Raw genomic sequence first — 57671 nt, 5'->3', positions numbered from 1 at the left:
ACCGGCAATCTCTTTTCCTCTTTTGCCTCACGTATAAAAGCGTTCACTCCATCAGCAAATGACTGCAGGGCATATTTCGCTTCTCCGTCATATTGACTAACAGACGCTTTTGCTGCTCGCCGTAAACCGAGCGTTCGAAACAACTTATCTCGATCAACAGCTGCTTCTCCAACAACTTCACTTAACATTCCAGAAGCTTGCCTTCTACTTAAATCCATTTGGAACAAACGATCTTGCGCTTGTACATACCCTTGCGAGAAATATAAATCATGCGCATTTTCTGCTTTAATATGCGGTACACCTTTACCATCCCGCTTCACCGTAACAGCATGTTGTATATCCTCTAGCTTTATCGTTCCATCTATCTTTGGCATAGATCTCAGCGTATATATGTTCAAAAAAATCATAGCGCAAATAAACAAAAAAAGAACGATACTACTAGACCAAATAAAAATTCTTTTTCCCCTATTTCGTTTCTTTTTTATGACGACTTCCATACAATCCCTCCTCTCTCAATCTATTCGCTTCTATTGTGAAAGAACCTTTTAGAAAAGAAGAAATCATTACTTGCTCATGCTATGGATCATACAAACTGAATACTTCTCTCTTACGCACTATTTCCTTTCCTTTATTAAAGCTTACTCGTCCTTTCTTACACCAATTCCTCAAAATCCCCTTTACATAAGCAAGTGTCCCCTTATTATTTTCAAACGCAATTTTAAGTGCCTCTAGTACTTTATCTCCTGAAACTCTTTGCATCCATTCCTTTAATTCCTTCGCGATATATGGAGATAGACTACTAATGTTTTGTTCGTAAAATTTATAAACTTCACTATGCGGAGTGGCATCCTCTACTCTTTCTACCTCTTCCTTCTCTTGAATAATTACTTGTTGTGAATTACTATCAACCTCTTCCTCTGGCATACCAAAATACTGAAGTAATAATGGAATCTTGCATTCTTCTTCAAGACATTTACGTAAAAACTTATGTAGGAACTCTTTACTTTTCACCATTTTCAGCTCACGTAATACACATTTCTCTATGTTCGTATTAAAAATAGGATTATAGTGTAACCAATTTATAATGAATAACTCTTTCGTTTCCGCATCATATAAAATCTTCCCGTATTCCACAAACCGGTTCAATAACTTCTCAACAGTCTCCATACTGTAACCAGTTTCAAGCTCTGCCAAACGCTTCGGTAATATGTAAATACCACATTGCTTCGTTTTCGTACCAGTTAACAAATATATGTAAAAATAACGCTCCTCTGGCGTTAAATCTAATATGAATTCATCTTGCCAAAAGTTCACCTGCACATTACGGTACACCGCCATCAGTTTTCCTCCCGCTCTTTACTAGTAAAAAGGAAAATTCCAATCCTTCAATATAAATATAGGAATGAGGTAACGGTTTTGGCATTCGAGTTCCAAATTTTTTTAACTACTACAACGACGGTTTTATTTTTTCGAGCTTGTTTTGTTCTTGTAGTTGTTTTTGTTTTTGTTTTTTCTTAGTGATTTATTACTTGGTAGGTGCTTATAAGGGGCTTTGAAGGGGCTTATATAGTGTTTTCATTCCTCTCTTATCCGATGCCTAATTACAAATGTCTCCAACAATCTTCATATATTGCAGACAACCATTATGATTCACCTGCTCATATTTACACGAAAATAAAAAGCACTTGTTGCCTTCGTAGACAATTCAGTGCTTAAAGTTAAAAGCTTATAAATAAAAGTGTCTATAATCGACATAGTTGATTGAAATACAATTCTGTTACATTTATTTTAGTAACGATAATATGATACATACCGAATTATCTACAACTGAACGTTTTGGGCGAGATTTCATTAACACCGTTAATCCAATTAATGAAGTGACTAGCGTTTGTGCCAATGCTTTAGCATTCACATCACTTTGCAGTTCTCCAGACTGAATTCCTTTAGTAATTAATTCTTGAAATATAACTGAAAGATACATTTGATGTTCTCTAGTCAGCACTTCAAATTTTTCATTATGAGGAGCAAGTTCCACCATTGTGTTAATACAAAAACAGCCTTTATTTGATTCTTTTTTATATCCCTCTTCCACCATATTTTCAAAAAATATACGAATGGCCTCTTTTACAGATTGTTCTTTTTGAAGTTTTGTTCGAATGCTAGCTGCGTGTATATTCGTGTATCTCCGTAATGCAGCTTCAAATAGCCCTTCTTTATCACCAAATGCCGCATATAAACTCGGTCTTTGTATTCCCATTTTAGCAGTTAGATCACTTAATGAAGTAGCAGCGTATCCTTTCTCCCAAAAAAGTTGCATAGCAGCATCCAAAGCTTTTTCTTTATCAAATTCACGTAGTCGAGCCATTTAACCCCTCCTCTTTTTTCACCTGTTTTCTAAATTATAAATCACGTTTTTATGTACTAATCAGTATATTATATATCGTATTAAATTATAAATGATATGTCAAAAGAAACTGAATTTAATTTACAATTCACTTGACATAGCAACTTATCCCTGATTATATTTGACTTACGAAATAACATACCGTTCGGTACATTATTTTAATAATAAAAGGAGATGATATTATGGATACTAAAGAAAAAATGACAGCTGCTCTTACACAGAATAATGATCAGTTCCAATCACCTATCAATACAATCATGCCCCGCTATATAACTCTATTATTTTCAATAGCTTGCGGGATGGCTGTGGCGAATATATACTTCGCTCATCCTCTACTTGATTCTTTATCAAATGCGTTTAAGATCAACCATTCAACTATTGGTGTCGTTATTACGATTACTCAAGTTTGTTATGCACTCGGATTACTTTTATTAGTTCCACTTGGTGATTTGTTAAACCAAAAAAGACTTATCATTGTTCAAATGCTTTTATCCGTTTTCGCTTTAATTGTGGTCGGAGTCGCTCCTTCAAGTACCGTACTTTTTATAGGTATGGCCTTAGTCGGAATTCTTGCGACTGTTACGCAGACACTCGTCGCATACGCATCCATTTTAGCTAACCCAAAAGACCGTGGGCGAATAGTAGGTTTCGTCACGAGTGGTGTCGTAATAGGAATTCTACTTGCACGTACATTTGCCGGAACATTAACAGATCTAGCGGGATGGCGTTCCGTTTATCTTACCTCTGCTGTACTTATGCTCTTCGTAATTGGTTTGTTATATCGTAATTTACCTAGTCTTGAACATAAAAAAACAGCTATGACCTATCGTAAATTATTACGTTCTGTTCTCTTATTATTTGTAGAAGAAAGGATCTTACGTATTCGCGGAATATTAGCATTGCTTATTTTTACTTCATTCAGTATTTTATGGACTTCATTAGTTTTACCTCTAAGTGTTGCACCATATAATCTATCACATACAGCTATCGGAGCATTTGGTCTTGCTGGAGTTGCTGGTGCATTAGCTGCCACTAAAGCCGGACAACTTGCTGATCGCGGATTCGGAGAGAGAACTACTGGCATAGCCTTATCCTTATTATTACTTTCATGGCTCCTAATTAAATTAATGAACCATTCTCTATTCCTACTAGTTATCGGTGTTATCCTTTTAGATTTAGCTGTGCAAGCTGTACATGTCACCAATCAAAGTATACTTTTCACAGTGCGTCCAGAAGCGAGAAGTCGCCTCACTGCCAGTTACATGATTTTTTATTCTATCGGCAGTGCAACAGGTGCAATTCTTTCCACAAACATTTATGCAAGCTACGGATGGAACGGAGTTTGTATATTAGGTGCATCCGTTAGTGCTTGTGCTCTTTTATTTTGGGCAATGACCTTACGGCGATCATCACAACTAAAAGAAGACTAATTCATAAGTATATTTTTTAATATGTGTTTTTCTACAAGACTATAGAATACCCTTTACTTTTTAAAATAAATCAACGGCATTTTCATATAAAAAATGCCGTTGATTCCAAACTTTTATGTATGTGATTCGCCATTTCATGATAATAGATCATATACTAGCGAAATACATCTATTACAAATTACCTTTAACTTGTCCGACAATCTCATTTATCGTATTTCGATCAAACTTATCACTAATTTCGTATGGCTTACGATCTCCTACTAATTGTACCCCTACGATGTCTTTGCGGTCCTTACCATATTGCACTTCAATAATAGATCCGCGCTCTATTTGTTTCCAAATGTGGCTTGCTTCATCTTTATTATCTAAAATAATACAGTCCTCAATAGTTTCATCGATTCCAATTAACTTGTTATCTTCCATATATCCAACCTCGTATTGTAGACGTTCTTTCGCTTTTCCGCTTACTAATATACCTTTGCTACCGTATGAGTAATCCGTATAATCCTTTTTCTCCGCTTGTACCGCTTTCGGCTCTTTTGCTTCAGTTTTTTCAGCAGTTCCACACCCCGCAATAAGACCGATTGGCATAACCACCGTTAATACTACTCTAGTAAATTTCTTTATCATTTATAACCAACCTCACATGTTTAACTTTAAATTCCATTTATTCCCTTACCAAATAATAACATAACACTAAAGAGAAAGTACCAAAGATAAAATATTATTTACATTCTCCAACTTTAAAAACCTATGCGGAAAGTTATACATCTATTTTGTCTCTTTCCGTTTACCTTAATGTAATATTCTCATGATTATAACTAGGTGGAATATCGAAATCACAAAATGAATTGCCAAGGAATTATAGAAAGTAGACATCCTACTCACATACGATTAGTATTAAATTTGAGAAGTATGGAAGACTCGATAAAAATATAAACTAGATAATTACAATTAAAATGGTCTTTATATAAAGGAAGGAAGTGCACAGCTATGGATTTTAAAACAGTTATGTAAGAGCTTGAATCCCTCGGTAAGGAAAGAACGAAAAAAATATACATATCTAACGGTGCGCACGAGCCGGTTTTTGGCGTAGCTACAGGTGCTATGAAACCAATCGCTAAGAAAATAAAATTAAATCAAGAGTTGGCTGAGAAACTTTATGCCACAGGTAACTACGATGCTATGTACTTTGCAGGTATTATTGCAGATCCAAAAGCTATGAGTGAGTCTGATTTTGATCGCTGGATGGACGGGGCATATTTTTATATGCTATCCGATTATGTAGTGGCAGTAACTTTATCAGAGTCAAATATTGCACAAGATGTTGCTGATAGATGGATTGCAAGTGGGGATGAGCTTACAATGTCTGCAGGCTGGAGTTGCTACTGCTGGCTTTTAGGAAATCGCAAAGACAATGAGTTTTCCGAAAGCAAGATTTCCGATATGCTTGAAATTGTGAAAAATACGATTCATGATTCACCAGAACGAACAAAATCCGCTATGAATAATTTTCTAAACACTGTCGCAATTTCATATGTGCCACTACACGACAAGGCAGTTGAAACTGCAAAAGAAGTTGGTATAGTTGAAGTAAAACGTGATAAGAAAAAAAGCAGTCTTCTAAATGCTTCCGAAAGTATTCAGAAAGAACTTGATAGAGGAAGACTTGGTTTCAAACGTAAATATGTAAGGTGTTAAAAGTATGAAGGTGTCAATCTAGGAAAGATTGACACCTTTTTTGTGGACATTACTAGACTAACGGGACTGAAAGTTAAAGGGAACCAATCATTCATTTCCCTCTATACATCTCATACTTCTTCTATCAATTTATATACCCTATCTCTTTTCTCATCATTTTTGATAAAAGTAAGCTTTCCTTCTGTAACAAACCCTTCTAATATTAAGCATACTTGTCCAAAGGCTTTAGGCTTATTCGTTGTAAATCTTTCATCTGATATTTTACCAGATCGTATTAATTGTTCGCATAGCTCAAGTGCACTTATTTCTTCAGAATTAAATAATCCCAAAATATCTTTTTGCAAGGGCGATAAAGGTGCTGGGATCTCAGCTACCTCCACTTTCTCTTTTTCTTCTTCAAATAAATCTTCAAATGAAATTTGATTCATTACATCTTTTCCTTTCTAACAACTGATTTGTATAACATGAACTGAATCCTATAGGTACGAGAACTTTAAATATTAGTTATTGTTATGTAGTACTTACCTTATTACATGAATTTCAAACTCATGTACATCATTTCATATAGTATGTTTTGATTATACCAAATATACGTTCTGTCTTCTATTGTAGAATTTTTTATAACAGGTATGAAGGTAATAGTGAACATTTATCTCCCCGTTAGTTGTATACACTATGTAAAAAAACAGAAAAAGTTTACATAATAAAATTATAGTTTTCTATTAAATTTCTACGCTAAAACGTAAAAAAGCACTTGTTGCTTTTAGTTGACAATCAAGTGGCTTTAAGTTTATCTGTTTTTAAGTAACATTAAATTTGTCAGTTTTATAATAACAGTACGACACCTTTTATATGTCATGACAACTACTACGTTAAAACTTACGAGTTTCTATCAGTTCGTTAGTTTAATATGCATTCCATGTGTTTTGAAGTATGCACTTTTTAATAGCCTACTCTTTTTTTTCCACTGCAAATACACTTTCTTTTCTATTCATCTACCTATATGATTGTTATCTTTAACCAAGCACCACATTTTTTAGCATTCTCATGTATAAAGTATAGTTTTAGCATTTATAAAGTTACTGTAATCCATTTCGTATATTTGCTTAATATCTTAAATTATTAATTACAACATATAAAAGTTGGTAATTAAGGATTCTTCAATCCATTAATAAAATCCTTAAAGCTATCAGCTATTTTATACGTATTTTCTTCTTCACTAGACTGTGGAAAATAAAAAGAGTGATCCCAATAATATACACCATGGTTTTCAGTATCTGTAATAAGTACAATTAACCCTGAACTCGGATCATCTCCTATGATTAAACTGGTCGGTAACATATCTTCTTCAAACTCTTCATAGCATTCACTTAAATCAAAAGTTTTTTTTACACCTATACCATACAAAACATCTAAAGGGATTTCCTGATTTAATTCTTTAACAAAAAATTTACTATACCTAACTTTCGAAGTCCCTCCGTTATATTCACTTAAAAAATTTTTATAATCTTCCGGAAGTAAAAATCCTAAAAACTCTTCTAATTCTTCAATTGATTCTTCAGTTGCTTTACCAAAAGCATTTAAATTCATTTATTTCACTCCTATTTAATCTTTTAACTTCTTAGCTAATGACATTCCACCCATATGTCGAAATCTTCTGTGCATCTCTTTACTAACTTCTTGCATTGTTGTTAAATCTTGATGATGGTGCCATGTGTTTTCATCTAATTTTGGTCCATTTGGAGCTAATTCATCAGCCTTAGCAAAATCAATGTCATATCTATTAAATTCACCTATCGGAACTTCTTGTCTTACCAACCCAGCAGATTTAAAGTCGGGAAAACCTCCAGGATAAGAAACTCGATTTGGAGGAATCTCCCAATCAATATAAGTCCATATTCCTTCCTCACTAATTTCGATTTTCCCACCTTTTTTCTGCCATTTTTCAGGATCTCTAGAATATAAGGGTTTAGTAGATAATTGTTCCTCTGTAAATTTCACTATTTCTGGATTTTTACCCGTACCCTATGTTGTAATCTTAAACCCTTACAATAAAAAAACAAACCATGTAAACCTTATTAAACTACTTCTTTTTCTTCCACTACCGGCAATTCATAAGCTGTTTTATATTTCATCATGCCATATACAATGTTTACAAGTCTTCTCATAATACAAACCAATGCTTGTCCTTTTGTTTTTCCTTCTTTTAGTTTCTTTTGATAATAAGCGTGAAACACTGGATTTCGTGGCATCTTACTTCCTTTGGCTACTTGCACTTGCTGTACTGCTAAATTATAAAATAAAGCGTGTAGCGCCCTGTTTCCTTGTTTACTTTTATGTGTCTTACCTTTCCCACCAGAACCAAAGTAAACAGGCGAAATCCCCGCAAATCGTGCTAATTTGTTGGCATTGGGAAATCGTCTTATATCTCCTATCTCAGCTATTAATGCTGATGCCGTCACAAGTTCTATTCCCGGCATCGTCTCTAATTGATAATCTAGTAGATTTACTAGCTGTTTTAATTCTCTTTCGATGTATTTCATTTCTTTCTTTTTAAACTCAATCTCCCGTACAATACTTCTTACTAAAAAGTTTCGCATTTCTTGATACTCTTTCATTGTTTATCCATCTTCTTTCACAAACTTTAATATGTCACTTGCTTTTTTCACTGAACATGTATTGTGACTAACATCTAATAAAAAAGCCGTTAATTGCTTTACACTAACGCCCTCTAAACAATAGGGTGACGGATATTGCTGCCAAAACGCTAATGCTGTTATCCCATCTACTTCTGAGAAAAACTTTTTATAGCTTGGATAATGATGGTTTAATTGAATATGTAGTTGGTTCTTTAACGCACTTTGTGCTTTTACTAATGCATTCCTTCTTGAAACCAGTTGTTGTATCGACCAAAATAAATCGTTTGGCTTTGCATCTGGCAATTGATTAAATTTGTTTGCCAGTATGCGTGCCACACATTCCGCATCCCAACTATCATTTTTTTGTATCATCACTTGGCTTTTTCGTTCTAAAAATGATAAAGCCGGATTTACTTCTTTCACTATTCGTTCATGATCTACTAAATATTTCGCTAACGCTCTTCCGTAACCACCAACATCCTCTAAACCAAATACAACAGTTATCCCATCACACACATATGTCTCTACTTCTAATAAAAACTTCGAAAATGCAGATGGTTTATTATCAAATTGTATTTCTCCTAATTTCTCTTGCCAACAATTAATAATAACAGCCGTATGATGCTCCTTATGTAAATCTACTCCTACATACAAATAGTTCTGTCTATTATGCATAACTCATCCCTCTATTCAATGATTTAGTCATATATAAAAATGTCGGCAACCTTAGTTCGAGCGTTCATCTTCCGATGCGCATAGGTACGCAAGCCTATCCATTTTCATAATTTCATAAGTACTTATAGTAAAATGAGCGATTTTTTTAAGTACGACTGTTATATAATTGCTGGATGTTTCCCATTTGTTTGTATTTGTCCGTATGTGTACACCCCTCGATAAAAGCTCTCACGGTCTAACATACGTTTCACTTGCACTTTCGTAAACAGCTTCTTTTTCCCTGTACGATAGCCCTCTAAATTAAGCCGTTCTGCCAATTGAGTCAGTGACCAATGCCTAAAAAAGTGTCGCAATTCAAATAGTCTACGTACAACTACTGCTTTCTCAGCATCCACTTCTAACACTTTTTGTCCTTTTGTTGCCTTGTAGCCAAACAGTACACCACCACCTGCATATCCACCTTGTTCCGCTTTCTTCTTTCTGCCCCTACTTAGCTTTAATGCAATCTCGAGACGTTGATATTGGTCTAGTAGCTCTAACATGCCATTTACTAAAAAGTCATTTGGGTCATGTGCATATATACTGTAGTTTGGTTGTTCAATTGCTTTCACATCAACCACATGTTTCTTTAGTTCTCGTTGTATTAACACTTTTGCCATATCAGAGCGCCATAACCGAGATGTATTTAGTACAATAACTTTGCTCACTTGATGATATGCAATATCCGACAATAGCTCTTGTAGACCTTCACGTTCAACTGTTAATCCATCTTCATCTACTGTCGCTCCGCTAATTCCTTTATCTTCGTATATGTGAAGCAGTTGTAATTCATTCTCGTTACAGTACCGTTCAATTTCTTCTACTTGATACGCCAAGCTGTACCCTTCACGTACTTGTCCTTCTGTTGAAACTCGTACATAACCAACTACTTTCTCTTCCATATTGAGTCCCTTCCCGTTACAGCAATTACAATCCCTGTAACGTTTACCCGTTTTTTGCGGATAACGTGTACATAACGTCCATCCGTTAAAACGTACTTTACGATGACTTCAAAAAGTAACACAACCCTTTATTTTTTCCTCTACTATCGTCGTATACTGTACATAGCCACTACAGTCTATAAAACAACAATAAAAATTTAACACTTAATGCACTTATAAAATTATATTGCTCTGTTAAATTTCTACGCTAAAACGCAAAAAAGCACTTGTTGCCTTTAATTGACAATCAAGTGCTTTAAGTTCATCTGTTTTTAAGTAGCATTAAATTTGTAAGTTTTATGGCAACAGTATGACACCTTTTATATATCGTGACAAATACTACATTAAAAATTACGAGCTTGTACGAGTTCGTTAGTTTTATGTCCATTCCATGTCTTTGTATTCGTCGCACAGTAAAATGTCATATCGCCTAAGCTCGTACTTCGTTTTCTATTCTCTCATTGCACATATTACTCTATGATGGTACAACCATCATGGAGTATATATTTTCAAACACCCTATTATTTTTTCTATCCATTTCACATAAACTTTATTTTTCATTCATCATTATATTTTTTAATCGTGTAATTTACTTAAAAAATCAGTAAATGTATCTGCAATATAAAATACATTTTCTCTTGCCAGTTCTTCTACTTGTGCTTCTGTTAAACCTTCTTGACGCATTAACATTTCTTTTTCGCCAGCATTCTCATGCTCCCAAAAAACTACAATTGGGTTTTCTGTATTATTTTTATAATCTAAACATATTAAATTTCCAGCTGGATCAATTGCAATAGGGAAAATCTTTTGCGGAAGCGTAGGTTTATATATTTCATACTTTTTAATAATGTACTCACTACTTTCCTCATCAAAACTAAATAAACTACCAAAGCAACGCTCTACATTGCCTACATTAAATTCTTCTGGTAATACACTCGCACCTCCATTTATTTTTACACAATCAATATAATCTTGAGGTAACTGGAAGCCTAATTGTAATCCAATTTCTTTAATCTTAGTTTCTGATACTTCTGCATCAGCATATTCCCACTCTAAATCTTTTCTCATCTAATACCCTCTCCCCATAATTTATTTCCACCAAGATGGTTAACCCCATGAATATCTGTTAATACTAATTGCATCTTTCCAGGAACCTGATGATGGTGCCAAGTAAGCCCCTTTATTCTTGCTCTCCCCTTTTCAATCTGATTAAGCTGTTGTGGAGTAAAAAGTTCCCTTGATACTTTACCTTCTTCAATTGCCTTTTTTAATATCCTTGTACACTCTTTAAACTGATCTGTATCTTTCATAACATAATATTCTTCCTTTAATTTTAACGTAAATTTTAAGTTATCTCCTTTAAAAATAGGAAAACCTAACACATCATAGTCTACACCCTGCACATGTGTTCCTCCTGCCAATCCTTTATTAATTATATTATTTTTAGGTGAAGCGTTTAAAAAGTCATCAACATATCCTACTACTGATTTAAACTCTTCAACACTATCATACCCAAATTCTTTGATAGTAGTATCATCTACTTGTTTTAAGAAATCTTCAACACTATCATATCCCTTAGGCACAATTGATCTATTAATCAAATTTCCGTCTTTATCGTAATTATTTTTAATTACTTCGTCAATTTCAGATCTATGAACAGCGTTACCCGTACCCTATGTTGTAATCTTAAACCCTCACAATAAAAAAGCAAACCATGTAAACCTTATTAAACTACTTCTTTTTCTTCTACTATCGGCAATTCATATGCCGTTTTATATTTCATCATGCCATATACAATGTTTACAAGCCTTCTCATAATACATACCAATGCTTGTCCTTTTGTTTTTCCTTCTTTAAGCTTCTTTTGATAGTACGCATGAAACACTGGATTTCGTGGCATCTTACTGCCTTTTGCTACTTGCACTTGCTGTACTGCTAAATTATAAAATAAAGCGTGTAGCGCCCTGTTTCCTTGTTTGCTTTTGTGTGTCTTACCTTTCCCACCAGAACCAAAGTAAACAGGCGCAATCCCCGCAAATCGTGCTAATTTGTTGGCATTTGGAAATCGCCTTACATCCCCAATTTCTGCAATTAATGCTGATGCCGTCACAAGTTCTATTCCCGGCATCGTTTCTAATTGATAAGCTAGTAGTTTTACTAGCTGTTTTAATTCTCTCTCGATGTATTTCATTTCTGTCTTTTTAAACTCAATATCCCGTACAATACTTCTTACTAAAAAGTCTCGTGTTTCTTGATATTCCTTCATTGTATGTCCATCTTCTTTTACAAGTTTTAATATTTCGCTTGCTTTCTTTACTGAACATGTATTGTTGCTAACATCTAATAAAAAAGCTGTTAATTGCTTTATATTCGCTCCCTCTAAACAAGAGGGTGACGGATATTGCTGCCAAAACGCTAATGCTGTTTTTCCATCTAACTCTGAGAAAAACTTTTTATAACTTGGATAATGGTGGTTTAATTGAATATGTAATTGGTTCTTTAATGCACTTTGTGCTTTTACTAATGCATTCCTTCTTGAAACCAATTGTTGTATCGACCAAAATAAATCGTTTGGCTTTGCATCTGGCAATTGATTAAATTTGTTTACCAATATGCGTGCTACACATTCCGCATCCCAACTATCACTTTTTTGTGTCGTCACATGGCTTTTTCGCTCTAAAAATGATAAAGCTGGATTTACTTCTTTCACTACTTGTTCATGATCTACTAAATATTTCCCTAACGCTCTTCCGTAACCACCAACATCCTCTAAACCAAATACAACTGATAAACCATCACTCACATATGTCTCTACTTCTAATAAAAACTTCGAAAATGCAGATGGTTTATTATCAAATTGTATTTCTCCTAATTTTTCTTGCCAACAATTAATAATAACAGCCGTATGATGCTCCTTATGTAAATCTACTCCTACATACAAATAGTTCTGTCTATTATGCATAACTCATCCCTCTATTCAATGATTTAGTCATATATAAAAATGTCGGCAACCTTAGTTCGAGCGTTCATCTTCCGATGCGCATAGGTACGCAAGCCTATCCATTTTCATAATTTCATAAGTACATATAGTAAAATGAGCGATTTTTTTAAGTAAGACTGTTATATAATTGCTGCATGTTGTCCTTTTGTTTGTATTTTCCCGTATTTATACATGCCACGATAAAAATTCTCTCTATCTAACATGCGTTTCACTTGTACTTTCGTAAATTGTTTACCTTTCGCTGTGCAGTATCCTTCTACATTCAATTGTTCTGCCAATTGGGTAAGTGACCAATGTTTAAAAATGTGTCTTAACTCAAATAGTCTACGTACAACTACTGCTTTCCCAGCATCTACTTCTAACACCTTTTGTCCTTTTTTGGCCTTGTAGCCAAAAAGTACGCCACCACCTGCATATCCACCTCGTTCAGCCTTCTTCTTTCTACCTCTACTTAACTTCAACGCAATTTCAAGTCGTTGATATTGGTCTAATAGTTCTAACATGCCATTCACCAAAAAGTCATTTGGATCATGTGTGTAAATACTATAGCTTGATTGTTCAATTGCCTTCACATCCACTTCATGTTTCTTTAGTTCTCGTTGTATTAATACTTTCGCCATATCAGAGCGCCACAATCGTGATGTATTCAACACAACAACATAGCTTACTTGTTTAAACGCCATATCCGACAATAGCTCTTGTAGTCCATCACGTTCAACTGTTAATCCCTCTTCATCAACAGTCGCTCCGCTTAATCCTCTATCTTCATACACACGAAGTAGTTCTAAATTATTTTCGTTACAGTAACGTTCAATCTCTTCTATTTGATACGCTAAACTATACCCATCACGTACTTGTCCTTCCGTTGAAACTCGTATGTAACCAACTACTTTCTTTCCCATCATAAATCCCCTCCCGTTACAGTAATTTGAGTCCCTGTAACGTTTATCCGTTTTTTTGCGGATAACGTGTTCGTAACGTAAATCCGTTAAAACGTACTTTACGATGACTTCAAAACATAATACAACCCTTTATTTTTACAATAGTTTTTTCTCTAGTAGTGTCGTACACTGTACAAAGCCACTACAGTTTATAAAATTTAACACTTAATACATTTATAAAATTATACGTTTACCAACTTATTTCTACTCTAAAATGCAAAAAAGCACTTGTTGCCATAATTGACAATCAAGCGCTTTAAGTTCATCTGTTTTTAAGTAGCTTTAATTTATAAGTTTTATAATAATAGTATGACACCTTATATATATCGTGACAAATATTAATTTAAAACTAACGAGCTTGTACGAGTTCGTTAATTTTATGTCTCTTCCATGCGTTTATATTCATCTTTCGGTAAAATGTCATCTCACCTAAGCTCGCACCTCGTTTTCTGTTCTATCATTGTACGTAATACTCCATGATGGTACAACCATCATGGGTCTCTACTTTTAAACCACTTATTGTTTTTCTTTCCACTACAAATATACTTTATTTTTTATCTGGTGAATATACAATTATTCTCCCTTGTGGATATTCACCTTCCCATCCACAAGGCCATCCCCCAAGCTTATAAACCTCAAAGATTCTTTCATAAAAATTATCAACTTTTCCATTTACTAAACGATTTAGTGCACACATATGTAAATCTCCAATTATTTCTTCAAAAATATCAATATATTGTAATACAAAATCACCTGGATAGTTCTCAGATGATTGAATAATCTCCCTTATAGGACGCTCCATAGAGTTTAAATCATGCTCATATAATTGTCCTATTATTTCCCCACCTTCTGAGGATTTAATATCTTCCCAAACGTTTTCAACCTCATCCAAATCTTGAGACCATGCCAATTCTTGTGCTCTTTCATACTCATTAACCATAACAACATCACGATTTAGAAGGTTTTCATTATGAAAAAGTTGTAAATTTGTAATAAAATTAATAACCTCTTCGACTAATTGAGTGTTTTTTCCGTACTTCATTTATTTATCCACCTTTCCCAAAGTTCTTCAGTAGCACCGCCACCTCTTTGCCAAATCTTTATTTCTTCATTTAATTTTGTTTTGTAAAACTTCTCAATACCAATTTCTAATACCTTTGATTTGTATAATGGCAAGCCACTTTCTGTACCTTTTTTTAATTTTTGTTGCAATTCAAATACTTGTTGTTCCAACTCCTTAATACTTTGATTGATATTTAATTTATCTAACTGATCTTTAACCACATTATTATATACACTATGAAATCCTCTATGCCTAGACAAAGCACTTGGATCTTTTGCTGGTATCGGTAAAAATATCCCGTTATCAGCATGATCCATATCCATTCCAATTTTCTTTAATACCGGATGATTTCTTAAATTTTTAGGTATTATATGTTGCGCCTGATATCCTTTCCGTGATGCAGAACGTGGAAGCCCCATGGATTCCAATAAATTTTGCCCTAATTTTGTAGAACTACCTCCTGTAACCTTTCCAGGGGTACCTGGAATAAGTCTAGTAGCTTCACCCGTACCCTTAACCCCACCACTCTCCAAATTCGAGATCCTACTCTGAATACTCGCCTTTGAGGCATCATGAGCTTCTTTTACGCTTTCACTGAAGTTCGTTCCACCGTATCTACGTACGCTTCCATCAAGTAATACTTCTTCACCTCTAATGAAGGAGAAAGCTATTATTTAAACCTTTTACTAATGTATTTTCAATTATATAATACTAGTAATTTCTGTTAGCCCTAATTCATAAAAATATTTTTTATACACTCAAAGCATACCTATCTATTAAAAAACACTTGTTGCCTTTAGTCGACAATCAAGTGCTTTCAGTTCATATGTTTTTAAGTAGCATAAATTTGTAAGATTTATAAGATCTGTAAGTTTTGTATTAACAGTACGACACCTTTTACATGCCATGACAACTACTAAGTTAAAATTGACGAGCTTGTACGAGTTCTTAGTTTAATATACATTCCATGTGATTATATTCATCGCCTAGTAAAATGTCATATCGCCTAAGCTCGTACTTCGTTTTCTATTCTCTCATTGCACACAGTACTCCATGATGGTACAACCATCGTGGAGTACTTACTTTCAAACACCATATATTTTTTCTATCCACATCAAAAACAAATTCGTTTTCATTCTCTTTTCTTGTCTACCTTAAAATAAAAAGCACTTGTTTCCTTTAGTTGACAATCAAGTGCTTTAAGTTCACATGTTTTCTAAGTTTTTAAGTCACTAGTCACTTTAAGTTTGTATGTACAATTTTGATACTGAGAATATGAAATCTTTTGTATTTCATGACAAATAGTACGTTTAAACTAACGAACTTGTACGAGCTATTTGTATGGTACAGTACCAATAAATTTAATTTCTATATTTTCGGATTCATCTCCACTTTTCGCTTCATTGTATTGAAAATCATAGAGTACAATAACAGAATTAATACTGTATGCTAATTTATCGCCATTTATTAACTCTTTTATTTTTGGGATAATTAGTTCGCTATAAGAAAAATCATTTAAAATATCGTCTACATTATTTTTAGGATTTTCATAAAAACAAATTTCAATGTTATCTTCATCATAATAACCAAATTCAAAATTTGTTCCAAACTTTGAGTCTATTGAATCTCCATCTTCCGTATATTCTATATCAACATACTCCTCAAGATTTTCAAACGATTTAGAAACTCCAAACCACACTGAAGCCATTCCACTATATTCCATATTATCACTCCTCATTTTTTTAGAGTACCTGGTAATCCTTCTACTCCACCCTTGTATCTATAATGAGACCACATCTGTAACCTTCTTACAAATGTATCATAGTCAAGTGATGTGTCTATTATCTCTAATATTTCATTATGCGCTCGCTTAGAACCCGGCGCACGATGATGTTTCCCTGGTGGATTAATAAACTCAACATCTTTTGTTGGTGTTCTCAATTCTTGGATTTGTTTAGCACTTATCCCCCATCTTTTAAAAGTAGGTGCTCTTGCAATCATTAACCATTCATGTAATTTCCCAGGCGATCTCAATCTTGAAGAAATTACTTTTTTAACTTCAGGATTAGCCCACGCTATCTCTAATTCATCTAAAGTTATATTGTCAAACCACTTAATAAACTCACCATCTCTTACACTAGGAATATCTTTTGGGTTATAAATATTAGTACGAGATGTAATTTTAACAAAATTATTTTGAATAACCTCCGATTTTCTTTGATTTGGAGTTTGTCTTTTTACTGTAGCTTCACCCGTACCCTTACTAGCAAGAGAAGCCTCTACACCCTTAATCTTATCATCTATAATCTTATTACTTTCTGTATGATGCTTATTCACCCAGCTTTGGAAATCTGTACCACCTTGTTTAGATATTAGTAAGCCATTTCCGTCAACTTCAAAACTTGCCGATTTGGCTGTCCTATCATCTATGCTTTTGGCTATTTTTTCGCCAAATTGATACATCTTTCCATTTCCAGATTTCTCTATTTTAAGGCTCGCTAGTTTCAAACGGTCAAGCATAGTAGCTTTATTATCACGCAATGATTGTACCACATTTTTACCCAAATTTGGATTGAAACCAGGGATTCCTTCTTTGAATTTTAATAATTTCGCTAAATCAGCTAATTCATTCGTGCCTTTGAATGCTTTTACTCCTTTTCCTACTGCTCCAACAACTGGAATTGCGTCTAATCCGCCAAAAATGATGTTTGCTGTGCGTTCTTCTTGGCTCAATTTCCGGTGTGTTCCCCAGTCTTCTCCGTCGATACCGCTTTTTATTTGTACAGCGCCGTATACTACTGCGGCAGCGGTCCCAAGTGGTGGACAAAGGATTGTTGTGATGATGATTCCTACGCCTATTCCTATGTCTCGTATCATTTCTAGTTTTTTCTGTTCATCTTCTATCGATTTGTATTCAAATCCTCGTGTGGATGGGACTACTTTCTTGTATTCTTCATAATTTAGTTTTGCATCTGGATTTTGTTTTTTTAGTTCTTTGTATTCCCCTCTCAGTACGTTATCAAATGCAGGTGAATCTTTAAAAATATCTTCTACAGTTATTTTATCTTTTTTTGTTTTTATTGTTTGCGGTACACTTCCGTATCCCGCGTGCGCATCTGGTAATACTGTCGTTGTTGTAGAGCCAATTCGGTTATTTGTTTCGAAACTAAGAATAGATGTATCTCTCATTTTTTGAGCGAATTTATCCATTTCTACTAAAAAAGGTTTATCTATATGTTCAGACACCAATCGCCCTGCTTCTCCGCAATATTTTTGTAATGTCGAATAGCTATCAAGTAATTCCCCGATTTTTTGCGATTGATCTTTTGGGTTAAAATGTATACTACCATCTGAGTCTAAATCTCGTATTCTTCCATCAATTTTTTTTAATGATTCATTTGCGTCCCGTAATTTTATGAGTGCATCTTTTGTAATTCGATTCATACCATCTCCCATGTCTTGCCATGGTTCAGGTCTATATTTCACATCCATTTCGTTTTCATCCCCCAGCCGTATGGTGATTTCTACAACTTACTTAATATTTCACGTAATTGTTCGTCCTTTTCAAGCATTTCTACACATACGTTCCCTACAACTGTCGCCGACCTCGAATAGTGTTCAGCCAATTCAAGTGTTTTGTGTAATATATCAGGATATTTTTCAATTACTCTCATCGCTTCACCTTTTTGATAAAAATCACTGCTTAATAAACTCTCAATATTCGTTCCAATGACGTCTACATGGATTGTATATATGTTTTCTAACTTCATTACTATATCAAGTAGTTCTTGAAAATTAACTAATACTTCTTCTCCACCACTAGAACCGCCATCTCCCATTGATACTTGCATTATTCAATACCTCCTAACGAGAATTGTCTCGGGTCAATTAATTTTTTATACGGCATTTTTAACACGTCATACAATTTCTTATTAACCGCATAGAGGCTCACCCAGTCATATCGATTACGATCTACATCTATTTGAACGAAATCTTCTCCTTCAGTGAAATATAAGAAACATTCCCATTTTCCTCCTCTATTACTCCGAGGCCTCGTATACGTTTCCATCGCTATAACGTCTTTATTTGATAAATCTTTTTCCTCAAATGTTTGTTGTTCTGTTTCTGTCATTCTCTTTGAGAAAAATGTATCTTCTATTTCCCTCGGTTCTCTCAACAAGAAAGGGATGCGTGTTAATAATGAAAAATATACGTCTGGCTTTGGTATGTAGTCGATCTCGTATTTTTTATTTGGCTCTACTTCTGTTAATACAGCCACTCGATCTTTATCATGTTTCAAAAAACCAATTAATACATTATTAATTCTCGTGTATTCATGACAATTTTCATATTCCTTTAATAGCTCAATAATTTGAAAAGCTGCAGGGGTAATTCCATTTTCGCTTGTAAGTAAGCCTTTTTCTTTTAAACTCGTAGTTGCTTTTGTGACACATTCTTCATCAAGTAAAATAATTACGTCACGGTTTGGCAATCCAAATATATCCGTAACCCCAGCTGCACCTGCGAGAACATATAATTCAGCAGGTGCAAAATTCATTTCTTTTCCCATTCTTTTATCCCTCATTTCTCCTTCACAACTGTTTTATCGCCCTTACTTCCGGTCTATCTCCGTACGTCTGAATACTTTTATCTAACTCTTTCAAAGCTTTCGTATGTCCTTCAAATGCCTCTACCATTTCTGAGTTATATTGAATGATTAAATCTAGATAACTTAAAAAGGCATCTCTCGTTTTTCCATTCCAGTTCGCACATGTAACGTATGCTTTTAAGTTTTTCGCTTGGTTTAAAGAATCCTTCATACCATTTTCAATATTTTGCGCGTAAGAAATGGCACTTGCAGTGTTACTTCCTATAATTTCAACCTCTTTACCACTCATGTGGGTTCCCCCATTCTTTATATGTTTAATGGATAAGATTTTCAATTTCCTTTTTCTTTTCTTCAAAAGCCTTGGTCGCTGCATTGTATGCGGACGCTTTCTCCGCTTCTGCTTTCGCTTTATATTCCAAATACTTTGCATAAGCTGTACCTATCGCAGATCCAACATCGCTTAATGCACTCTTAAAATAGGATAGTACTGTATTTAATTCTTCATCCTTTTCATGACGTTTTTGTTCAAATTCAACTGCTGGAATTTTATTAGCTTCTAAGCCATTACTTTTACTCTCATAATCTCTCCTCGCTGATTCAGCATCTTGAATGAATCGTTTTAACTCTCTTTCTTGATTTTTTAAATAATCATGTAATTTATCATACTGATCTCGTTTCCTCGCGCTTTCTGTAAAACCCGATGCATTTAAAAAAACAGTGTACAATTCCTCTAACATCTTTCTCCCCCTTTATTACAATAACTATGTAGTTAAATTCGTATATTTAAACATGAATATTCATTACATTGAGAATTTATAAATAATTATTTTTGCATATTGCTATTCTATCAAAGGGGTTTTAACATTTCCATATTTTATAAAAAGGTTTCGCATTTTTCTTCAATTAAATAGCAATGAATATTTATTATCTAAAAATTATAGTTTTATATAGATTATTGGAATTTTATCCACATTAAGTGAATTAATTACAAATGATCATCATTTACATGTTATAATTACGATGTGTACATTTAGCTGTATTAGCTGTATTAGCTGTATTAGATGTATATGTGTAATACGTATATTTAATAAAGTTAAATTAAACTGGGGAGGCTTTCTCAAATGGGCAAGAAAACAAGCAAAGCTAAAAAAATTTTGGGATTCGTAATCACCACAGCACTAGCAACTACAATGATGGTAGGCACAGCAAACGCACAAACAACTACGAATAACTATAAAGTAGCTGGCAATGCGAACACTGTATTTACAGATGTACCAAAGGACCACTGGTCAAAAACTGCTATTGATTACTTAGCAGCAGCAGGGATTTATAAGGGATATGGAAATGGAAAATTTGGTTTTGGGGACAACATTACTAGAGGACAGGTTGCTTCTTTAGTCAATCGACATTTAGGTTTAATAGCAGATGATAAACAGGGAAATATGTTTAGTGATATTACAAATCATATGTTTGAAAAGGATATCAAAGCCATTGCGCAAGCTGGAATTATGACAGGTGATGGAACAGGTGCATTTCGTCCAGATGACGCATTAAATCGGTATGAGATGGCAGTAGTATTGCAAAAGGCATTTCAATTAAACTCAAAAGGACAAGAGAACTTTAAAGATGTACCAAAAGGTCATTGGGCCTATGAATCTGTAAATACGCTACGTAGTAACCGGATATCCCAAGGTGACGAGTCTGGTAATTTTAATGGCAACATGCTTGTGAAACGTGAGCAGTATGCACAATTTTTCTATAATGCAATAGCAAAGAACAGATCTTATAATTTCAACATCAATACAAAAGAAGAACTGAAACAAATGTTAGCAACAGCTTTACAGGATGGGACGTTTGGTCCATTTAAATTAGATGTACTGGGTAAAGATATATCTGAGGTAAAAAAAGAATTTGGAGTGCCTGATGTTTGGAAGCAAGCACCATGTACAGAATGTGATGCACCTACTACAGCGGTATATGGAGATTATAATATTGATATGTACCCTTCGGACGCTAGATATATATGGGTAAAAATGGATATCACTATCGATGAATTAAAAGAGTGGTTTGGTGAGCCAGATGGAATTGGAGAGGATATGACTAGTGAAGGCTTTATATATAATCGAGGAAGCTATTCTCTTTATTTCAGCTTCTCTGATGGTTATATTCAACGCGCTGAAATATCTAAAAGTGAACATCATTAATACGTTACAAGCAATATAAAATATATAAAGCATAAAAAAATCCTTCAAGAACGTGCCTTTTCTTGAGGGATTTTATTTTGTTTCTATCTATTTAACATAATACAAAGCTGTAAAACTACTACTGATTAAAGTTCCACTTTATTTTTCTTAGTGCTCCGCATTCCATTCACTTAAATACGTTGCATATTCTAGTTCATCTGGATCATCATATAACATAGAAATAAACTCTAATTTATTTCCATCACAATCTAGAAAATATACGCTTGCAGCTGGCATCCACCTTTGGACAATTGGTTCTCGATTTCCTTTTCCTTGACTCCCTACTACCTCTATTCCACGCTTCTCTAACCATAATTTTGAAGTCTTTAAAAACTCTAAATCTACACGAAAAGCGAAGTGTTTCGTCTCAAATTCTTCATTTATATGTACTTCCCATAATCCGAGCATTTGTTTTTTATTTTCTCCTACCCAAAAGAACGCAACTCGTCTTTTCGATAGTCTTTTTGCTAATGCTAAACCTAACTTATTTTGATAGAAATCTATTGCCTTTTCTAAATTTCTGACATGTAAATGAGTTTCATATATGCTTTGTATCATTATATATTTCTCCCTCCTTTCTAAGTTTTTTAAAATATGTTTTGTTTTTATCATACAAATTAATATATTTTTAAACATCCTACTTTTGTATAATTGTTCTTTCCTTCAAATGTATAGGTATCCAGCTCTATAACTGATGTCCCAATCCTAAAATTCAATACATTAATCATCCTTAAATTTACATTTTCATGTAGTTAGTTTCTCTCTATACTACCTTCACTAACAAAGATCTCTAGCTAAGCCTTTCATTGTTCAGTAAAAAAACAAGCCATCCAACTCAAATGAATTGGATGGCTATTTGTTATGAGATTACTTCAATTTTCCCTCAAAAACAATTTTTCTACCGCATGGTTCAACTTCTGTTTTGCCGTTTTTCTTCACTTCATGAAAGATTGGTTCTTCCATGCGACGAGACGGTGCATATCCTTCTTGTTCCATACGCGCTAAGCAGTCTGTAATTGTTTCGTTTTCGAGTACTTCAAATTTCTTTTTATTAGGTTGTTTTGTCATGCCCTAACCTACTTTCTATTTTTCTTGATGCGAATTGATTCTTCATGTAGACCATATATACCATTGCGAGAATTCCCATTATAATCATAACCGCAATAAAAAAGCTTGTATACTGTATTTTTTCTATAAATACGCCTCCTAATACAGGTCCCATAATACTTCCTATACTAAAGGCGATTCCGGATAATATATTACCCGCTGGTAGTAAGTGTCTCGGTAATAAATCTGTCATAAATCCAAGCCCTAGTGAGAAGCACGAGCCAATGACCATACCTGCTATAAGCATACATGCAAAGACGATCCAGTAATATTGATCAAATACTGCTGCAAGTAGGAAAATGCCCGTACTTACACTGAACGTCCACGTTAAAATACGGTCTCTTCCGTATTTATCACTTAATATACCGAGCGGGATTTGTGTAATAATACCTCCAACTGCGAATGCTGGTAATAAGAAGGAAACTTCCGATACAGACCATCCTTTACGAAGCGCGTATACTGGTAAGTTACTATTTAACATCGCTTCAAGTACGCCGTATGCGAGCGGACCAATTAGCGCAATCCAAGCTAATCCAACGACTTGTTTATAACGAGAAAAGGATGATTCACTTTCAGTTTTTGCCTCATCTTGTGCTGGAAATGCATTTTTCGTTGGTAGTAGTAAAAGCCATCCTATTAAGCAAAGTATAGTAGATACGATAAATGGTGTTGCAAGACCGTACTGAACAGTGCTTGCTAAATACGGGCCAACTGCAAAACCAATTCCGAAGAATACACCGTATATCGATACTTGTCTACCTATTTTACTCGGGTCTGATGTTGTCGTAATCCATGTTTGTGTTCCGACATGAAGCATATGATCTCCGACTCCAACTAGAAATCTAAGAACGAACCATACCCAAAATGAAAAAGTTTGTGTAAAAAAGAATAATGAAATAATAACGAGAAACCCACCAATAACGATAATTGGCTTCATTCCAAACTTTTGCATCGTTTTTTCAAGAAACGGTGAAATAACTAATATCCCAATATATAATGCCGTCGCATGAATACCGTTAATACTTGAACTAACCCCTTCTTGTTCAAAAATCATTGCAATGGCAGGTAAAAGCATCCCTTGTGACAAACCTGAGATTGCTACAATTCCAACCATAATCCAAAAAGTAAAACGCATCGACATCCCTTTCCCTCTCCTTTTCACGCTTTCCACTTTTCATTATAAACTGTTTCTTCAAATGCGTGTACGAATATTCATAATAAAAAAGAAACTAAAAGAATGAACCTTTTAGCTTCTTATCCTTCCCATACTTGCGCTTTCACATTGTAATGAAAATGCTTAAAATATGGATTTTCATAAAATGAAGGCCCAAATAAAATCGGATGTGTATGGACCATTGATTGCTGCACTTGCAAAGGAACTACAGCTGATGAAACTTCCATATACATCGGATTTATAATCATTTTTATATATTGATGATCATTATATGGAGAATGATATATTAAAAATGGATTATGCATTGACTCTCTCCCCTTATACATACAAATGCTATAGTATATGCAAGTTTTATATTTCGGGAATTATTTATTGTCTAACCAATCCTCTACATGTTTTATAAACACATCTAAACAATCTATAAACGGTGAGTGTCCGCAATCTTCTAATATCTTCAACTCTGCATTTGGCAAATGTTTTGCTAATTCCTCACCGACTACTTGCGGTACGACGTAATCTCTGTCACCTTGTATGACGAGTGTTGGAGCTTTAATATGATGAATTTGCTTATTCCCCTCTACAACCCCGTTATGTTCATCCGAAATATTAAATGTAATGAGCGCATAATTCACATCTACGAAATTACGTTGCGTTAACATATCATCTAAATACTTTTCATAACGATCCGGTTCAGGTTGATTATGTGTATATATTAATAGATTCCATACTGTACGGTAATATAATTTATTCATATTTTTTATCGCATCTAGCACTGGAGCAATTTGTACGGGATCTTGCGCGATTTCTTCTTTCGTCTTTACTAAACTTGATACGATCGGTTGCCCGTTAATATCTTTTTTAAAAATTGGATATCCCTTCATTCCCACTGATTCTACTAAAATCAACTTTTCGACAAATGTTGGATGATTCGCTGTAAATTGCATCGCAACACCACCGCCCATTGACCAGCCCATTAATGAAAATTTTTCTAGTTTTAATTGATCGATAAATAGTTTTACATCTCTTGCAAAGTCTTGTAAAGAATCTATCGATTGATTATATGTTGATTGGCCAAATCCTCTTAAATCAAGAGCGTAAATATGGTATTGATCTTGCAACTTTTCAATAACTAAATCCCAGTGTTGTGACGATGTCATGTTCCCGTGAATGAGTACAAGAATTTCTGTATTTTGCCTTCCAACTTCCTGATACGCAATCGTTTCTCCGTTCGATAGTGAAACAAACTCCATTGTTGCAGGCTTAATCATCACAAGTTCCCCCATTCTTTTAATAGAAAGAAAATTCTTTACTTAATTAAAGAATAACATGTAGAATGTACGTTCTCAATACAAAATCTATACGAAATTTCCACATAAAACAACATGTCTATTACTAGACAAGTAAAATAAAAAGGTATATAGTTAGCTAGGTAACTAATTTGAAAGGATCAAAATACATGGACGAAAAACAACATTTTTTCCACATTGTCAGTCAAACTTCTCGTAAGTTTACGAAGAAATTTAATGAACGTGTATCTCCAACAGGATTATTTAGTGCGCAATGGGCTGTTATTTTCCGCATTAATCAAACTGGATCTTGTACCCAAACAGAATTATGTCAGTATTTAAATGTTGAATCACCAACGATGACTCGTACGTTAACACGTATGGAAACGATGGGCTGGATTATTCGTACTGAAGGAAAAGATCGCCGTGAAAAGTTGATTTCATTATCTGATACTGCACTAAAAATGATTCCACTATGGCAAGAAGAAGTTGATTCCTTTGAAGAAAAGACGCTAGAAGGTATTAAAGAAGAAGGCTTACATGAAGCTTTTCAATTGTTACAACAAATTATCAAAAATTTAGATCATTAATATGGAGGGATGACGATGCAAAGTGAAAAACTTTGGACGAAGGATTTCCTCGGAACTTGTTTTAGTAGTCTGTTTCTCTTTTTAACATTTTACATGCTTATGACTACTCTGCCTGTCTATGTTATAGACAGCCTAAAAGGAAAACCTGAGGAAATTGGTTTAGTTGCAACTGTTTTTCTTATTTCATCTGTTTTATGTAGACCATTCACAGGAAAATGGCTCGATGATTTAGGAAGAAAGAAAATATTATTTATTTCACTTTCACTATTTTTAGCCGCTACTGTTATGTATTTCGGTACGCAAAGTTTATTTTTATTACTTGCCCTTCGCTTCTTACATGGTATTGGATTCGGAATGGCAACAACAGCAACTGGAACAATTGTAACTGATGTAGCACCAGCTCATAGACGCGGCGAAGCACTTGCTTATTACGGCGTATTTATGAGTCTACCGATGGTAATTGGTCCTTTTTTAGGTTTAACAATTATTTCTCATTTTTCATTTACTGTACTATTTATCGTTTGTTCAGTATTTTCATTACTCGCATTTTTATTAGGATTACTAGTCAATATTCCGCATGAAGCACCAGTAAACAAACAAAAACAAGAAAAAATGAAATGGAAAGACTTAATTGAACCATCTTCTATTCCAATCGCTCTAACAGGATTTGTTTTAGCCTTTTCTTATAGTGGCATTTTATCCTTTATTCCTATTTATGCGAAAGAACTCGGTTTAAGCGAAATTGCAAGTTACTTCTTTATTTTATACGCACTTGTTGTGGTCATTTCTCGTCCATTTACAGGGAAAATATTTGATCGTTTCGGTGAAAATGTACTTATTTATCCCGCTATTATTATTTTCACAATTGGGATGTTCATTTTAAGCCAAGCGCAAACTTCATTTTGGTTCCTTGGCGCAGGTATGTTAATCGGTTTAGGATACGGAACATTAATTCCAAGTTTCCAAACGATTGCAATTTCTGCCGCTCCAAACCATCGACGTGGTTCTGCGACAGCTACTTACTACTCGTTCTTTGATAGTGGCATTGGCTTCGGTTCTTTCATTTTAGGTATAGTCGCTGCCAAATCAAGTTATCATAATATGTATTTTATCGCAGCTATTATCGTTGCGTTCACTTTACTTCTATATTATGGATTACACGGACGAAAACAAAAATTCAAGAAACAAAGTACAGACGGACAAATATCTGCTTAACGCTCATAAGGAAAGTAAACTTACCCGTTTACTTTCCTTATTTTGTATTTATTTTAAGACGAGCGTATACTTATAATAGAAACTAAAGGAGGTACCTATATGAATGTAAAGAAATCTCCCCTGCTATTACTGTTACTAGTATTACTATTCGTAGTTACAGGGCTTGGGTTTACTTTTTTTAAAAATAATAAAACGACCCCCACTAAAGCAAATGTCACAAAAGAAAACTGGTTGGACGATCCTTACTTACGCTGGTCGTATACACATATGAAAGAATTCACTTTAATAAATGAAGTAAAAAACATCCCTGACCAAGTTGCTCCCTTCCCTACCGCGTTACAAAACTTAGACGATTTTGCTGTGGAGCGTAGATTTGGAAATACGACTCCTCTAAAAAAACTTTTAGACGAAAACAAAACAGATGCTTTTGTCGTTGTACATAATGGTCAACTTGTTTATGAACGATATTTCAATGGATATAACGAGAGTGAACCTCATGGAATGGCATCATTAGCAAAGGTGTTTACTGGTGCAATCATACAATCTCTCGCTGAAGAAAATCTTATTGATGTAGAGAAAACAGCTGACACTTACATAAAAGAATTAAAAAATACACCGTTTGGAAAAGCAACACTTCAGCAATTAATGGACATGCAAGTTTCCGCTGAATACCCTACTCACGGATATATGCAGCTAGGACTAGAAAATCAAGATGCACAACTATATTTAGCTAGTAATATTTTACCCCGAGGTAAAAATTACGAGGGGCCTATGAAAATTTATGATATGTTACTAGAAGCAGAAGAAACTGCACCACCTGGTTCAGCTTTTTCTTACAATAACGGATCAACTGAAACACTCGCTTGGATTATCCGAACGATTACAGGGAAATCGTTAGCTGAAAATGTAAGCGAACGAATTTGGTCTCAAATTGGTATGGAAGAAAACGCGTATTACGTTACAGATGAAACAAAAGTAGAACAAGCAAGCGCTGGTTTAAATGCAACTGCTAGAGATATGGCGAGGTTCGGACAATTACTATTAAATAATGGTCAATATGACGGCAAACAAATCGTCCCTTCTTCTATTACAGAAAGTGTGAAAAATGTACAAGAAGGTGAGCTCGCAATTGGTCATGGTGCTTCCATTTCTTATCATAATCAATGGTGGATTCCGCACAATGAACAAGGTGCTTTCGAAGTGTTAGGCAGTTACGGACAAACTCTTTACATTGATCCGAAAGCAAGTATGGTAATCGTCCACTTCTCTTCTAACGCTGCGCCTAGTAATGAAATCCATTCGGTTTATTCCGATATGTATATTGATATTGCACATCATTTGGAGAAGCTTCCACAGTAGTGGAGGCTTTTTTTATTTACCCAAATCCTATTCCAGTTAGTACTTGGTTAGTAGGAGTTGCCGAAAGAATTACTATTTAAGCCACGCCTAAACCCCATTTATATTGATAATATTTTAGTAATTTGAAAACACTAGTGCTTAGGAAAGGAGGGATTGTGAATGTCTGTGAAAAAGCTATTAACTGGATTAATCATTTCACTTGCGATGATTGTAGTTATGACTACTTTAGGCTCGCTCCATGTATTTGCCGAATCCGACGTTGTGAGACAGCCTATTGAGGTTGAATTGAATGATGATTACTTTAATCCGAGTATCATCACTGTTCCGGCTGGGAAAACGACGACGTTGCTATTGAAAAACAAAGGAAATAGAGAACATACCTTTACGGTGAAAAAACTCGGAATTGACGCCGAAGTCCCGTCAGGAAAAGAAATAACAATTACCGTAAAACCTGAAACTCCCGGTACATATGAACTAATATGTCGGTTCCACTACTTGAAAGGAATGGATGGAAAAGTAATAGTCCAATAACGAGCGGTACCGGTCGATCCTTACTTTTTTTATAAAGTGAAACTTAAATTCGCGGGGTTGTCCCTCCCCCGCACATTATGAGCTCTCACTAATCAGTTTTTTACTGGTAGCATAAAATCGTTACGCTGTCGTAGCGTACGAAATTTGTGTTTGGTTGGTGCTATCCCATTGCTATCAAGCTAATATTTTATAGTACCCCCAGAACGAAATTTTGTATTAACTTGTAACAAAAAAGCTTATTTTTTTGTTTTGAGATATTTGCTTTTCTTAGCTTGATGGTGATGTGGTGCTACCCCATGTCCATCAACTTAAGAATTTTATAACACCGCAAAAAGAGAGAATGTACATTTTCTCATGAAGATGCATATTCTCTCTTTTTGGATATATTTGTATTTCTTAACTTGATAGCCATATGTGTACTAGGGGTCACACGAATAGAACGGTACCTTTTATATATTTTCTGTCGTAATATTAACTCCATATTCTCTATAAAAGTCTAAAATTGCACATGCATTCACACCCAAATCTAATAGATTTTCTGGAAAGTAAATTTTAGAATCCAGAACCACAATATCAGATGTTTGTAGAATATTCTCTGCTTGGACAGCTGCTCCTAAAGCAGTAAGATGTGTCTGTCCTAACGGATCTGATATGTTCACACATCGTCTATGCAATACACCAGTAGCATCATAACCTTTAAGGTGAATAACTATGTTATGTGCACTTCCCCTTCCGGGTTTATAGAGAATATTTTTCCGTAAATTGGTAAATTTTTCTCCGCTAATCATTTTCCAAATCCCTGTATTCACCAGAGAAACCAGTCCATATGTAGAGATTTTACTATCAAAAGCAATACGAAAGTTAGTCGAAACAGCATGAATTGATTCTGGCAGGGTTACGTGATCGGGAGTATCCAAACGATAACATTTGGTTATATAACCGTTGGGAAAGCGGACTTTGATTGGATTAGTCATTGGATAAGCCTGTCGCATTCCCTCTCGAGCTTTGACTTCAAACGGAATAGTTAACCGGTCCATATACGCTGTTGAATTTGGTCCTGCTTTGTCTTGAAGAGAATATAGTGCGTTGATATCAACCGTAACCTCTTGAAGATCTTTTGAATAAATTTTAGAAAAAAGGGCTGCTGTCCCCCCCATCCACCCTGAAGCTAATACAATAGGGGATTGCACCTCAACATTTTTTAATCGATCAATAGAACTCTTAAAACGTTCAGTCCAACGAGTAATGTCAACCAATGGAATTTTTTTTCGAACTGCAGATAGGAGTAGTCTATCTTGAGGATCATTAACCGCATTAACAACTAATGTGAAATTATCATCCAAATTTCTTAAGGGATCATCTGTTGTGTTGTCTACCTTGACTATTTTTACTCTCTCTGATTCAAAAGGTAACGCTTTCCCTAAGGTTCTTCCTCCTAATCTAATTTCCAAATCAGGATGTCGATCATGTAAAATTCGAGCAATTTGACCACCAACAACTCCATACCCACCAACAATTAATACTGTTTTTTTATTCATCTGAAACCTCCATTTTAATTAGTATGAGATTATAAGTTTAAATGATTAAAAACTTAAACCTTTTAACATATTATCGCTAAAAAAAGGGACAAAAGGTGTCCCTAAACTATAAATGAGTACCTAGTTCTTACATTCATCTTCAACTAAAGAAACAAGTTCTTTTAAAAGATTTATTGTTTCATTAAATTCAAGACAATAATACATTTCAGTGCCTTTTTTCTGAACTTGAAGTAACCCTGATTGTTTCAATATTTTCAAATGATGAGATACAGTAGGTCTTGACATGGGAATATTCTCCGCAATTTGCGTCACATTCAAGCTATCTTTATCAATTAAAAGTGATACAATTTGCTGACGAGTTGGATCTCCCAACCCTTGAAAACATGGTCTTAAATTTTCTAAAATATGCATTACTTTATCATTACAGTTCATTTCGCTAACATTACCTTCCGTTTAAGAATTTAATCATTTAAACGTATTATAAATTACATTACTATCTAATGCAATAAAGAAGTAGCACCAACTTTAAGTATAAATATAGAAAGTTTCATAAACAGCCATTTTCGATTTTCCAGATTTGTAAGAATGGCGGGTCTTTGTTCTGTAACAATTTCCAAATCCATTCCAGCTACAACCAGGGCAAACCCATGAAATTCACGAAGCCTATATCGGATTGTATCAAAAGCTTCCAACTCAAGTGATCCTGCTTTTCCTGTTTATCCTCCTACAGAAAAACGGGCGAAAATCTCATCGATATGAGAAGAATACAGTCTTTGATATATTAGGTGTCGTTTACAATTGTGCCATGTCTGATAATCAAGCGGCTTAATTCAAAAAAATGAAACCCGTTAGGGTTTATTTCGTATGCAAATCTTTAAGTTCCCTACACGTAGCCTTTAGAAAAAAGAAACAACCTCTACTATAATTGACGTTGTATAATCTTAGCTTGATAGCGATGTGGCGGTACCCCATGGCCATCAAGCTAAGTTTGTTTGAGGAGATGTACGAGACAGGTGTGAATTTAGGGGAATCCAATATTTTCTATTCAAATATGATAGAATAGAAGTATATCCAAAACGGAGGAACAACAAATGAACTCAAACACAAAACAGTTTATTTATGATATCCAGCAAAGAAAAAACAATTATATGGAAAATGTATTAAAGGCAATACAACACCCTAAAAAAGAGCAATCTGAACAGGTCATTCAAAATATAGTAGAGAAGATGGATATGATGATCAGTTTAGTTACTACTTACATGGTTATTGAATCAGAATCTATGAAAGAATTAAAAGAGCTTCAGGAAGAAATTATTCATGCGCAAGCATATATTCAAAAACGAAAATTTGAAGAAACACAGAGATAAAACCCTGTGTTTTTATTTGGTCATCTATGACGCCAATCTATTATAAATCAAATTAAGGGATTAGGTACACTTACCATATTTTGTTCACTAAAGTCATTTCCCTCCAAACAACTCATTCTATAAGACTCCTTTCTAACTTACATTCTTTCTCTCACTATATGATATAAATCCTATAAATATGCTAGAAGGATAATTCATTATATGAACGAAAATAACATTTTAATAAGTTACGTTTTCTATTCCTAAATTACTAAAAAATTATTTATATACGATTCTTTTTTACTAGTTAATAGGTAATGATATAGGGATACTTTGCATGTACATCTAGGTTGTTCCTTTCAGGCTATGTATCATTTTAAATACGCCCTTTATTAGAATAGTGCTCATACTTTTTTTGAGATTCTTTCGTAATACGTGCGTTAAGTAAAATTGCTAACAACAAAAACACTCCATATGTTCCCCCTGTAGCTCCTATGATAACCACACTACTACAAACAAGTACAATTAGTAGGAGCAACGAAACTAAATAAATATGTTCATAGTTCTTTGACATCTTCTCGTATTTTATGCGTTCTTTCCTTGCATCCATCTAAATTCCTCCTTTACATTATCCATTTCACTATCAAATAAATCTCGCCCTTAAAAGGGAAACAATATATCTTTTTAAATAATTAGCTTGTTTTTTTATCAACTAATTTATATAACGTAAAAAGAAATCCTACCAATATTAAGCTTTCCACCATGATAATCCCGACCCTCTCCTTCCGTTTTAACTCCAACACATCAGATAAAAGTAGCAAACAAAAAGGATCCTCCCTTCTTTTAAAGGCTGATCCTTTTCTTCATGCATTCAACTATTCTTGATTAATTAGAATAACAGCTGGTCCATCTACACGAATTCCACCAACTTCGATTTTTTCATAAGGCTCAACTGTAATAGAAATGACCCCTTCCCGCTTCTTTAATTCATTACTTAATTCTTTTGTTAACATTTTTTTCATGTGTGCACTCCTTCTTACTGCTTAATTTATTATTGTTATGTAAATGAAATTAAAAATGGTTTCCTGGTCTGGAAACCATTTTTTGTAGTTGACCATATGGTGTTACCAGTTCGTTTATCAATTTTACGTAAAGAAGAGATAAACAATTACCTATTCACTGTCTCAGTAGATGTAAGGAACTCTTAAAGAGATAGCGGTGAGATCGATTGTTTTTTCTTCTAGAAATAATGACTTAGATAATATATTACCTAAAACAATGAAAGCCCTACCTCTCTTTCATCCTTACGGATCCTTGTCCGTGCCAGTGTGAATCAGGATTTCAAAAATCAAGTGACTATTTGATCGCGTTATTTGATGAAACTTCGAACGCTCGTAAAAGAAATTTAAAAATAAAAATGGATTAGATTGAAGTAATAACAAAAGAGGTTTCTACTCAAAAAGTGAGTTGAAGAAGTTGAATGTCTTTGAAATGATTTACTTTTAATAATAATCATATTCCCGAAAAATTCAGGATATTTTCGGGGTATGTAATACATTATCTATAATGAATCTTAACAGAAACTTTTTATTTGATTTTCAGTGATCCCTTTAATTAATCCTAGTTCACTAATCAAAAATTCATGTGCGTTATCCAACATTTTTTTTTCGCTTGTATTCAGTGCTTTTTCTTTCTTCATACGTATTAAATCACGTACAACTTCGGCACCTTCTTGTATTTCACCCGTTTTTATTTTGTCCGTGTTCACTTTATACCTTTGTTTCCACGGTAATAATCTATCTGATTCTCCATGCTGAAAAATGTGTATAATGTGTTTTAATGCAAGTATATCAGTAACTGGGCGTATACTCGAACTTAATATTTTCCCCATAGGAATCATGACTTGCATATTACTGATTGACATTTTTATAACATAATACTGTTGCTTTTTTCCTGAGAATTCTTTTTCTTCTATGGCTTCAATTATACCTGCTCCGTGCATTGGATAAACAATGTTATCGCCAATTTGAAACATATAATCCACCTCCATATATGGTAACCTTCTTAACCTTAACATATATGTTGTTTTTTATCAAATATTTTATAATATCATAAAATGATTTTTGTAGTCAACTACTTTTTTGGTAAAAATTAAATTAAGTAAAAAACACCCCCAAAACAATAGGGAGTGTGTCAGATTCCCCATAAAGGGAAGGGGAATTTCCCCACTTATATTCTGAAATCTCTACTCATTAACATAGATCAGTTTTCCCTTGAAAACGACCAAATCGCTCCGGTATTTTTTTCAATCTTGTGTGGTACTCCATAATCTCAATTCTTGCTTTTTCAGCTAGAGGTGCAATTGGTCGTAAGTCTTTTAAACCCCAATAATCAACCACTACATCAAGTACTGGATGTAATGGGCCATAATTCGCTTCTTTTGCAATCACAGCCATTCTATTTTCAAAATCAGGCATGACAGCACCTGGCATTTTAAAATTTCTAATTATATTGGCAATATGATAGCAATAGTTAAGTTCCAATTCCAAATGTGTTCAAATGACGTCTCGATAAAAAGCATAATGAAGGGTCTCATCTTTGGCAAGGCGGCGTAATAATGTAGCAAGATCTGGATCATGCTTACTTGCAATCTTAGCGACATTATTGTAAAACACCATCGTTGCAAGTTCTTGTAGTTATATAAAATAAAAGGGCCTCCTAGGGAATAGGTGGCCTTTTTACTTCAAAAAAAAGACTAGCAGTATATACTAGTCTTCTAAATGAGGTACCGCCACACCGCTATCAACCTAAGAAATCAATCACCCCCAAAACGAAAAAAACGAGTTGAATTCACATAAATAACTGTAGAAAAGTAAAAATTCCGTTTAGGGGGTACTTCAAGACCTTAGCATGATGGGCATGTATAGTGCCCCCTAATAAATAACCATGTTCCGCTTCCAACCATTATCAACACTAAATTCTGATTTTTAACTAGTCTTTTTTATCCGTAATTCTATATTTTGATATTTTGTTCCAAATCCTAAAGCAATAGCAGCTCCAATACAACTTGAAAGACAGCCAGCAAATAAATATACAGATAAATCTGATTCGCCAATTATCACAGAAGCTATTCCTCCAATTACGCCGAACTACTAAGCAAAAAATTGGCCACATCTATGCCAATTTCTTCTCCATACACTTCTGTTTTCAAGCGTATTCGTATTTTAGATTCACCGGCGTATCTTCTGTACCGTGGATAACCAAAGTAGGTATATTAATTTCTTTTAACTTCCCCTCATAAGAATCATCGCCTTTAAGAAGTGAGTGATTAAACATACTGAGTAGGTTAGTTGCTCGTTTTATTTCTTTTTCTACCTGCTTATAAGCCCTCTTCTCATCGAACTTATGCTTTGAACCACAGAGTAACACTGATCCTGTAACCAAGTAATTTGCAACAGATTCTTCATCCGACCAATTTAGTTTGGCCCCATTAGCATGGTAAGTGAGTATCTTCTCATCGATCGGAGGCAAATTCCGTTTGTTGTCTTCAGAGCCAAAAATACTTGATGCAATCAAAGTTATACTTAGAACTCGCTGAGGGTTCCTCAAGGCTACAATTTGAGCAATCATTCCACCCATTAGAAAAAGCAGGACAATAATATTAAATTGGCTTCCATTCGCAGGAGTTTAAGCCTTGTATTTATGACTATTTGGTTAAGCAATCGATATGTTTGCTGAAACGTCAATATATTTAAAAAAGGATCTCTCTTAATAAAGAGAGATCCTTTTCTTATTTCTTCTTTTCTGTCGGTTGGCTTTGTTTAGCGAAATTAGATGAATCATCGAAATTCGGTTGCTTTTTACCAGCATTATTACTTCTACCTTTTCCCATATGTAATGCACCTCCCCTCATCCTTACTATTCCCAATAAAAAATCCTCTTGCATCCAAGAGGATTTTTTATTGGGCTCTTATTAATAATGCCAAACTGTTCTCGTAGTACTTCCAACACTTCCCGTCCTGTCATAGCTTTTAACCATGGTGTTGATGGTGGCCATCATGCGTATAATTTGTCTTGGAGTTTTCCTTTAAACAATACCTAAGTTCGGTTTCAGTCTTCGATTGCTTGGTAGACCGTGGTCCAGAAGTCTTGGATAAGATGCGATGGGGCCGGAGTTGACATCCCAACCTGGGTGAACAGAATTCCAATAAACTGTTTGTCTGGATCAGCGTAAGCTGTAGTGCCAGTTCCGCCATCCCAGCCGAATTGACCGATAGACGCGTAGTCTCCAAGATAGGTACGCACCCCCATCCCAAAGCCCCAGCCACCTTGTATCCCTTGTCCAAACGACAAATGGACGTTGTTTTTGGCCAAATCGTCTCGGTATACTTGTTGTTCAGGAGTAAGACGGTTGGTGGTCATCAGCTGGACTGCGGGCCTAGACAGAATCCGTTTGGTTCCGTGCATCCCTTTGTTCAACAGCATCTGCAAATACGCGTGATAATCGTCGATGGTTGCGAGCAGCCCACCACCGCCTGCTTGAAATGCTGGAGGTTTGCTGTAACGTCCGCCTGTACCCTCATCCCACACGATGAACTCACCTGTCTGCGGATCTGGGTTGAAGGCAGGTGGAAGCCGGTCAATCTTGAGCTCAGGCACGTAGAAACCAGTGTCCTTCATTCCCAGTGGATCGAATATGCGTTCGCGCAGGAACGACTCGAATGTCTGACCCGTGACCCTGGCAACAAGAATGCCGAGCACTTCAATACTGATATGATACTGCCACCGCTCTCCGGGCTGGTAGCTTAGCGGAAGTGCACCTAGGCGACACATAAACTCATCTGGATCGGGCATATCCTGCCCTGGCGTGTCGAATATCCCACTCTCGAAGAACGCGTTCATGATCGGAGAACCCATCAACGTGAGATCCACTCCGAGACCGAATGTGGAGGTCAACAGGTCTCGTACAGTGATAGGACGCCGTGCTGGGACGGTTTCTTCCAGTGGACCATCGGGCTGTTTCAACACCTGCCGGTCAGCGAGTTCGGGCAGCCATTTGTCTACTGGGTCGTCTAAATGCAGTTTGCACTCGTCGAGCAGAACCATTACTGGTGAAACTGCGATCGGCTTGCTAGTGGACGCCAATCGAAAGATCGTGTCCCGACGCATTGGTGCGCCACCATCATGCCTCATTGTTCCAAACGCTTCGACGTGTGTCTCCCCGTTTCGGCTGACTAAGGCGACGAGCCCAGGAATCTTTCCAGAATCGACATGCTGCGCCAGTACATTGCGCATTTTGCGCAATCCTGTTTCAGAAAAGCCTTTATTGTTTTGTCCCATTTTGTTCTCCTTTAGTTTAGATTGAGATTTCTAATACATATTGACAATCAATTATTAGTTCTTCAAATAGAAAAATTCCCCTTTTTAATAATTTCGACAAAATGTATTTATGTATATGGAGGCATCATAAATCACTATCAACCTAAGATAAATTTATATCTATAATTCATAGAGAACGTTATTCTTTTTGTAGAAATATACAGAAAGGATGGCGATGTGTTGCTATCCCATTGTGGATTAAGTAGGAAGAGGTACTTTGAGGATAGTGCCTTTTCTTTATAAAAAATCCAAATGCTGATACATAATGAATTAATAAAGATAGGCTAATTTAAATTTATAGGGATTTAATAATAAGGAATGAAATCATTGAAAACATTCATGCAGCCATCAAAAAATATGATTATAAGATTTGCGAATTGATTATGATATATTTGAAAAACGCCGATATACTTTCAACTAAGTAAAAAAGCGCCCTGTAAACAGGGCGCTTCGAACGTATACGTTGCCTTTAATTATGATTAATATTAGCAGTTGGGTATAATGTTGTTCCTCCAATTGAAACCTTTATTTCATTTGTTAACGGAACATTTTGTTCATTAATAATTGTTCTCCACCATTCCCATGCAAGACCTGTACATTCTCTCGCTACGACTTTTACATTTTTTGAATTCGGTGGAAGTGGTATGACTGTAGAGAAATGAGCAGTTTTGTCTCTACCGCTTCCTTCCCAAGTTTTATGTGTTAGTACTTCTTTCCCATTTTGATCATATGAGAATTCATCCCAAGATACATCAAATTGAGCAACATATGCACCGTAATGATCAAGCGTCATTTTAGCACTTGAATATTCTGTAGTTGCAGTCTCAATATAATCTGTATTGTTATGAACAGCCGCAGTTGAATTATCTTTTAAGAAAGTGCTTGTATATGAAATTGGGTATACTGGATTTTTAAGACTTAATTCAACATTATCTTTAATGATATTTCGGATTTCATTGAAATCTTTAGTAACAACCTTGTTATGCTCTTTCGCATCTCCGCCTAATACTACAGCAGTAAAAGTACTTTCTTCAAAAATATCTTTGTACTGTCCATTCGTTTCGACGCTGTTATTCTTAAGTAAGGCTTTAAAAGCAGCTTGTACATCTTTGCTCTTAGATGTTGTTTCTAATTTTACATAAACAGTTCTACCATAAGCTACATTTGAGACCATAACAGGTGGGGCCGAATTACTTACACCTTTACGAGTTAACTCACCAAAAGTAACACTATTATCAAAAAGATCGGATGGATTGTTAGATAGTTCAGCACTTACGGTATAAAATATTTGCTTATATGCCGCTACCATCACTTTTTTCTCTCCATTTGCAACCGCATTAAAATCAATGTTTAGACTGTTATCAAGATATTTAGCGTTAACGTTAAGGGCACTTGCGATTTGTGATTTACTATAAACCATAGATTCTGTATACTGCATTCTTGCAGGTAACGTATGTGTTTTAGAATACTTTTCATTCCAAGTAGATACTAAATCATCTACTGCTCCAGCCACATTACCATATGTCGGATTTTGGACAGTAATTGTATTTTCTTTTCTCATGCCAGGTAAGTCTATACTAATATTCAAAGGTTTTCTCTTAGCCACTAATAAACTAGGTTGATTATCTGCAAAAGCTTTATTTGCAAGTTGTACGGCTCCTGGATAAGTACGATTAGCCACAGAATCAATAATCGAAATATCGACTGGTGAAGTTGTAAGTGATTTTTTCTCACGTTCCACTACTACAAATTTACCATTTGAATTGATACTTTCTTTCGGAACAAAACTCTCTACTCTATCACCATTTACTGCTAAAATATCTCTACTATCATACTTTAAACTTGCTATGCCAGTATCAATGCCACTAGCATTTTTTGTTGCATCATTTGCATTACCTGTTTGTGTTTCCGCGAAGGAAATAGATGAATAATTAATAGTGCATAAACTAACTAATAAACATGTTAGAAATTTTATTCCTTTGTTGTTTTTCTTAATTTTCAAAAAATATCCCCTTCTGTTTTTCGTATTAAGGTATGATAATTATTCATAAATAATTGCCGAATAATAAACTTACATAAATACTTTTAAAAGTTCTTGAACTAATGGAATTACTCCACCTAAAAATTTCAAAACTGCCATTGCGATTTCCATATTATTTCCTCCTCTTTTGTTGTTGCTAAGATGTGATTTATCTTTATGTTTTTATTATAGTAAGCGCTTACATTATTATCAATACATTCTTATATATAATATTGCATATGAGAATGTAGCAGGTTCCCTTTGCATTGTTAATAAGAGTAGCATTAATCATATTTTCCATTCTCAGATAATGGTCTTCCTGGAAAACGTAAGTAAGCAATTTGTATGGCAAATCCTAATCTATTAGCGACTCCACGTTGTTTTTTTACTTTTTCAAATTAGAAGCACTCCATATTTAAACTGGTCTTTGAATCGTATATATTTTAAATCCATCCCAATAGAGTGTACTCTATGGATACAATTATAGTAGACTTATAAAATCTTAGTTAAGAGCGTCTCATAAGACTTAATCTCAAAAAAGGGGGTGATGTTTTGCGGAAAATCGGTTATATACATGTCAGTTCGACTAGCCAGAACCCTTCAAGGCAATTTCAGCAACTGAACGAAATTGGAATGGATATTATTTTTGAAGAAAAAGTTTCTGGAGCAACAAAGGATCGCGAGCAACTTCAAAAAATGTTTGAGGATTTACAGGAAGGTGACATTATTTATGTTACAAACTTAACTCGGATCACTCGTAACACACAGGATTTGTTTAAATTAATTGAGTTTATACGAGGTAAAAAAGCGAGCTTAAAATCACTAAAGGATACATAGCTAGATTTATCAGAAGATAATCGATACAGCCAGTTCTTAATTACTGTAATGGCTGGTGTTAACCAATTAGAGCGAGATCTTATTCGTATGCGACAACGTGAAGGGATTGAGTTTGCAAAAAAAGAAGGAAAGTTTAAAGGTCGTTTAAAGAAGTATCATGAAAATCACGCAGGAATGAATTATGCAGTAAAGCTATATAAAGAAGGAAATATGACTGTAAATCAACTTTGCGAAATTACGAATGTGTCTAGAGCTTCATATGCATGTGTACCCCTTCCCTCCTCACCCCATATATAATGAAAAGATGTAATAATTAACAGATAAGTAGAAATATATTATACAAACATTAGGTTGTCTATATAAAGAATAACATGCAAATAATTAAAGGGGGAATTTGTTCAAAATAAGTGAAATCATACACTTTAACTACAGGGAAAGACAATTCATGTTTTAAAACCTTTCAAACCATTCATTTTACCTCAAAACGAATTCAAGACATTTAGATACCTATAATGCGTTATAAACTAATATGATCCTTCATTTTTTTGTATAGATTCTATATTTTTGAAATCAATGTAAAAATATAGGAAAAATACCTTTCGTTTAAAGAAAGGATATTTTTTAATTGCTTATATGGTATGTTGATGCAATCTATATTGTCCCATTAATTGTTCCTCACCCATTTGAACAATTTGCTTAGTAATTTCTCCACCAACAGAACCATTAGCACGCGCAGATGTTTCTGGACCAAGTGTAATCCCTAGTTCACGAGCAAATTCACATTTCATCTGCTCGATTGCACTTGCAGCAGCGGAAATATGAATTTCATTATTATTGTTTTCGTGTCTTTGAATATTCATAATTACACCTCCATTTTATTCGTATATAACATGTGCGTAATTATGATATTTATACATAACACGATTCATTTCTGTCTCATATTCTGTCTAGTAAATTGCTTTTCTTTTTTATACTCGATTAGATGAATTTAGAACGCATCCGAATCTTTGATTCCTAAAACATTCATTTCTTCTTTAAATAAACGCCATGGCTCTACTATTATTGCTTTTTCACGACCATCCCTTAAGGTGAAAACTCTTAAATATCCAATCATACACTCTCCTAAATATTTAAATTCACATTTCATTTTTATTGCTATTGCTATACATATTTATAACCTTCAAATACAAAAACAATAAGTTCCCTACTGAATAAAGACCTAAATACAGATACCCCCTATTTACTTTAGGATACTTTTTAAATTTCATTCACTCATTAGAACAAAAAATTGATGGCTTCTCCACCAAAAGAATTATGCTTCTGTTTTTAAAGTAACTCCAAAGAAAGTAATATTGCGCTAAATACCACTTATATGTACGGTATATACAGATTTGAAATTCCGAATGATTTGTTACCTTATTTATAGGATCTAAGTGGAATTATAAAGTGGGCAATAGGGCCTTGTTCTGCGGTTCATCTTCAAATTCTACCTCCAATTTATAAAAGTAAGGGGATAATTATGAAAAAACAAGCAATCACTGTCATTTCAACCGCGTTAACGTGTTTTTTACTTTCTAATGTAGGACATGCTCAGGAAAAACCTAAGCAATATTACACCGTTTTATTAAAAGACCCATCAAAATTTGAGCAAGGCATCACTGAGATAAAAAAGGAGCATGGAGAAATTACTTATACTGTCCCGGAGATAGGACTCATTCAATTCAAAGGAGATACACAAATTTCTAAAAATCAATCTCCCTTATTTGAATCAGTTAATCCTTCTTTGCAAGTCGAAAAACCAGAGGTTCCTCATTCCATAAAAATGCCTAATTTATCAACTCTTTCAACAAAAACATTAGATACAAACCTACCTCCCTTATGGGATATGCAATGGGACATGAAGGAAATTACTCATAATGGAGAAAGTTATAAAAAAGAAACTGGCTCTCATAATGTGGTTGTTGGAATTATTGATTCGGGAGTCGATGTGGATCATCCTGACTTAGTAAAAAATCTTATTCCTGGATCTAAAAACTTCGTTCCAAAGGGAGGATTGAGAGGTACTGAACCTGAAGAGACAGGTGATATTAATAATATAAATGATATCAATGGCCATGGAACTCTCGTTTCAGGATCTATTGCTGCAAATGGGGAATTAAAAGGCGTGGCTCCTGATACGGGAATCAGAGCATATCGTGTATTTGGAAATAAATCAGCTGATGCAGCCTGGGTCATTAATGCCATCATCGAAGCAGCTAAGGATGATGTAGATGTTATCAACCTTAGTCTTGGTTCCTATTATGTAAATGGAAAAGTCTATGAAAATGGAAAACTTGTAGACAATGGATGGGCAGAAGTAGAAGGTTACAAACGTGCTATAGAATATGCCAATCAGCATGGTAGTGTAGTAGTAGCTTCTGCAGGAAATGATTCTGTAAACGTGGCTAATAAACAGGAGCTAAATAACTTTCTTAAACAAAAATATGAAAAAGAGGGGAAAATATTTACTGGTGTAGGAATAGAAGCACCTGGGGAATTACCAGGTGTAGTAACAGTATCATCAACCGGTCCAACCGGACAACGTTCTGTATTCTCTAATTACGGAGAAGGGGTCATTGACATATCTGCTCCAGGAGGAGATTATCGTTTATGGCAACAATATGGCGAAGAGGTATGGTGGAATACTGGTCTTTTCCGACAAGAGGAAGTACTGACAACTTTTAATACTGGAAGATACTTATTTGCCGCTGGTACATCAATGGCAGTTCCGAAAGTATCCGCTACACTAGCTCTAATTATCAATCACTATAATTTTAAAAATCAACCGAAAAGATCAATTTCACACCTTTACAAAAACGGAATAAAGAAAGATATAGCACCTGATAAAGCCTCTTGGGGGAACGGACAGCTGGACGTATATAATGCTATTAAATAATGAAAAGGAACTATGACAATTCATAGTTCCTTTTTTCGTTACTAAAAAGAGAATGTATCGTGAATGAAATGCATGCCCCTTGAATCTCATTATTTTCAGCATGAATTTCTCCACCGTGTTTTTTAACCAATTTTTCCACGATATACAAACCAAGTCCATGATGTAGTTGATTTGACCTTGAAAGGTCACCTTGGTAGAATTTACTAAATAAAAACGGAATATCTTTTGTATTAAATCCAACTCCAGAATCCGAGATAGAAAAAGACATAACGTCTTTTTTCACCTCCACTTGCACATCAATTCTTCCTTTTTTTGGAGTAAAACGAATGCTATTAGAAATAATATTCGTAAGAATTTGATGCAAACGATTCGGATCAAGTGCAAACTTAAGATTTTTTTCTTCTGATTTAATAAGTAAAGTATAGGTTAATTGTATATCTTCATTTTCTGCCAATTCCTTAAACTCTTCAAGCATTTCTGGAATCATTTCAGCTGGAGCTATATTACAAATCATAAGAGTGAAATCAGGGTTGTCCACTTCAGAGACTCTCCTCATTTCTTCTGTTAAATGCAATACTCTTTCTGTATTATTCTTAATTGTTTGCAAGTAGTGATGAATCCGTTTTTGATTATTTGGCATGGGTTCCATTAATACTTCTACATGAGACAAAATAATAGTTAACGGTGTTCGCAAATCATGTGCAATGGAAGCAACCATATCCCGACGTTCCTGTTCTAATTTCCATTGAACATACAATGAATTTTTTAATTCTTCCTTCATACTATTGAAAGAATCAATTAATATACCTATTTCATTTTCACTTTCATATTTTATTTCAAAGTCTAAATCCTTGTTTTTAATTTTTTGTGAGGCCATTATTACCTCTTTGATAGGTTTATTCAACTGTTTTCCTAAACGCTTAGCTAATAAATAAGAATAAAGCGTTAAAAATATAAAAGGAACAAGAAAAGCAATAATAAATACATATTCTATGTAATAATCAATAGATGCAGCTAATATGTATCGTACAGCAAGCACACCAACTAGTTTACCATTACTTATAATTGGAATGTATTTTGTAATTAGTTTACCATTTTGAGTAGATGTATTTATTTTATGATACACTTCTTTATCATTTTTCAATAATTCATCGCTCAATGTACCATATAATCTATTTCCATTCGTATTCATAACTTGATAAGTAATTCCTTGCATTGGAATCACTTTCTCTAGTTTTTTTTGATAGGATAAATCTACTATTTTATCCCCATTCATTTCTACAAATTTTTCAATGCTGGGCACTTGTTTTTCATAATGGTTGGCAGGTAAAACAGATTTTTCATTATAAATAAAAAGAAAAGAGTATATTAAAATTAACGTACAAACCGTACTGACAATACTTAAAAATATTACAGCTGCAAATGTTAGAATAAATTGGTTTTTCAACGATAATTTTTTTAACATTAACATTTCTCCAACTTATAGCCAACTCCCCATACGGTTTTAATATGGTAAGTTGACATACCTAAACTTAACTTAGCTCTTAAGTTATTAATATGTACTATTATTGTATTGAGATCCCCAACTGCATCCAGCCCCCAAATTTTTTCATAAATTTGTTCCTTAGAAAAGATTTGTCCTAGATTTACCGTTAAAAGCTCTAATATTTTAAACTCTTTACTCGTTACATCTATTTTTACTCCATCAATGAAAACATCATGCTGTGAATAGTTAATGGTCAAGTTTCCTAAGAAACGTTGATTTTGCAAGTTTACACGTTCTCTTTTCTCACGCCTCAAGTGGGCCTCAACACGTGCAATTAGCTCCTTAACTTGGAATGGTTTTGTAATATAGTCATCTCCACCTAAAGTAAAGCCTTTTACTTTATCTATTTCTGAATGTTTAGCACTCAAAAATAGAATCGGGCATTTTATTTGTTCACGAACGACCTTACAAAATTCAAAACCGTCCATTTTAGGCATCATAATATCTAAAATGACTAAATCAACTTGTGTTTTTAAATGATCTAGCGCTTGTTCTCCATTGTAGGCCTTGAGAACTTTATAATCACGATCAGAGAATATATCAGAGAGTACATCTACAATTTCTGACTCATCATCTACAACAAGAATCGTTCCATTCATAAAAAAACACTCCTTTCTAGTTTAGATTAAAAATCTTATTATTTTTTAAAATATATTTTCTTGTTAATTAATATTCTTTTCATGAACAACTTTTTTATAGTAATAGTGGTTTGAAATGAAGAAAAATATTAATTGGAAGACTAAGAAAATAAAAAATATTAATATTATTGAGTAAATTTTAATTCCTCCCAATATATTTTGCAAGGCGTAGATTGCTATAAATAGATTTATCCCCCCCAGAATAATTGGTACAAAGAAAATTATAGCAATTTGAACCCTTAATGTTTTTTTTATTTCATTGAAATTCAAACCGATTTTTCTTAAAGAGTGAAATATTTTTCTATCATTAGATATATCTTCATATAACTTAAACCAAAGAAGACTGGATAAAGCAATTAACAAGATAAAACCGATAAATAATGCTATTATCCATAAAACTGAAGTTAATTGAACTGTATTTTCATAATGTAGAAGACGAACACTGGACTGTTCCTTTATCTCTAAAGGGAGTGTCTCAAATAATTTTTTTAGTGCACTATAACCCTTATTATTTTCCTTGAAATCTAATGTGTAAAATGAAACATGTTGAGTAGGTAATGATCCCTTCTCTAATTCATTAAAAGTATCTGCTGGTACAAAAGCTACATTATCTATCCGAGATACCGAGTTAATCGCCTGTTTTTCGACCATATTTTTTACTATCAATTCTGTATTACCGTTATTTGTTTGGATATGCAACTTATCGATATTCTCATTTTTTTTACTAAATAACAGGTTATCTTTTTTTGTTTCTGTCCAGTCCTTTATAAAGAATGAATCTGTTTGTAGTATAAAGGTTTTACCTTCTCCCTTTGATGAATTCAGTAATATACCTTCCCATTTTTTCTTATGAAATCCCTCAACCTCTCCTTTGAAGTTTTTCTCTAAAGCAGATTCTAGTGTATTCTCTTGTTTTTTATCAACAATAAATATAGCTGGCTGTGGGTGGCTATTTCGCATTCTTTGATCATTCAACTCTGAATATAAATATATGGAGCTGATTAATATCATTATCATTGATAAGAGTATTGAAACAAGGAAGATAATTTTAGCATTATAATAAAGTTTTTTCCTTAGACTTATAAATATTAGCATTCGAATGCCATTTAAATGCTTTTTTTCTTTATTGATTAAATAGGATACAGTTCCTACTAATCCGTGCGAACAAAAAAGGTACGTTCCTAATAATAAAAGAGCAGCTACAGGTAGAAAAGAGAATAATAGTACGGGTAAAGATGCATTAAGGATAAAAACATAAGAAATAACCAAAATTAACAGGGAAATAATGAATTTCTTCTTTGAAAACCTAGGTAAATCCTTTGGTTTTCTTGTCTCTTGAAATAATTCCAAAACAGAAATGCGTCCGATTTTATAATAACTACGCAATGAAACAAAAAAGAACAGAACTCCAAACAAAATAACTGTAAAAAAGGTAGCAATTGGAGAGAAGAAATAGGAAAATGACTCGCTTAAGAAGAGAGATTTCCCGATGAAATCAAAAAAGCTTTTGGATAGTACTATACCAATCATAATCCCAATTAAGATAGAAATTGCTCCAATTATCGAATTTTCTAAAACTATGATAATAAATAATTGTTTTTTTGAAGCTCCGAATGTTTTCCAAATACCAATTTCCTTTTTCCGTTCAGTAAGAAAATGGTCATAAGAATATGAAATGAAAAAGCATGAAAATAGCAAGATGATGAATTCACACGCAATTAACAGTTGCTCTATTCCAGAAACTTTTGGATATGAAAGAAATGCTGCGTACATATAAAAAATTGTAACTGATAGAATACAACTTACAAGATACACTATATACAGTGAAAGATTGCGAGTTATATTTTTAAGTGCGAGTGAAAATATTGACATCATTCTCCCCCACTTCCTTAGAGATATAGAGTAGTATACGTTGATTGAAACTGAATTGCTTTTCTTCATGGGAACGTTGCATCTCATGAACAATCTTGCCATCTTTCAAAAATATGACCCTGTTGCAAAAACTAGCAGCTACAGAGTCGTGAGTTACCATTAAGATTGTTGATTTATGTGTTTCATTCAATGTTTTTAGTATATTCAATACATCATAAGCAGATTTTGAATCTAGATTTCCCGTCGGTTCATCAGCAAATAACAGATAAGGATCGTTAATTAACGAACGAATAATAGCAGCTCTTTGCTGTTGTCCCCCAGAGATTTCATAGGGATACTTTGGCAAAAGCGGTTCAATATTTAGTTCATTCACTAATGTTTCGAGTTTATCCCTAACACCCTTTTTGCTCCCCATTCTTAAAGCTGCGGGTAGAAGAATATTTTCTTCAATTGTTAAGTGATCTAACAAATTGTAATTTTGAAAAATAAAACCAATATTTTCGCGACGATAATTGCTTAATTGATCACTATTCATATTAGTTAAATTCTGTCCCTTAATTGTAATTTCTCCATTTGAAGGAAAATCAAGAGAGGAAAGCACATTTAAAAGTGTAGACTTTCCACTCCCTGAAGGTCCCATAATCCCTACAAAATCTCCTTCATGAACAGTTAAGTTGACATTATTTAAAACTGGATATTCTTGGAAATTAGTTTTATAAACTTTCTCAATTCCTTTAGCTTCTAACATAATCATGGTAAACCTCCCTTCTATCCTTTTATTAACATGTAAATTCTTTTTTATTCCAAATGCTTATACAAACGCTAACACTAATAATCATGATACCTAGAATCAGGACGTATAAACTGTTACTTCCTGTGCTGAGAGCATGGAAGATACTTTGAACGGATAATAAAAAGAACGATAACTGACTTATGTACAAGCAGCCGATGTAAATTCCAATCAGAAGGAAAAAGCTAATAACTGCATTTGAAATTATGATACTTATTAAACTAGCAATAGCTAAACCACACATTTGAATAATAAAAAACAATCCATATACTTGTACCGTATAGAATATTGCTTCTATAGAGGTCTTTTGTTGACCGTAGAAAGTAAAAGCATCATCTGCTTTAAAAAACACCAACCCAAGTACTATGCCAATAAAAAGAACAACAAATAAGTAGAGTAATACCATTACAGAAAGAGAAAACCATTTTGACATAAGAAAGGTTAATCGTTGAAAAGGCCTAATTAAAAATAGACGATATGCTCCTGAGTTGTATTCTACATTTAAGCTATTCAAGAAACATACAGGCATGAAAATCAAAGTAATTAAGAAAGAAGATTCCTTTAATAAAAACCATGAAAAATTCCAAGAATTTAGTGGCACTTGTTGCCCATCATTATAAATCCCAACCCCATAGTACTTCAAAAACCAAGCTTGAAGAAAAACAATAACAGTAAAAATCCCCAACATCCATTTACTTTTTTTCTGATTCCATAGTCGTTCCCATTCACTTATAACTAATGCTTTCAATTGAACTCCCTCCTAGTTTTCAAATAAAATAATCTCTTTTCACAAATGACAAGTATGCGAACATTCCAAATAAGAAAATATAAATCGCTTCCACTATAACAATGTAAATGTTTATACTATTACTTGATGAAAGTAGAAATGCTATACCTGTATGCTGAATTTTAACGATTGACATGTACATAAGATGTAGTACAGTATTAGCGCTAATTATCGTTTGGCTAGAGAATTCTAAAATCTGTGGAATTGCAATAGCAAAGAAAATAAAGGCCACCCCTGATCCAAGAGTGATCATCGTACTTCTACTTAACGCCCCTATTAATGTAAATACAGAAACAATACAAATCATAGTAATGAAACATGCAAAGAAATACTTTAAGTTATATAGTATCGCCCCTGCAATAGAAACCTTGGTTTCATCTATAAATGTTATTAATGTATCTACTTTTGGAAAGAATAAATAGCCTGCTATGGAATTAAAAATCCAAAACAAAGTTAAATATAGGAACATGGTAGTTAATATAGTAGCAAGCTTAGCTACAAAAAGTTGTGAGGTAGAAAATGGACGAATCAAAATCATTCTTAATTGTCCATTTTCTACTTCATGCGCTATAACAGTAGAAATCAGTATTATAGCGATAATATTAAACGAAACCACAAGATGCTCAGAAATACTTATTATAGGAAAATTTAAAGCAGTAACGTAATCTGGTCTTCCAGGAGAAGTATGTTGATTCCAGTTTAGATAATATTTAACTGACGCAACTACCATTAAAGGTAAGAAAAACAAGATTATCCAAGTTATTTTTTGCGTCCAAAGCCTTTCAAATTCAGAAATAAAAAGCCCCCTCATGATGTCATCATCTCCACAAACACATCTTCCAACCTTTTTGTTGGATCTGTAATTAACTCTTCTTTCCTTCCTTGGGTGATAAGCTTTCCATTTCTAATTATGACAAGGCGGTCACACATTTGCTGAATTTCATCTAGTAAATGGCTTGAAATAAAAAAGGTTAAATTTTTCTTTTCACGAAGTTCAAGAATTAATTCCCTTAGCTCTCTCATGCCCATAGGATCCAGACCATTGGCTGGCTCATCTAATAAAATAACATCTGGATCACCTAGAAGAGCTTGTGCAATCCCGAGTCGCTGTCTCATTCCTAATGAATAATTTTTAATTTTCACATCTGCATCGTCAGTTAACCTTACAATAGATAGTATTGCTTCTACTTGTTCCAATTGTTCTTTTCGAGAAAGAGCAGGGTATAATCTCGCTAAATTTTGTAGCATTTTTCTACCCGTCATATACGGGAAGAATATTGGTGATTCGATAATTGCGCCCATATTCATCAAAGCCTGTTGTCTATTTTGATTTACATCTTGACCACTTATTTTTATGACTCCTTTTGTCGGGCGAATTAATCCTGTAAACATACGCATAACAGTTGTTTTTCCTGCCCCATTCGGCCCCAGAAAACCACAAATATCTCCTTTATATATTTTAGTTGAAAAATCATTTACTATTGTCTTGCCACCTACAGTTTTTGTTAAGTGATTTGCTTCTAAAACTATTTCATTATTCATATAAAATCCCTCCTTATGGACTAATATAGAAGACAAATATTAAAAAAAAATAAAGAAAAGAAAAAAAATAAAGAAAAGAATAAAGAAAAGAATAAAGAAAAGAATAAAGAAAAGAATAAAGAAAAGAAAAAAACTCACAAAAATGTGAGTTTTAGTGCATTTCAACCGTTTCATGTACAGTTACTGACTTTCTTTTCTCAAATTCCTTAAAGAGTATATGCAATACTTCTTGATTATTAGGTAAAACATAGTTCGGTTTCAAAGACATAGTCGCAATTTCAAAAGCTGTTGTTTTCAAAGGCGGAATCACTATATGATCATATCCTTTTAAAAGTTTAACATTATTCTGAACTACTTTTTTCTCCCACATTAATTTGTTCATATTAGGAAAAAAGAGAACTGGTTTATCATGAGCAAGAATGACTGTACTTAATAAATCATCAGCTAAACCATGAGCTACTTTTGAAATAGTATTTCCTGTAGCTGGTAATACCATTAGTAAGTCTGCCCATCTAGCCAATTCCACATGACCTGGTTTACCACTTAGGGTAAGTTCCTCATCGATAAATACCTCATTACAATATAATTTCACGGTTTCTGCAGGGATAAGTTTTATTGCACTTTTTGTCATGATAACCTTTACTTCACTAAAATTCGCTTTCAATATAGCTAAATATTGAAAAATTCCAGCTACTGCAATAGAGCCGCTTACTCCTACTAATATTTTCTTAGAATTAAGCAATTGATTCATTTGGTTCATACTGTAACATCCTCTCAATTCTTGATTAGGAAATTAGAAATACTCCGTCCCACCATGGTTCCTCTACTGCGCTTAGACTTAATAATGTTAAAAGTACACCACTTACACCTTCCAATAGTCCTACCTTGTTTAGCTCGTTTGAAGTCTGCTCATTGGATTGTAAGTCTTTAAAGCCAAATGGTGCTTGAGGATCATATGCATCCATTACATAATCTATTAATTTTGTAATGGATTGCATCGATATTTCCCCATCTTCATCTTTTGCCATCCTAATAGACATTTGTAATAATCCCGCTCTTCCATGACAAAATGTTGGAGAAGATAAATCCCATTCTTCCTCACTTTGCAAAAGTGTATCTTGATAAGAACTTAATGCAATTTTCATGGCCTTCTGATCCTTCAAGGATCTCCCAGCCAGATAGAGAGCTCTTGCTACTCCTGGATTTCCATAGCACCAGCCTTTTCGCTTCGGATACACGTGGTATGATTGGTCATTGACCACTTCTTTAAAACTAAGCCTCGCAGGCCACGAACCTTCATCTTGCCATTTTATTAGCCAATCTATCATTTTACGAATCGCTTGCTTTTGTCCAGGAACTTCAATTCCTTGTTCGATAGCCAACGCCATCAAGGAAAGTGGGCCAGGCATTCCATGAGCATGGCCGCAATTGAAATTCCCATCCGGAAATAGTATCTTATCTGTTTCCAAAAACTGATTGGTGTACGGTACGTACCAACCAGGTAGAACTTCTCCATTCACCTCAATGTCATTAGACATATTAATAAAACAATTGAGAATTTGTTTGAGTGCTTCCAAATTTGATTCAAGTTGAATATTTTGCAGTAAATAACGCCCTACTCCAGTAGCACCTTGGATTGTATCGTACATAAATGGATGAACACCACATTCTTCTTTCCCGTAGTTCAATACAAGATGTAACTGCGAAAGTACAAATTCATTTAACTTTTGTAAAAATATATGATATCTTTCATAGTTACGCGAAGCATACGATGTCGCATACGCAATACCAGAAACACCGCCAAACATAGAAATACTATTCACACCTTGTTTTTCTATTGCCTTTTGTATTTCTACCAAGTGACTATGTGCAATAAGATCCCATCCCTCTTTTGGAAACTGTCGATCTAATTCTGCAAATAACATTATAGTACCTGGATAACCATGGGATAAAGTAATGGGGTCCCATGGATGAAGTGTTCCTCCATTTGGTATATTATCAGGCTCCATAACAATTTTTTCTACATACATCGGATCCTTTAATTGCTCTGCTATATCACGAACTAACTTTAATGCTTTATTTCTTTTTTCAATACTAATTCCCTGTAACCAAAATGACTTTTTTTCTGTAGTTAATTGCATATTTTTCTCCTCTCTAATTAAACATTCACTTGAATTTTGGAATAATCTATAAAATTTTTAGCTTGTAACTCAAATAGTCTTGCGTATATTCCTTTTATCTTTAATAGTTCATTATGAGTACCTAGTTCCACGACTCTACCTTTATCGAGGACCATAATTTTTGTAGCATGCCTTACAGTTGAATACCGATGGGATATAAAGAGCCCCATACAATTCTTTGTAATTTCTTTAAAATCTCTAAAAACCTCTTCTTCTGCTTCTGGATCTAATGCGGCAGTAGGTTCATCTAGAATATATAGGCTCGCATCCCTCATGTATGCTCTTGAAATGGCGATTCTTTGCCATTGCCCTCCAGATAACTGAATTCCGTTCGCAAAAGTTTTCCCAAGTTGTGTATCCATTTGGTTAGGCAAACTATTAATCATCTTTAATGCTCCAGATTTTTTAGCAGCAGCTTGTATAGCCATTACTTGATCGGCTTTTTTATAGTCACCATAGCCAATATTATCTTTAACATCTAGTTCATATCTAACAAAGTCTTGGAAAATAGCACTAATCTTATCCTGCCATTCGTTTGTACTGTATTGATGAATGGGTTTTCCATCTAATAGAATAATCCCTTCAAAGTCCGTATAAAGTTTTGTAATTAACTTTACAATCGTAGATTTACCCGAACCATTAGATCCGACAAGAGCCAATGTTTCACCTGGTTTTATGTGAAAATTCACTTTTTTTAATGTATACTCTTTTTGACCAGGATACTTAAAAGAGACATTTATAAATCGAATACCTTTTTCCTCAAAAGAGATGCTATCTAAATAAGTATTGTCTCCATTATTTGAAACATCCCTTTCTTCAGGAACGTCCAAAAATGAGAATAGTTGAGTCATATAAAGATTGTTTTGGTGCATATTAAAAATCATATACATTAATTCATTAGATGTTTTTTGTGTAGTATTTACAGCTTGAAAATAAGCGATAAGACTTCCAATAGCAATAATCCCTGTTACAGCATCCATAACCACCATAAACTGCACAAACATTACAAAAGCCACGCTGATTAATTGAAAAAACAGGTCAATCCTCATCTTTTTTAAAAGCAGACGTCTATCTTGCAGATAAAATCGATTGAACATATTTGAATAATTTTTTAGAAGTAAATTGCCCAATCCAAATAATTTCACTTCTTTTACTGTGATGTCTGTCGTTAGCAAATAGTAGTAGTAAAATTGTTTTCTTGTTTCTTCGGCACGCTTATGACTAATTAAAAAAATTTCTTTTCCAATTTTCATGATTGACCAGGAAGAGATTAGTGGTAATAGAATTAAAATTAGGGTAAACTGCCAGTTCCAAATCATTAAGATACCAGAAATAGAAATCACAGTTATTCCACTTTTTATAATCCCCATAAGTTCTTCAAAAATAGCAAATGGTTTATATGTGGAATCTTGGCGCGCCCTTTGAAGTTTGTTGTAAATTTCTGGGTTCTCGAAACTGGAATAAGGTAATCTTTTTGCTTTTTCTATTAATTTTACATTGATTTTATTAGAAAGAAGATTTCGGTAAAGCTGTTTATATGTTTCCAAAACTGATCCTGTAACACCCGTTAAAATTGTAACTAGTGCAAAGGCTATAAAAAACGGTAAAACATGAGTAAAATAATCATCCTTGTACCCATTCTGGTAGATGTTTTGTACTGTATTAACAAGGTATTGGATTGTCAAAATCAATGCTGCAGGTAATAATCCATTTACAAAATTTAAGGTAAGCACACAGAAGAAATATCCTCTGTGCGTTTCCCATAAAAGTTTAAATAAACCAGGCCAATAATGAAAAGACTTTAAAATATTTGAAAATGATAGTTTCTCATCTTCAGGTGTGTGATTGAGTATCTGTTTCATTCTGATTCCTCCAATATCGCTGGCTTGATAAGATATGCCGCGTAAAGGCAAGTGCTTTTTTTTCTAGTTCCCGATTAGCTCCCAATAGTCGATTACAATGCATATGAATAATTGCTCCCATAATTGTTTGTTGTTTATTCCAGAGCTTGTCTTCATTTTTATATTTTTGAATACTGGAAAAATATTCTTTTAATGATTCTCTCCGAACTAATAGACTTTTATAAATCTCTAGTCCAATTGATGAATTGTAATTACGTAAATTATTCCAATCACCTTCAGGATTTCCAATGTTATTTAATAATTTTCTCATTGGTCTAAATTCATCCATGAATTCATATTTATCTGTATTTCTTTCAATAGTTTCCAATTGTTGTTCATAAGTTAAACCAAAATTCTCCATAATCTCAATTATGTTTAAGGATGCCAGTGCATGTACTGGCAGTTCAGCTTGTTGTCCGATCACATTAAGAAGCATTGTTACTGACCTACTATCGTAATGGAAGAAATTCTCGGCCAATTCTATCAGATACGGACCACCATATCGCTCTATTTCTCGTTCATACGTATCAATCGTCATTTTATGAATAAATCCAGAGTTCATTAAATTATTTGCCCAATCCCTTAAATGAGTAAGAACAGATGCATTCAACTTCTTGGGATCTCCATAAAATCGCAAACGAATATGAGCATCTGGATCACGATATCGCATGAAGAACCATGATTGAGCCAAACCATTTTGTACAATATTATTAGCAAATGATGTCATATATTTTGAAATAAATTCATTCTCTCTTGCTTGTGGAACATAGAGCTTAACATATAGCCATTCACTTCCGGGCAAACGATAAATCATTTTCTCACTAACCATCTCTTTTTTTCCGTCTTCAACAGCTCCTAAACTCTTCCTTTTAGCGACATCGTTCATTTTTTTCAACGGAAATACAACTTCCATTGCATGACTACCCAGCGGGCTGCTAAGGCAATTTTTATTGATGTCATGTAATGATTCTCTCAACTGTAATCTACCCTGCTTAAAAAGTTCATTCTTTAATTCTCGAAGATGAAGAATATTTTCAAGATCAATTAAAATCCTATTGTCACTATACGTCATAAATACATAGCGTGGAACAGCCCATTTCACTCTCCATTTTTCAAATAGGATTAAAAATTCATCATCACTTTTAGGTTTATTTTTCATACCAATAGTTTCTCTATTTAACTTCCAAATTGCAGGAGACAGAATGATATTTTTGTAACGAATCCTTGGATAATAAGGTGAAGATGTCATATTACCCCAATTGAATGTTCTCCAGTGGTCTAAATCATTTAGGGAAACTTCTCTCATAAAGCGATAAATATTAGGGCCACTTTGGTAATTTAGTACATTACCAGCTACCACTTTAATTCTTTTCCCAAATTTTTTAGATTTCAGATAAAAGTTTTCTAATGATGCTCCAACGACAATATCATCAATTGGAATTTGCAAAGTATCTTCATCTCCATTTGTTCCAAGAGTTACAGTTACTTCTCTTGTAGTTTTTCCAATTGCCACATTCGCTGAACGGCCAGTTGCCGGAAGAAAACTTCCCTCTACCATAACGATATCATTATTAAATTGATGGTCAATCTCCGCTTCTTGTTGCTGAATTTCACGTCTAACATTTGGATCTAAGATATCTAAAAATCGACCAAATGTGCTTCCTGCTGCATGAGATCCTGGATTTGGGCTTAGGCATAAATTATACTTTCCATTGTCTAATTCCTCTTGCGAAGTAGCATACAATTCTCCATATACTTCAAATGAATCTGGAGCGTATCGAGTATCTTTTTCTATTCCAATTCTGCTAATTATTTCATCAGTAATTTCAATTTCTTTTTGCTGATTATGAATAGCTTCAATAAGCATATATGATAATTGGACATTACGTTCTTCATCTAAAGGCGGCGTAAAATTTTCTCCATCCCTATTTCCTTTTGGATTTTTATATGTCGCGGGTGCTCCAAGCCCTAATTCCTCACTTAAAAGTTCTACCAATGGAACTTCCCTAGTTGTTCCGTATTTTTCTAAAAATTCAATATGATATTTTTGGAGATGAGGAAATCCAACTCCGCTATCGGCTATGCTCCATAACACTTGAGCTGCTTTACTAACATCATTTGCTACGTTTTTTCCTATAGCTAAATCATGCATATTTAAAGCGAAATCTACTTGAAGAGGCGTTGAAACTTCATAAATCCCCTTCATTAATAGGATAAGATCGTTGTATATAGAAAGCCCCTTTCCAAGCTGTAATTGGTCATAAACAAGTATTAAATCTTTTACCTTCAGTAAATCTTCCCATATTTGATCTTCACCAACTCTTACTTTTAACTTGTCAATCACATAATCAAATGGGGAGTCATATGTAAGTGGCGGTCTTAGCTCAGTTATAAGGTATTCTTGCTCTACCAACTGGAGAATAAAGTTTTCCATTACCTTTATATCTGTGCCTGGATAGTCATTATTCAACTTTTGGAGAAGCTCTTTCACTGTAATATGTGTTTCAGCTAAATCTAAAACTTTCTTAACAACTTCACTATATGTAATTGAAATATTTTCTTTTTTCTCCATATCTTTCTTACGAAGTTGTCCACATTCAGTTGAAAAAGGTAAATATAGGCGGTTTCCGACACGATAAGTAGCATGATTTTTACTAACCATTAAAAATTGGAGAATACAAGGATTTTTTTCAAGTGATGAAACCACTCCCAATAACCATTCCATATCAGGCCGAGTTCTTTTCTTAAATTGTTCAAAATGGCTCATTTCAAGTAAAGATTTTTCTTTAAACTCTCCGGATGCTACCCCGGAAAAAGCTCCAAAAGGTGTTGGGCGTGTTGTCATTCTTAACATATATCGTAATACAGAAGATATTACTTGTTGTGTTTTCCTATTACTTAAATCACCATGTATATATTTAAGAGATTCAAGCAATGAAGGACTTGCAATGGCAATGGCTTCCTTAATGTAATCCATTTCTGCATATTCCCTTAATTTTTCAATCAATAATTCTTGATCCTTAATTTGATATAGTGCGTTAAATGGTAAAAACGGGGATCTAATCATAAAAAATGGTAGAGGTTCAAATATATTATTACATGCGGTTTTATTTGATGTATGAATAGTCTTCCTTTTTTCTGTAATCATTTGGAATCTTCCCTTCTGTTCTAATCAAATATTATAATATCCCCAAAAGAGGGACACATCTGTGTTCACTCTTTTTTGTCATTCAATTAGCAACAGAAGCTATTGAATGAACCTGTGTTTCCACAACCAGGCGTACAAGCTGAAATACTTGTAATTTGTGGATCTACATCACCTGAAGCTGTTGTTACTTGAACATCCAAATCAAAAAGGTTTTTTTCGTTAATCATTTTCTTTTCCCCCTAAAGTTTTTTTAAGACAATATGT

General features: G+C 34.1%; 56 protein-coding genes and 6 pseudogenes (1 of these 62 running past the window's edge). 10 read left to right on the top strand and 52 right to left on the bottom strand.

All coding sequences use genetic code 11. The annotated features are described in order from the left end of the window. The 3 genes from DN408_RS19980 to DN408_RS19965 form a co-directional block, all read right to left on the bottom strand. Positions 1-497 carry the beginning of a penicillin acylase family protein gene (locus DN408_RS19980; RefSeq protein ID WP_033730806.1) on the bottom strand. It extends 1894 nt beyond the left edge of the window, so the window shows 497 of its 2391 coding nt (coding positions 1-497); it begins with the start codon at positions 495-497; the stop codon falls past the left edge of the window. Between the two features lie 79 nt (positions 498-576). Next, the gene (locus tag DN408_RS19975) at positions 577-1338 is read right to left on the bottom strand and encodes a DnaD domain-containing protein (RefSeq protein WP_033730807.1); all 762 of its coding nucleotides are present in this window, start codon (positions 1336-1338) and stop codon (positions 577-579) included. 445 nt (positions 1339-1783) lie between these two features. Beyond that, a complete protein-coding gene (locus tag DN408_RS19965) occupies positions 1784-2365 on the bottom strand; it encodes a TetR/AcrR family transcriptional regulator (protein WP_147740317.1) in 582 nt (193 codons plus the stop codon). 221 nt (positions 2366-2586) lie between these two features. On the opposite strand from DN408_RS19965, the gene DN408_RS19960 reads away from it, so the two are divergent. Continuing rightward, positions 2587-3834 carry an MFS transporter gene (locus tag DN408_RS19960; protein ID WP_003190328.1) on the top strand — a complete coding sequence of 416 codons (1248 nt, stop codon included), beginning with the start codon at positions 2587-2589 and terminating at the stop codon, positions 3832-3834. A gap of 171 nt (positions 3835-4005) precedes the next feature. On the opposite strand, the gene DN408_RS19955 is transcribed toward DN408_RS19960, so the two are convergent. Then, on the bottom strand, positions 4006-4464 hold the full coding sequence (locus tag DN408_RS19955) for a hypothetical protein (RefSeq protein ID WP_050000515.1): 459 nt from the start codon (positions 4462-4464) through the stop codon (positions 4006-4008). Between the two features lie 423 nt (positions 4465-4887). On the opposite strand from DN408_RS19955, the gene DN408_RS19950 reads away from it, so the two are divergent. Continuing rightward, positions 4888-5535 carry a DNA alkylation repair protein gene (locus DN408_RS19950; protein ID WP_235712304.1) on the top strand — a complete coding sequence of 216 codons (648 nt, stop codon included), beginning with the start codon at positions 4888-4890 and terminating at the stop codon, positions 5533-5535. A 110-nt stretch (positions 5536-5645) separates the two neighbouring features. Here DN408_RS19950 and DN408_RS19945 read toward each other — a convergent pair whose 3' ends face one another. From DN408_RS19945 to DN408_RS19855, 17 genes and pseudogenes are all read right to left on the bottom strand, one after another. Next, a complete protein-coding gene (locus tag DN408_RS19945) occupies positions 5646-5963 on the bottom strand; it encodes a DUF3895 domain-containing protein (protein ID WP_016091764.1) in 318 nt (105 codons plus the stop codon). 721 nt (positions 5964-6684) lie between these two features. Beyond that, complete coding sequence (locus tag DN408_RS19940; RefSeq protein WP_033730810.1) at positions 6685-7125, bottom strand: SMI1/KNR4 family protein; 441 nt, start codon at positions 7123-7125, stop codon at positions 6685-6687. Between the two features lie 15 nt (positions 7126-7140). Next, positions 7141-7536 (bottom strand): HNH endonuclease, encoded by a 396-nt coding sequence (locus DN408_RS19935; protein WP_086395852.1) that lies wholly within the window; start codon positions 7534-7536, stop codon positions 7141-7143. 77 nt (positions 7537-7613) lie between these two features. Continuing rightward, positions 7614-8849: pseudogene (locus tag DN408_RS19930) on the bottom strand (IS110 family RNA-guided transposase). A gap of 158 nt (positions 8850-9007) precedes the next feature. Beyond that, a complete protein-coding gene (locus DN408_RS19925) occupies positions 9008-9790 on the bottom strand; it encodes a recombinase family protein (RefSeq protein ID WP_147740316.1) in 783 nt (260 codons plus the stop codon). 615 nt (positions 9791-10405) lie between these two features. Further along, on the bottom strand, positions 10406-10897 hold the full coding sequence (locus tag DN408_RS19915) for an SMI1/KNR4 family protein (protein WP_002110829.1): 492 nt from the start codon (positions 10895-10897) through the stop codon (positions 10406-10408). Continuing rightward, positions 10894-11430, bottom strand: a complete 537-nt coding sequence (locus tag DN408_RS19910; RefSeq protein WP_255449121.1) for an HNH endonuclease — start codon at positions 11428-11430, stop codon at positions 10894-10896. The genes DN408_RS19915 and DN408_RS19910 overlap by 4 nt, the downstream gene beginning before the upstream one ends. 125 nt (positions 11431-11555) lie before the next feature. Then, a complete protein-coding gene (locus DN408_RS19905) occupies positions 11556-12791 on the bottom strand; it encodes an IS110 family RNA-guided transposase (RefSeq protein WP_078179045.1) in 1236 nt (411 codons plus the stop codon). Positions 12792-12949: 158 nt separating this feature from the next. Next, the gene (locus tag DN408_RS19900) at positions 12950-13732 is read right to left on the bottom strand and encodes a recombinase family protein (protein WP_033732027.1); all 783 of its coding nucleotides are present in this window, start codon (positions 13730-13732) and stop codon (positions 12950-12952) included. Between the two features lie 586 nt (positions 13733-14318). Then, positions 14319-14813, bottom strand: a complete 495-nt coding sequence (locus DN408_RS19890; RefSeq protein ID WP_000873545.1) for a hypothetical protein — start codon at positions 14811-14813, stop codon at positions 14319-14321. After that, complete coding sequence (locus DN408_RS19885; protein ID WP_147740314.1) at positions 14810-15508, bottom strand: AHH domain-containing protein; 699 nt, start codon at positions 15506-15508, stop codon at positions 14810-14812. The genes DN408_RS19890 and DN408_RS19885 overlap by 4 nt, the downstream gene beginning before the upstream one ends. 659 nt (positions 15509-16167) lie before the next feature. Next, positions 16168-16557 carry an immunity 22 family protein gene (locus tag DN408_RS19880; RefSeq protein WP_033730812.1) on the bottom strand — a complete coding sequence of 130 codons (390 nt, stop codon included), beginning with the start codon at positions 16555-16557 and terminating at the stop codon, positions 16168-16170. 11 nt (positions 16558-16568) lie between these two features. Then, positions 16569-18326 (bottom strand): hypothetical protein, encoded by a 1758-nt coding sequence (locus DN408_RS19875; RefSeq protein ID WP_235712291.1) that lies wholly within the window; start codon positions 18324-18326, stop codon positions 16569-16571. A 32-nt stretch (positions 18327-18358) separates the two neighbouring features. Then, positions 18359-18685, bottom strand: coding sequence for an MFS transporter (locus tag DN408_RS19870; RefSeq protein ID WP_147740313.1), 327 nt, complete (start codon positions 18683-18685; stop codon positions 18359-18361). Continuing rightward, complete coding sequence (locus DN408_RS19865) at positions 18685-19404, bottom strand: DUF5081 family protein (protein ID WP_002013800.1); 720 nt, start codon at positions 19402-19404, stop codon at positions 18685-18687. Before DN408_RS19865 ends, DN408_RS19870 begins: the two co-directional genes overlap by 1 nt. A 22-nt stretch (positions 19405-19426) precedes the next feature. Beyond that, positions 19427-19732, bottom strand: coding sequence for a WXG100 family type VII secretion target (locus tag DN408_RS19860; protein ID WP_002110836.1), 306 nt, complete (start codon positions 19730-19732; stop codon positions 19427-19429). 25 nt (positions 19733-19757) lie between these two features. Continuing rightward, a complete protein-coding gene (locus DN408_RS19855; RefSeq protein WP_002013802.1) occupies positions 19758-20180 on the bottom strand; it encodes a hypothetical protein in 423 nt (140 codons plus the stop codon). Between the two features lie 384 nt (positions 20181-20564). Between DN408_RS19855 and DN408_RS19850 the strand changes: the two genes are divergently transcribed. After that, positions 20565-21647 (top strand): S-layer homology domain-containing protein, encoded by a 1083-nt coding sequence (locus DN408_RS19850; RefSeq protein ID WP_033730817.1) that lies wholly within the window; start codon positions 20565-20567, stop codon positions 21645-21647. Positions 21648-21794: 147 nt separating this feature from the next. Here DN408_RS19850 and DN408_RS19845 read toward each other — a convergent pair whose 3' ends face one another. The 5 genes from DN408_RS19845 to phaZ form a co-directional block, all read right to left on the bottom strand. Then, complete coding sequence (locus DN408_RS19845; RefSeq protein ID WP_002128161.1) at positions 21795-22244, bottom strand: VOC family protein; 450 nt, start codon at positions 22242-22244, stop codon at positions 21795-21797. Positions 22245-22553: 309 nt separating this feature from the next. Continuing rightward, positions 22554-22754: an NETI motif-containing protein gene (locus DN408_RS19840; RefSeq protein ID WP_000166305.1), complete on the bottom strand. Its 201-nt coding sequence runs from the start codon at positions 22752-22754 to the stop codon at positions 22554-22556. Further along, entirely contained in the window at positions 22738-23934 is a 1197-nt protein-coding gene (locus tag DN408_RS19835; RefSeq protein ID WP_147740312.1) for an MFS transporter, read from the bottom strand. Before DN408_RS19835 ends, DN408_RS19840 begins: the two co-directional genes overlap by 17 nt. A 113-nt stretch (positions 23935-24047) precedes the next feature. Then, complete coding sequence (locus tag DN408_RS19830) at positions 24048-24272, bottom strand: hypothetical protein (protein ID WP_002128163.1); 225 nt, start codon at positions 24270-24272, stop codon at positions 24048-24050. Between the two features lie 60 nt (positions 24273-24332). Next, positions 24333-25250, bottom strand: a complete 918-nt coding sequence (gene phaZ / locus DN408_RS19825; protein WP_002013809.1) for an intracellular short-chain-length polyhydroxyalkanoate depolymerase — start codon at positions 25248-25250, stop codon at positions 24333-24335. A gap of 173 nt (positions 25251-25423) precedes the next feature. Between phaZ and DN408_RS19820 the strand changes: the two genes are divergently transcribed. The 4 genes from DN408_RS19820 (at position 25424) to DN408_RS19805 (ending at position 28948) form a co-directional block, all read left to right on the top strand. Next, a complete protein-coding gene (locus tag DN408_RS19820) occupies positions 25424-25843 on the top strand; it encodes a MarR family winged helix-turn-helix transcriptional regulator (RefSeq protein ID WP_147740311.1) in 420 nt (139 codons plus the stop codon). 15 nt (positions 25844-25858) lie between these two features. Further along, positions 25859-27058: an MFS transporter gene (locus DN408_RS19815; RefSeq protein ID WP_147740310.1), complete on the top strand. Its 1200-nt coding sequence runs from the start codon at positions 25859-25861 to the stop codon at positions 27056-27058. A gap of 99 nt (positions 27059-27157) precedes the next feature. Next, positions 27158-28417, top strand: a complete 1260-nt coding sequence (locus tag DN408_RS19810; protein WP_016120508.1) for a serine hydrolase domain-containing protein — start codon at positions 27158-27160, stop codon at positions 28415-28417. Positions 28418-28576: 159 nt separating this feature from the next. Beyond that, a complete protein-coding gene (locus DN408_RS19805) occupies positions 28577-28948 on the top strand; it encodes a cupredoxin domain-containing protein (protein WP_002128169.1) in 372 nt (123 codons plus the stop codon). 449 nt (positions 28949-29397) lie between these two features. Here the strand turns inward: DN408_RS19805 and DN408_RS19800 are convergent, their stop codons facing one another. From DN408_RS19800 to DN408_RS19790, 3 genes are all read right to left on the bottom strand, one after another. Then, positions 29398-30486, bottom strand: a complete 1089-nt coding sequence (locus DN408_RS19800; RefSeq protein WP_033730818.1) for a saccharopine dehydrogenase NADP-binding domain-containing protein — start codon at positions 30484-30486, stop codon at positions 29398-29400. A 120-nt stretch (positions 30487-30606) separates the two neighbouring features. After that, the gene (locus DN408_RS19795) at positions 30607-30918 is read right to left on the bottom strand and encodes an ArsR/SmtB family transcription factor (RefSeq protein ID WP_002013825.1); all 312 of its coding nucleotides are present in this window, start codon (positions 30916-30918) and stop codon (positions 30607-30609) included. A gap of 65 nt (positions 30919-30983) precedes the next feature. After that, the gene (locus DN408_RS19790; protein WP_033730819.1) at positions 30984-31178 is read right to left on the bottom strand and encodes a hypothetical protein; all 195 of its coding nucleotides are present in this window, start codon (positions 31176-31178) and stop codon (positions 30984-30986) included. A gap of 399 nt (positions 31179-31577) precedes the next feature. Between DN408_RS19790 and DN408_RS19785 the strand changes: the two genes are divergently transcribed. Beyond that, positions 31578-31853: a hypothetical protein gene (locus DN408_RS19785; RefSeq protein WP_002165394.1), complete on the top strand. Its 276-nt coding sequence runs from the start codon at positions 31578-31580 to the stop codon at positions 31851-31853. Between the two features lie 355 nt (positions 31854-32208). Here DN408_RS19785 and DN408_RS19780 read toward each other — a convergent pair whose 3' ends face one another. The 9 genes and pseudogenes from DN408_RS19780 to DN408_RS32540 all read right to left on the bottom strand — a co-directional run. Beyond that, positions 32209-32442, bottom strand: coding sequence for a hypothetical protein (locus DN408_RS19780; protein ID WP_002131164.1), 234 nt, complete (start codon positions 32440-32442; stop codon positions 32209-32211). Between the two features lie 265 nt (positions 32443-32707). Further along, positions 32708-32854 (bottom strand): BC1881 family protein, encoded by a 147-nt coding sequence (locus tag DN408_RS19775; protein ID WP_000738549.1) that lies wholly within the window; start codon positions 32852-32854, stop codon positions 32708-32710. 551 nt (positions 32855-33405) lie between these two features. Further along, positions 33406-33867 (bottom strand): CarD family transcriptional regulator, encoded by a 462-nt coding sequence (locus DN408_RS19765; RefSeq protein WP_002131165.1) that lies wholly within the window; start codon positions 33865-33867, stop codon positions 33406-33408. Positions 33868-34084: 217 nt separating this feature from the next. After that, positions 34085-34528 (bottom strand): annotated as a pseudogene (locus tag DN408_RS19760) (acyl-ACP desaturase); the annotation flags it as partial. A 291-nt stretch (positions 34529-34819) separates the two neighbouring features. Beyond that, positions 34820-34981 (bottom strand): annotated as a pseudogene (locus DN408_RS32120) (DMT family transporter); the annotation flags it as partial. A gap of 64 nt (positions 34982-35045) precedes the next feature. After that, positions 35046-35471 (bottom strand): annotated as a pseudogene (locus DN408_RS19750) (alpha/beta fold hydrolase); the annotation flags it as partial. A gap of 471 nt (positions 35472-35942) precedes the next feature. Further along, a complete protein-coding gene (locus DN408_RS19745; protein ID WP_078178980.1) occupies positions 35943-37172 on the bottom strand; it encodes a serine hydrolase domain-containing protein in 1230 nt (409 codons plus the stop codon). Positions 37173-37680: 508 nt separating this feature from the next. Further along, on the bottom strand, positions 37681-39213 hold the full coding sequence (locus DN408_RS19740; RefSeq protein ID WP_147740309.1) for a thiol-activated cytolysin family protein: 1533 nt from the start codon (positions 39211-39213) through the stop codon (positions 37681-37683). Positions 39214-39524: 311 nt separating this feature from the next. Further along, positions 39525-39620: pseudogene (locus DN408_RS32540) on the bottom strand (DUF4158 domain-containing protein); the annotation flags it as partial. Positions 39621-39783: 163 nt separating this feature from the next. Here DN408_RS32540 and DN408_RS19725 point away from each other — a divergent pair. Continuing rightward, positions 39784-40365 (top strand): annotated as a pseudogene (locus DN408_RS19725) (recombinase family protein). A 332-nt stretch (positions 40366-40697) separates the two neighbouring features. Here DN408_RS19725 and DN408_RS19720 read toward each other — a convergent pair. Next, on the bottom strand, positions 40698-40928 hold the full coding sequence (locus tag DN408_RS19720; RefSeq protein ID WP_002128181.1) for an alpha/beta-type small acid-soluble spore protein: 231 nt from the start codon (positions 40926-40928) through the stop codon (positions 40698-40700). A 128-nt stretch (positions 40929-41056) separates the two neighbouring features. Next, the gene (locus tag DN408_RS32115) at positions 41057-41182 is read right to left on the bottom strand and encodes a hypothetical protein (protein ID WP_255449116.1); all 126 of its coding nucleotides are present in this window, start codon (positions 41180-41182) and stop codon (positions 41057-41059) included. A gap of 405 nt (positions 41183-41587) precedes the next feature. On the opposite strand from DN408_RS32115, the gene DN408_RS19715 reads away from it, so the two are divergent. Further along, positions 41588-43003, top strand: a complete 1416-nt coding sequence (locus DN408_RS19715; RefSeq protein ID WP_002128184.1) for a S8 family peptidase — start codon at positions 41588-41590, stop codon at positions 43001-43003. Positions 43004-43013: 10 nt separating this feature from the next. On the opposite strand, the gene DN408_RS19710 is transcribed toward DN408_RS19715, so the two are convergent. The 12 genes from DN408_RS19710 to DN408_RS19650 all read right to left on the bottom strand — a co-directional run bounded on the left by DN408_RS19710 (position 43014) and on the right by DN408_RS19650 (position 57634). Further along, complete coding sequence (locus DN408_RS19710; RefSeq protein ID WP_002128187.1) at positions 43014-44468, bottom strand: sensor histidine kinase; 1455 nt, start codon at positions 44466-44468, stop codon at positions 43014-43016. After that, complete coding sequence (locus DN408_RS19705; protein ID WP_001014563.1) at positions 44468-45148, bottom strand: response regulator transcription factor; 681 nt, start codon at positions 45146-45148, stop codon at positions 44468-44470. Before DN408_RS19705 ends, DN408_RS19710 begins: the two co-directional genes overlap by 1 nt. 63 nt (positions 45149-45211) lie before the next feature. After that, on the bottom strand, positions 45212-47059 hold the full coding sequence (locus DN408_RS19700; RefSeq protein ID WP_002128190.1) for an FtsX-like permease family protein: 1848 nt from the start codon (positions 47057-47059) through the stop codon (positions 45212-45214). Beyond that, positions 47034-47813: an ABC transporter ATP-binding protein gene (locus tag DN408_RS19695; protein WP_002128192.1), complete on the bottom strand. Its 780-nt coding sequence runs from the start codon at positions 47811-47813 to the stop codon at positions 47034-47036. Before DN408_RS19695 ends, DN408_RS19700 begins: the two co-directional genes overlap by 26 nt. Before the next feature lie 25 nt (positions 47814-47838). Continuing rightward, the gene (locus tag DN408_RS19690; protein ID WP_002128193.1) at positions 47839-48597 is read right to left on the bottom strand and encodes an ABC transporter permease; all 759 of its coding nucleotides are present in this window, start codon (positions 48595-48597) and stop codon (positions 47839-47841) included. A gap of 19 nt (positions 48598-48616) precedes the next feature. Next, positions 48617-49447 carry an ABC transporter permease gene (locus DN408_RS19685; protein ID WP_002128195.1) on the bottom strand — a complete coding sequence of 277 codons (831 nt, stop codon included), beginning with the start codon at positions 49445-49447 and terminating at the stop codon, positions 48617-48619. Next, positions 49444-50178, bottom strand: a complete 735-nt coding sequence (locus DN408_RS19680; protein ID WP_001058380.1) for an ABC transporter ATP-binding protein — start codon at positions 50176-50178, stop codon at positions 49444-49446. The genes DN408_RS19685 and DN408_RS19680 overlap by 4 nt, the downstream gene beginning before the upstream one ends. 151 nt (positions 50179-50329) lie before the next feature. Beyond that, positions 50330-50938: a flavoprotein gene (locus DN408_RS19670; RefSeq protein WP_078178949.1), complete on the bottom strand. Its 609-nt coding sequence runs from the start codon at positions 50936-50938 to the stop codon at positions 50330-50332. 25 nt (positions 50939-50963) lie between these two features. Then, on the bottom strand, positions 50964-52319 hold the full coding sequence (locus tag DN408_RS19665) for a lanthionine synthetase C family protein (protein ID WP_002167992.1): 1356 nt from the start codon (positions 52317-52319) through the stop codon (positions 50964-50966). A 17-nt stretch (positions 52320-52336) separates the two neighbouring features. Continuing rightward, entirely contained in the window at positions 52337-54220 is a 1884-nt protein-coding gene (locus DN408_RS19660; RefSeq protein WP_002128199.1) for an ABC transporter ATP-binding protein, read from the bottom strand. After that, positions 54192-57407, bottom strand: coding sequence for a lantibiotic dehydratase (locus DN408_RS19655; protein ID WP_002185394.1), 3216 nt, complete (start codon positions 57405-57407; stop codon positions 54192-54194). The genes DN408_RS19660 and DN408_RS19655 overlap by 29 nt, the downstream gene beginning before the upstream one ends. A gap of 86 nt (positions 57408-57493) precedes the next feature. Beyond that, a complete protein-coding gene (locus tag DN408_RS19650; protein ID WP_000606628.1) occupies positions 57494-57634 on the bottom strand; it encodes a gallidermin/nisin family lantibiotic in 141 nt (46 codons plus the stop codon). Positions 57635-57671: the final 37 nt, after the last annotated feature.

This window comes from Bacillus sp. AR13-1 (assembly GCF_008042285.1).
In the GTDB taxonomy this organism is placed as follows: Bacteria; Bacillota; Bacilli; order Bacillales; family Bacillaceae_G; genus Bacillus_A; species Bacillus_A mycoides.
This window is presented reverse-complemented; position numbering and strand designations above follow the sequence as displayed.

Bases quoted from the DNA above. Each gene is read 5' to 3' on its own strand.
- DN408_RS19905 (WP_078179045.1), bottom strand. From the start codon at position 12,791: ATGCATAATAGACAGAACTATTTGTATGTAGGAGTAGATTTACATAAG.
- DN408_RS19655 (WP_002185394.1), bottom strand. From the start codon at position 57,407: ATGATTACAGAAAAAAGGAAGACTATTCATACATCAAATAAAACCGCA.
- DN408_RS19865 (WP_002013800.1), bottom strand. From the start codon at position 19,404: ATGGGAAAAGAAATGAATTTTGCACCTGCTGAATTATATGTTCTCGCA.
- DN408_RS19925 (WP_147740316.1), bottom strand. From the start codon at position 9,790: ATGGAAGAGAAAGTAGTTGGTTATGTACGAGTTTCAACAGAAGGACAA.
- DN408_RS19955 (WP_050000515.1), bottom strand. From the start codon at position 4,464: ATGATAAAGAAATTTACTAGAGTAGTATTAACGGTGGTTATGCCAATC.
- DN408_RS19660 (WP_002128199.1), bottom strand. From the start codon at position 54,220: ATGAAACAGATACTCAATCACACACCTGAAGATGAGAAACTATCATTT.
- DN408_RS19960 (WP_003190328.1), top strand. From the start codon at position 2,587: ATGGATACTAAAGAAAAAATGACAGCTGCTCTTACACAGAATAATGAT.
- DN408_RS19680 (WP_001058380.1), bottom strand. From the start codon at position 50,178: ATGAATAATGAAATAGTTTTAGAAGCAAATCACTTAACAAAAACTGTA.
- DN408_RS19715 (WP_002128184.1), top strand. From the start codon at position 41,588: ATGAAAAAACAAGCAATCACTGTCATTTCAACCGCGTTAACGTGTTTT.
- DN408_RS19665 (WP_002167992.1), bottom strand. From the start codon at position 52,319: ATGCAATTAACTACAGAAAAAAAGTCATTTTGGTTACAGGGAATTAGT.
- DN408_RS19835 (WP_147740312.1), bottom strand. From the start codon at position 23,934: ATGTCGATGCGTTTTACTTTTTGGATTATGGTTGGAATTGTAGCAATC.
- DN408_RS19720 (WP_002128181.1), bottom strand. From the start codon at position 40,928: ATGAATATTCAAAGACACGAAAACAATAATAATGAAATTCATATTTCC.
- DN408_RS19830 (WP_002128163.1), bottom strand. From the start codon at position 24,272: ATGCATAATCCATTTTTAATATATCATTCTCCATATAATGATCATCAA.
- DN408_RS19915 (WP_002110829.1), bottom strand. From the start codon at position 10,897: ATGAGAAAAGATTTAGAGTGGGAATATGCTGATGCAGAAGTATCAGAA.
- DN408_RS19800 (WP_033730818.1), bottom strand. From the start codon at position 30,486: ATGAATAAAAAAACAGTATTAATTGTTGGTGGGTATGGAGTTGTTGGT.
- DN408_RS32115 (WP_255449116.1), bottom strand. From the start codon at position 41,182: ATGATTGGATATTTAAGAGTTTTCACCTTAAGGGATGGTCGTGAAAAA.
- phaZ (WP_002013809.1), bottom strand. From the start codon at position 25,250: ATGGGGGAACTTGTGATGATTAAGCCTGCAACAATGGAGTTTGTTTCA.
- DN408_RS19705 (WP_001014563.1), bottom strand. From the start codon at position 45,148: ATGAATGGAACGATTCTTGTTGTAGATGATGAGTCAGAAATTGTAGAT.
- DN408_RS19855 (WP_002013802.1), bottom strand. From the start codon at position 20,180: ATGTTAGAGGAATTGTACACTGTTTTTTTAAATGCATCGGGTTTTACA.
- DN408_RS19795 (WP_002013825.1), bottom strand. From the start codon at position 30,918: ATGAACTGTAATGATAAAGTAATGCATATTTTAGAAAATTTAAGACCA.
- DN408_RS19945 (WP_016091764.1), bottom strand. From the start codon at position 5,963: ATGAATCAAATTTCATTTGAAGATTTATTTGAAGAAGAAAAAGAGAAA.
- DN408_RS19840 (WP_000166305.1), bottom strand. From the start codon at position 22,754: ATGACAAAACAACCTAATAAAAAGAAATTTGAAGTACTCGAAAACGAA.
- DN408_RS19745 (WP_078178980.1), bottom strand. From the start codon at position 37,172: ATGGGACAAAACAATAAAGGCTTTTCTGAAACAGGATTGCGCAAAATG.
- DN408_RS19650 (WP_000606628.1), bottom strand. From the start codon at position 57,634: ATGATTAACGAAAAAAACCTTTTTGATTTGGATGTTCAAGTAACAACA.
- DN408_RS19845 (WP_002128161.1), bottom strand. From the start codon at position 22,244: ATGATACAAAGCATATATGAAACTCATTTACATGTCAGAAATTTAGAA.
- DN408_RS19940 (WP_033730810.1), bottom strand. From the start codon at position 7,125: ATGAATTTAAATGCTTTTGGTAAAGCAACTGAAGAATCAATTGAAGAA.
- DN408_RS19710 (WP_002128187.1), bottom strand. From the start codon at position 44,468: ATGTTAAAAAAATTATCGTTGAAAAACCAATTTATTCTAACATTTGCA.
- DN408_RS19820 (WP_147740311.1), top strand. From the start codon at position 25,424: ATGGACGAAAAACAACATTTTTTCCACATTGTCAGTCAAACTTCTCGT.
- DN408_RS19780 (WP_002131164.1), bottom strand. From the start codon at position 32,442: ATGGATGCAAGGAAAGAACGCATAAAATACGAGAAGATGTCAAAGAAC.
- DN408_RS19875 (WP_235712291.1), bottom strand. From the start codon at position 18,326: ATGGATGTGAAATATAGACCTGAACCATGGCAAGACATGGGAGATGGT.
- DN408_RS19775 (WP_000738549.1), bottom strand. From the start codon at position 32,854: ATGAAAAAAATGTTAACAAAAGAATTAAGTAATGAATTAAAGAAGCGG.
- DN408_RS19785 (WP_002165394.1), top strand. From the start codon at position 31,578: ATGAACTCAAACACAAAACAGTTTATTTATGATATCCAGCAAAGAAAA.
- DN408_RS19890 (WP_000873545.1), bottom strand. From the start codon at position 14,813: ATGAAGTACGGAAAAAACACTCAATTAGTCGAAGAGGTTATTAATTTT.
- DN408_RS19975 (WP_033730807.1), bottom strand. From the start codon at position 1,338: ATGGCGGTGTACCGTAATGTGCAGGTGAACTTTTGGCAAGATGAATTC.
- DN408_RS19685 (WP_002128195.1), bottom strand. From the start codon at position 49,447: ATGAGGGGGCTTTTTATTTCTGAATTTGAAAGGCTTTGGACGCAAAAA.
- DN408_RS19880 (WP_033730812.1), bottom strand. From the start codon at position 16,557: ATGGAATATAGTGGAATGGCTTCAGTGTGGTTTGGAGTTTCTAAATCG.
- DN408_RS19810 (WP_016120508.1), top strand. From the start codon at position 27,158: ATGAATGTAAAGAAATCTCCCCTGCTATTACTGTTACTAGTATTACTA.
- DN408_RS19850 (WP_033730817.1), top strand. From the start codon at position 20,565: ATGGGCAAGAAAACAAGCAAAGCTAAAAAAATTTTGGGATTCGTAATC.
- DN408_RS19900 (WP_033732027.1), bottom strand. From the start codon at position 13,732: ATGGGAAAGAAAGTAGTTGGTTACATACGAGTTTCAACGGAAGGACAA.
- DN408_RS19965 (WP_147740317.1), bottom strand. From the start codon at position 2,365: ATGGCTCGACTACGTGAATTTGATAAAGAAAAAGCTTTGGATGCTGCT.
- DN408_RS19805 (WP_002128169.1), top strand. From the start codon at position 28,577: ATGTCTGTGAAAAAGCTATTAACTGGATTAATCATTTCACTTGCGATG.
- DN408_RS19815 (WP_147740310.1), top strand. From the start codon at position 25,859: ATGCAAAGTGAAAAACTTTGGACGAAGGATTTCCTCGGAACTTGTTTT.
- DN408_RS19765 (WP_002131165.1), bottom strand. From the start codon at position 33,867: ATGTTTCAAATTGGCGATAACATTGTTTATCCAATGCACGGAGCAGGT.
- DN408_RS19670 (WP_078178949.1), bottom strand. From the start codon at position 50,938: ATGAACCAAATGAATCAATTGCTTAATTCTAAGAAAATATTAGTAGGA.
- DN408_RS19870 (WP_147740313.1), bottom strand. From the start codon at position 18,685: ATGCAAGTATCAATGGGAGATGGCGGTTCTAGTGGTGGAGAAGAAGTA.
- DN408_RS19860 (WP_002110836.1), bottom strand. From the start codon at position 19,732: ATGAGTGGTAAAGAGGTTGAAATTATAGGAAGTAACACTGCAAGTGCC.
- DN408_RS19695 (WP_002128192.1), bottom strand. From the start codon at position 47,813: ATGATTATGTTAGAAGCTAAAGGAATTGAGAAAGTTTATAAAACTAAT.
- DN408_RS19700 (WP_002128190.1), bottom strand. From the start codon at position 47,059: ATGTCAATATTTTCACTCGCACTTAAAAATATAACTCGCAATCTTTCA.